General features: G+C 45.1%; 56 protein-coding genes and 2 pseudogenes (1 of these 58 running past the window's edge). 24 read left to right on the forward strand and 34 right to left on the reverse strand.

Features of this window, described 5'->3' with window-relative positions; genetic code table 11:
• Positions 1-161: 161 nt before the first annotated feature.
• The gene (locus R8N49_RS18110; RefSeq protein ID WP_005379096.1) at positions 162-710 is read left to right on the forward strand and encodes a gamma carbonic anhydrase family protein; all 549 of its coding nucleotides are present in this window, start codon (positions 162-164) and stop codon (positions 708-710) included.
• 7 nt (positions 711-717) lie between these two features.
• On the opposite strand, the gene R8N49_RS18115 is transcribed toward R8N49_RS18110, so the two are convergent.
• From R8N49_RS18115 to R8N49_RS18130, 4 genes are all read right to left on the reverse strand, one after another.
• Positions 718-981, reverse strand: a complete 264-nt coding sequence (locus tag R8N49_RS18115; RefSeq protein WP_005379090.1) for a DUF1488 domain-containing protein — start codon at positions 979-981, stop codon at positions 718-720.
• A gap of 3 nt (positions 982-984) precedes the next feature.
• Positions 985-1,818 carry a shikimate dehydrogenase gene (gene aroE / locus R8N49_RS18120; RefSeq protein WP_005379088.1) on the reverse strand — a complete coding sequence of 278 codons (834 nt, stop codon included), beginning with the start codon at positions 1,816-1,818 and terminating at the stop codon, positions 985-987.
• Positions 1,819-1,919: 101 nt separating this feature from the next.
• Positions 1,920-2,837 (reverse strand): oxygen-dependent coproporphyrinogen oxidase, encoded by a 918-nt coding sequence (gene hemF / locus R8N49_RS18125; RefSeq protein ID WP_005379086.1) that lies wholly within the window; start codon positions 2,835-2,837, stop codon positions 1,920-1,922.
• A 47-nt stretch (positions 2,838-2,884) separates the two neighbouring features.
• Positions 2,885-3,442 carry an L-threonylcarbamoyladenylate synthase gene (locus R8N49_RS18130; RefSeq protein ID WP_186584566.1) on the reverse strand — a complete coding sequence of 186 codons (558 nt, stop codon included), beginning with the start codon at positions 3,440-3,442 and terminating at the stop codon, positions 2,885-2,887.
• Between the two features lie 199 nt (positions 3,443-3,641).
• Here R8N49_RS18130 and purE point away from each other — a divergent pair, with 199 nt between their 5' ends.
• Positions 3,642-4,127 carry a 5-(carboxyamino)imidazole ribonucleotide mutase gene (gene purE, locus R8N49_RS18135; protein WP_005379082.1) on the forward strand — a complete coding sequence of 162 codons (486 nt, stop codon included), beginning with the start codon at positions 3,642-3,644 and terminating at the stop codon, positions 4,125-4,127.
• A 4-nt stretch (positions 4,128-4,131) separates the two neighbouring features.
• Positions 4,132-5,265: a 5-(carboxyamino)imidazole ribonucleotide synthase gene (locus R8N49_RS18140; RefSeq protein ID WP_186584568.1), complete on the forward strand. Its 1,134-nt coding sequence runs from the start codon at positions 4,132-4,134 to the stop codon at positions 5,263-5,265.
• Positions 5,266-5,331: 66 nt separating this feature from the next.
• Here R8N49_RS18140 and R8N49_RS18145 read toward each other — a convergent pair whose 3' ends face one another.
• From R8N49_RS18145 to R8N49_RS18160, 4 genes are all read right to left on the reverse strand, one after another.
• On the reverse strand, positions 5,332-5,901 hold the full coding sequence (locus R8N49_RS18145) for a type I DNA topoisomerase (RefSeq protein ID WP_017821580.1): 570 nt from the start codon (positions 5,899-5,901) through the stop codon (positions 5,332-5,334).
• A 76-nt stretch (positions 5,902-5,977) separates the two neighbouring features.
• A complete protein-coding gene (locus R8N49_RS18150; RefSeq protein ID WP_005379074.1) occupies positions 5,978-6,457 on the reverse strand; it encodes a DUF494 family protein in 480 nt (159 codons plus the stop codon).
• A 2-nt stretch (positions 6,458-6,459) separates the two neighbouring features.
• Positions 6,460-7,569, reverse strand: coding sequence for a DNA-processing protein DprA (dprA, locus tag R8N49_RS18155; protein WP_186584570.1), 1,110 nt, complete (start codon positions 7,567-7,569; stop codon positions 6,460-6,462).
• Positions 7,553-8,647 carry a LysM peptidoglycan-binding domain-containing protein gene (locus tag R8N49_RS18160; RefSeq protein ID WP_186584572.1) on the reverse strand — a complete coding sequence of 365 codons (1,095 nt, stop codon included), beginning with the start codon at positions 8,645-8,647 and terminating at the stop codon, positions 7,553-7,555. The genes dprA and R8N49_RS18160 overlap by 17 nt, the downstream gene beginning before the upstream one ends.
• Before the next feature lie 138 nt (positions 8,648-8,785).
• On the opposite strand from R8N49_RS18160, the gene def reads away from it, so the two are divergent.
• The 6 genes from def to R8N49_RS18190 all read left to right on the forward strand — a co-directional run bounded on the left by def (position 8,786) and on the right by R8N49_RS18190 (position 15,155).
• Positions 8,786-9,304: a peptide deformylase gene (gene def, locus R8N49_RS18165; RefSeq protein ID WP_005379068.1), complete on the forward strand. Its 519-nt coding sequence runs from the start codon at positions 8,786-8,788 to the stop codon at positions 9,302-9,304.
• A 33-nt stretch (positions 9,305-9,337) separates the two neighbouring features.
• Entirely contained in the window at positions 9,338-10,285 is a 948-nt protein-coding gene (gene fmt, locus R8N49_RS18170; protein ID WP_005461453.1) for a methionyl-tRNA formyltransferase, read from the forward strand.
• Positions 10,286-10,365: 80 nt separating this feature from the next.
• Positions 10,366-11,649 carry a 16S rRNA (cytosine(967)-C(5))-methyltransferase RsmB gene (gene rsmB, locus R8N49_RS18175; protein WP_086047108.1) on the forward strand — a complete coding sequence of 428 codons (1,284 nt, stop codon included), beginning with the start codon at positions 10,366-10,368 and terminating at the stop codon, positions 11,647-11,649.
• Positions 11,650-11,712: 63 nt separating this feature from the next.
• The gene (trkA, locus tag R8N49_RS18180; protein WP_005379062.1) at positions 11,713-13,089 is read left to right on the forward strand and encodes a Trk system potassium transporter TrkA; all 1,377 of its coding nucleotides are present in this window, start codon (positions 11,713-11,715) and stop codon (positions 13,087-13,089) included.
• A 9-nt stretch (positions 13,090-13,098) separates the two neighbouring features.
• A complete protein-coding gene (locus R8N49_RS18185) occupies positions 13,099-14,544 on the forward strand; it encodes a TrkH family potassium uptake protein (RefSeq protein WP_005386656.1) in 1,446 nt (481 codons plus the stop codon).
• Between the two features lie 26 nt (positions 14,545-14,570).
• Positions 14,571-15,155, forward strand: a complete 585-nt coding sequence (locus tag R8N49_RS18190; protein WP_017821574.1) for a DUF3157 family protein — start codon at positions 14,571-14,573, stop codon at positions 15,153-15,155.
• Positions 15,156-15,188: 33 nt separating this feature from the next.
• On the opposite strand, the gene trhA is transcribed toward R8N49_RS18190, so the two are convergent.
• Both trhA and R8N49_RS18200 read right to left on the reverse strand, forming a co-directional pair.
• Entirely contained in the window at positions 15,189-15,842 is a 654-nt protein-coding gene (trhA, locus tag R8N49_RS18195; protein WP_005379047.1) for a PAQR family membrane homeostasis protein TrhA, read from the reverse strand.
• Positions 15,843-15,912: 70 nt separating this feature from the next.
• A complete protein-coding gene (locus R8N49_RS18200; protein ID WP_005379045.1) occupies positions 15,913-16,719 on the reverse strand; it encodes a sporulation protein in 807 nt (268 codons plus the stop codon).
• 296 nt (positions 16,720-17,015) lie between these two features.
• Here R8N49_RS18200 and R8N49_RS18205 point away from each other — a divergent pair, with 296 nt between their 5' ends.
• From R8N49_RS18205 to R8N49_RS18225, 5 genes are all read left to right on the forward strand, one after another.
• Positions 17,016-17,183 (forward strand): hypothetical protein, encoded by a 168-nt coding sequence (locus R8N49_RS18205; protein WP_005379043.1) that lies wholly within the window; start codon positions 17,016-17,018, stop codon positions 17,181-17,183.
• Positions 17,184-17,349: 166 nt separating this feature from the next.
• A complete protein-coding gene (locus R8N49_RS18210; RefSeq protein ID WP_005379040.1) occupies positions 17,350-17,616 on the forward strand; it encodes a YihD family protein in 267 nt (88 codons plus the stop codon).
• A gap of 308 nt (positions 17,617-17,924) precedes the next feature.
• Positions 17,925-19,346, forward strand: a complete 1,422-nt coding sequence (ccoG, locus tag R8N49_RS18215; protein WP_033906581.1) for a cytochrome c oxidase accessory protein CcoG — start codon at positions 17,925-17,927, stop codon at positions 19,344-19,346.
• A 53-nt stretch (positions 19,347-19,399) separates the two neighbouring features.
• Complete coding sequence (locus tag R8N49_RS18220; protein WP_186585056.1) at positions 19,400-20,386, forward strand: serine/threonine protein kinase; 987 nt, start codon at positions 19,400-19,402, stop codon at positions 20,384-20,386.
• A 34-nt stretch (positions 20,387-20,420) separates the two neighbouring features.
• The gene (locus R8N49_RS18225; protein WP_005379036.1) at positions 20,421-21,023 is read left to right on the forward strand and encodes a thiol:disulfide interchange protein DsbA/DsbL; all 603 of its coding nucleotides are present in this window, start codon (positions 20,421-20,423) and stop codon (positions 21,021-21,023) included.
• Positions 21,024-21,069: 46 nt separating this feature from the next.
• Here the strand turns inward: R8N49_RS18225 and R8N49_RS18230 are convergent, their stop codons facing one another.
• The gene (locus tag R8N49_RS18230) at positions 21,070-21,948 is read right to left on the reverse strand and encodes an acyltransferase (RefSeq protein ID WP_064376860.1); all 879 of its coding nucleotides are present in this window, start codon (positions 21,946-21,948) and stop codon (positions 21,070-21,072) included.
• Positions 21,949-22,097: 149 nt separating this feature from the next.
• On the opposite strand from R8N49_RS18230, the gene R8N49_RS18235 reads away from it, so the two are divergent.
• Entirely contained in the window at positions 22,098-23,054 is a 957-nt protein-coding gene (locus tag R8N49_RS18235; RefSeq protein ID WP_005379034.1) for a DUF2860 domain-containing protein, read from the forward strand.
• Between the two features lie 55 nt (positions 23,055-23,109).
• Here the strand turns inward: R8N49_RS18235 and R8N49_RS18240 are convergent.
• Positions 23,110-24,444, reverse strand: a pseudogene (locus tag R8N49_RS18240) (YifB family Mg chelatase-like AAA ATPase); the annotation flags it as partial.
• A gap of 59 nt (positions 24,445-24,503) precedes the next feature.
• On the opposite strand from R8N49_RS18240, the gene R8N49_RS18245 reads away from it, so the two are divergent.
• On the forward strand, positions 24,504-26,192 hold the full coding sequence (locus R8N49_RS18245; RefSeq protein WP_318190037.1) for a recombinase family protein: 1,689 nt from the start codon (positions 24,504-24,506) through the stop codon (positions 26,190-26,192).
• Positions 26,193-26,215: 23 nt separating this feature from the next.
• Here R8N49_RS18245 and mobV read toward each other — a convergent pair whose 3' ends face one another.
• Positions 26,216-27,103, reverse strand: a complete 888-nt coding sequence (gene mobV, locus R8N49_RS18250) for a MobV family relaxase (protein WP_318190038.1) — start codon at positions 27,101-27,103, stop codon at positions 26,216-26,218.
• A gap of 504 nt (positions 27,104-27,607) precedes the next feature.
• Here mobV and R8N49_RS18255 point away from each other — a divergent pair.
• Positions 27,608-28,282: a hypothetical protein gene (locus R8N49_RS18255; RefSeq protein WP_318190039.1), complete on the forward strand. Its 675-nt coding sequence runs from the start codon at positions 27,608-27,610 to the stop codon at positions 28,280-28,282.
• Here R8N49_RS18255 and R8N49_RS18260 read toward each other — a convergent pair.
• Together R8N49_RS18260 and R8N49_RS18265 are read right to left on the reverse strand one after the other, a co-directional pair.
• A complete protein-coding gene (locus R8N49_RS18260) occupies positions 28,279-30,237 on the reverse strand; it encodes an acyltransferase family protein (protein WP_318190040.1) in 1,959 nt (652 codons plus the stop codon). The two genes, R8N49_RS18255 and R8N49_RS18260, sit on opposite strands and share 4 nt — an antisense overlap.
• Before the next feature lie 144 nt (positions 30,238-30,381).
• Positions 30,382-30,582: pseudogene (locus tag R8N49_RS18265) on the reverse strand (magnesium chelatase domain-containing protein); the annotation flags it as partial.
• Between the two features lie 464 nt (positions 30,583-31,046).
• Here R8N49_RS18265 and ilvG point away from each other — a divergent pair.
• From ilvG to ilvA, 5 genes are read left to right on the forward strand one after another with little or no spacing between them, the layout of a single operon-like run.
• Positions 31,047-32,693 carry an acetolactate synthase 2 catalytic subunit gene (gene ilvG, locus R8N49_RS18270; protein ID WP_005378960.1) on the forward strand — a complete coding sequence of 549 codons (1,647 nt, stop codon included), beginning with the start codon at positions 31,047-31,049 and terminating at the stop codon, positions 32,691-32,693.
• 11 nt (positions 32,694-32,704) lie between these two features.
• A complete protein-coding gene (gene ilvM / locus R8N49_RS18275) occupies positions 32,705-32,989 on the forward strand; it encodes an acetolactate synthase 2 small subunit (protein WP_005378958.1) in 285 nt (94 codons plus the stop codon).
• A gap of 12 nt (positions 32,990-33,001) precedes the next feature.
• On the forward strand, positions 33,002-33,940 hold the full coding sequence (gene ilvE, locus R8N49_RS18280) for a branched-chain-amino-acid transaminase (protein ID WP_025768922.1): 939 nt from the start codon (positions 33,002-33,004) through the stop codon (positions 33,938-33,940).
• Between the two features lie 13 nt (positions 33,941-33,953).
• On the forward strand, positions 33,954-35,795 hold the full coding sequence (gene ilvD, locus R8N49_RS18285; RefSeq protein WP_132937262.1) for a dihydroxy-acid dehydratase: 1,842 nt from the start codon (positions 33,954-33,956) through the stop codon (positions 35,793-35,795).
• 2 nt (positions 35,796-35,797) lie between these two features.
• Positions 35,798-37,345 carry a threonine ammonia-lyase, biosynthetic gene (gene ilvA / locus R8N49_RS18290; protein ID WP_017635600.1) on the forward strand — a complete coding sequence of 516 codons (1,548 nt, stop codon included), beginning with the start codon at positions 35,798-35,800 and terminating at the stop codon, positions 37,343-37,345.
• Positions 37,346-37,399: 54 nt separating this feature from the next.
• Here ilvA and punR read toward each other — a convergent pair whose 3' ends face one another.
• A complete protein-coding gene (punR, locus tag R8N49_RS18295) occupies positions 37,400-38,302 on the reverse strand; it encodes a DNA-binding transcriptional activator PunR (protein WP_005378948.1) in 903 nt (300 codons plus the stop codon).
• A gap of 152 nt (positions 38,303-38,454) precedes the next feature.
• Between punR and punC the strand changes: the two genes are divergently transcribed.
• Complete coding sequence (gene punC / locus R8N49_RS18300; RefSeq protein WP_054579443.1) at positions 38,455-39,660, forward strand: purine nucleoside transporter PunC; 1,206 nt, start codon at positions 38,455-38,457, stop codon at positions 39,658-39,660.
• A gap of 44 nt (positions 39,661-39,704) precedes the next feature.
• Here the strand turns inward: punC and R8N49_RS18305 are convergent, their stop codons facing one another.
• Positions 39,705-40,481 carry a transporter substrate-binding domain-containing protein gene (locus R8N49_RS18305; protein WP_005378944.1) on the reverse strand — a complete coding sequence of 259 codons (777 nt, stop codon included), beginning with the start codon at positions 40,479-40,481 and terminating at the stop codon, positions 39,705-39,707.
• A gap of 115 nt (positions 40,482-40,596) precedes the next feature.
• Between R8N49_RS18305 and R8N49_RS18310 the strand changes: the two genes are divergently transcribed.
• Complete coding sequence (locus R8N49_RS18310) at positions 40,597-41,337, forward strand: amino acid ABC transporter permease (protein WP_005383852.1); 741 nt, start codon at positions 40,597-40,599, stop codon at positions 41,335-41,337.
• 80 nt (positions 41,338-41,417) lie between these two features.
• Here R8N49_RS18310 and glmU read toward each other — a convergent pair whose 3' ends face one another.
• The 17 genes from glmU to yidC all read right to left on the reverse strand — a co-directional run.
• Entirely contained in the window at positions 41,418-42,779 is a 1,362-nt protein-coding gene (gene glmU, locus R8N49_RS18315; protein WP_132937263.1) for a bifunctional UDP-N-acetylglucosamine diphosphorylase/glucosamine-1-phosphate N-acetyltransferase GlmU, read from the reverse strand.
• 149 nt (positions 42,780-42,928) lie between these two features.
• Complete coding sequence (locus tag R8N49_RS18320) at positions 42,929-43,351, reverse strand: F0F1 ATP synthase subunit epsilon (protein ID WP_005378937.1); 423 nt, start codon at positions 43,349-43,351, stop codon at positions 42,929-42,931.
• Between the two features lie 18 nt (positions 43,352-43,369).
• Positions 43,370-44,773, reverse strand: coding sequence for a F0F1 ATP synthase subunit beta (gene atpD / locus R8N49_RS18325; RefSeq protein ID WP_005383849.1), 1,404 nt, complete (start codon positions 44,771-44,773; stop codon positions 43,370-43,372).
• A gap of 35 nt (positions 44,774-44,808) precedes the next feature.
• The gene (gene atpG / locus R8N49_RS18330) at positions 44,809-45,675 is read right to left on the reverse strand and encodes a F0F1 ATP synthase subunit gamma (protein ID WP_005378932.1); all 867 of its coding nucleotides are present in this window, start codon (positions 45,673-45,675) and stop codon (positions 44,809-44,811) included.
• Between the two features lie 44 nt (positions 45,676-45,719).
• Positions 45,720-47,261 carry a F0F1 ATP synthase subunit alpha gene (atpA, locus tag R8N49_RS18335; RefSeq protein WP_005378931.1) on the reverse strand — a complete coding sequence of 514 codons (1,542 nt, stop codon included), beginning with the start codon at positions 47,259-47,261 and terminating at the stop codon, positions 45,720-45,722.
• A gap of 13 nt (positions 47,262-47,274) precedes the next feature.
• Positions 47,275-47,808, reverse strand: coding sequence for a F0F1 ATP synthase subunit delta (gene atpH, locus R8N49_RS18340; RefSeq protein ID WP_186584576.1), 534 nt, complete (start codon positions 47,806-47,808; stop codon positions 47,275-47,277).
• 14 nt (positions 47,809-47,822) lie between these two features.
• Positions 47,823-48,293, reverse strand: coding sequence for a F0F1 ATP synthase subunit B (atpF, locus tag R8N49_RS18345; protein WP_005378929.1), 471 nt, complete (start codon positions 48,291-48,293; stop codon positions 47,823-47,825).
• A 74-nt stretch (positions 48,294-48,367) separates the two neighbouring features.
• Entirely contained in the window at positions 48,368-48,622 is a 255-nt protein-coding gene (gene atpE, locus R8N49_RS18350) for a F0F1 ATP synthase subunit C (RefSeq protein ID WP_002540812.1), read from the reverse strand.
• Positions 48,623-48,679: 57 nt separating this feature from the next.
• On the reverse strand, positions 48,680-49,492 hold the full coding sequence (gene atpB, locus R8N49_RS18355) for a F0F1 ATP synthase subunit A (RefSeq protein ID WP_005378922.1): 813 nt from the start codon (positions 49,490-49,492) through the stop codon (positions 48,680-48,682).
• A gap of 8 nt (positions 49,493-49,500) precedes the next feature.
• Positions 49,501-49,890 carry a F0F1 ATP synthase subunit I gene (locus R8N49_RS18360; RefSeq protein WP_005378921.1) on the reverse strand — a complete coding sequence of 130 codons (390 nt, stop codon included), beginning with the start codon at positions 49,888-49,890 and terminating at the stop codon, positions 49,501-49,503.
• A gap of 189 nt (positions 49,891-50,079) precedes the next feature.
• A complete protein-coding gene (locus tag R8N49_RS18365) occupies positions 50,080-50,961 on the reverse strand; it encodes a ParB/RepB/Spo0J family partition protein (RefSeq protein ID WP_005383840.1) in 882 nt (293 codons plus the stop codon).
• Positions 50,962-50,985: 24 nt separating this feature from the next.
• Entirely contained in the window at positions 50,986-51,759 is a 774-nt protein-coding gene (locus R8N49_RS18370) for a ParA family protein (protein ID WP_005383838.1), read from the reverse strand.
• Between the two features lie 10 nt (positions 51,760-51,769).
• The gene (gene rsmG, locus R8N49_RS18375; RefSeq protein ID WP_005378902.1) at positions 51,770-52,405 is read right to left on the reverse strand and encodes a 16S rRNA (guanine(527)-N(7))-methyltransferase RsmG; all 636 of its coding nucleotides are present in this window, start codon (positions 52,403-52,405) and stop codon (positions 51,770-51,772) included.
• Positions 52,405-54,300 carry a tRNA uridine-5-carboxymethylaminomethyl(34) synthesis enzyme MnmG gene (mnmG, locus tag R8N49_RS18380; RefSeq protein ID WP_186584577.1) on the reverse strand — a complete coding sequence of 632 codons (1,896 nt, stop codon included), beginning with the start codon at positions 54,298-54,300 and terminating at the stop codon, positions 52,405-52,407. Before mnmG ends, rsmG begins: the two co-directional genes overlap by 1 nt.
• A gap of 477 nt (positions 54,301-54,777) precedes the next feature.
• Positions 54,778-55,212 carry an FMN-binding protein MioC gene (gene mioC, locus R8N49_RS18385; RefSeq protein WP_136976933.1) on the reverse strand — a complete coding sequence of 145 codons (435 nt, stop codon included), beginning with the start codon at positions 55,210-55,212 and terminating at the stop codon, positions 54,778-54,780.
• A gap of 100 nt (positions 55,213-55,312) precedes the next feature.
• A complete protein-coding gene (gene mnmE, locus R8N49_RS18390) occupies positions 55,313-56,674 on the reverse strand; it encodes a tRNA uridine-5-carboxymethylaminomethyl(34) synthesis GTPase MnmE (protein WP_005383836.1) in 1,362 nt (453 codons plus the stop codon).
• Positions 56,675-56,804: 130 nt separating this feature from the next.
• Positions 56,805-57,671, reverse strand: partial view of a membrane protein insertase YidC gene (yidC, locus tag R8N49_RS18395; protein ID WP_005383834.1) — the 3' portion only. Its footprint extends 756 nt past the window's final position; the window shows 867 of its 1,623 coding nt (coding positions 757-1,623); its start codon lies off the right edge, out of view; it ends in the stop codon at positions 56,805-56,807.

Consider the following 57,671-nt stretch of genomic DNA (forward strand, 5'->3'; position numbering starts at 1 on the left):
TCAGCGAGGTGGCATTATAGAGATTGCGATCACATTGGCAAGCCCTTTTTCTCGTTTTTTTTGATTTTTTTATCGTTTGGGTGTTTTTTATTCTAAAAGGCGAGTTTTCACTACTATTCTACCTCCATACACCCTGTAATCGCCCTGAATAAGGAAAAAAGATGAGCTCAATGAGAAGCTACAAAGGTATAAAGCCTGAACTTGGTGAGCGTGTTTACGTTGACCCAACCTCTGTTTTAGTCGGTGATATCCGAATTGGCGATGATTCTAGCATTTGGCCATTGGTAGCAGCGCGAGGCGATGTAAACCACATTCACATTGGTGATCGAACGAATATTCAAGATGGCAGTGTTTTGCATGTCACCCATAAGAACGCCGAAAACCCAAACGGCTACCCATTGATTATTGGTAATGACGTTACGATTGGCCACAAAGTGATGCTGCACGGTTGTGAGATCCACGATCGTGTTTTGGTTGGTATGGGAGCTATTGTTTTAGATGCTGTTGTAATTGAGTCAGAGGTGATGATCGGAGCAGGCAGTTTAGTGCCACCTGGGAAAGTATTAGAAAGTGGCTACTTATATGTTGGAAGCCCAGTAAAACAAGCTCGCCCTCTATCAGAAAAAGAACGAGCTTTCTTGCAAAAGTCTGCCAACAACTATGTGCAGAACAAAAACGACTACTTAAATGAAGTAAAAGACTTGAACTAAAGCCCTGTTAACCGATGATGATATGGCCTTCTTCGTTGAAGGCTTCATCTTCTATTAGCTCTTCAGCCATTTCTTCTAGGTCGAATCGGTAATCAGTAAACACTTTAATTGCCGCTTGCTCAGTTTCAATCAGTGAACCACTGAGCTTTTCTAACTTTTGTTTCGTCACAAAGCACTCTATTAGTGCGCCTGATTGTTGCGCCGAAAAGTTTACCGATTGTGATACTTCATCCCATGATTGAATATCTGGGAATAAGATGGATTGATTCATCGCTTATTGACCTTCAAGGTTCTTTCTTAGTTCTCTGAGAATTTGTTTGGCACCAGGACGTAAGCCACGCCAGAGCATAAAGCTTTCCGCAGCCTGCCCAACTAACATTCCAAGACCGTCATACGCATGAGCGGCACCATTCTCTTTTGCCCATAAGTTAAAGCTCGTCACCCCTTTGCCATAAATCATGTCATAGCTTGTACTGTTAGCGGCAAAGATGGAGGATGAAATAGTCGGCAGTTCACCACTAAGAGAAGCGGATGTGGAGTTAATGATGACATCATACTCTTCATCAATACTTGCTATCTCTTTGGCGAGGATAGGACCGTGAGAGACAAACAGCTCTGCAAGCTCCTGTGCTTTACTAAAGGTACGGTTGGTAATGGTTAAAGAGGTCGGCTTTTGATCAAGTAGTGGCTTAATAACACCACGAGCTGCACCACCAGCGCCAATAATTAGGATTCGCGCGCCTTCCAATACAACCTGATGCTGAAGCAGATCTTGCACTAAACCTGCACCATCAGTGTTGTCACCGATGATTTCACCATCGTCTAACTTCTTGAGGGTATTTACCGCGCCTGCTAACTGAGCCCGTTCTGTCAATCGACTAGCAAATTGATAAGCATCTTCTTTAAATGGCATAGTGATGTTGCACCCCTTGCCACCTTCAGCAAAAAACACCTTCGCCGCGTCAATAAAACCATCAACAGGTGCACTTTCTGCGGTGTACACCAAAGATTGATTAGTTTGACGAGCAAACAAGGTGTGAATGAATGGCGACTTACTGTGTCCGATAGGATTACCAAACACGGCATAGCGATCGATTTGCTGGGTCATTTCCTTACCTTTGCTCCTTACTTAGATATAGAGAAAACAGGGCCACCTGATTACAGATGACCCTATCACTATCTATCTATATAGAAAAGGAGATTCCGTGCTTACCACTCTCGGGGCGTTAGGTATCGCTCGTAAAGTTCAGCTTCTGGCGATCCCGCTTCTGGCTCGTAGCAGTACTCCCAGCGAGCGAGCGGCGGCATTGACATCAGAATCGACTCAGTACGCCCACCACTTTGTAAACCAAATAAGGTGCCACGGTCATACACTAAGTTGAACTCTACGTAACGGCCGCGACGATATAGTTGGAATTCACGCTCACGCTCACCATACTTGAACTCTTTACGACGAGAAACGATCGGCAAGTAAGCCTGGCAATAGCCTTCACCGACTGCTTTGATGTAAGCAAAACACTTATCAAATTCCCACTGGTTTAGATCATCAAAGAACAAACCGCCAACACCGCGAGTTTCATTACGATGTGGTAGGAAGAAGTATTTGTCACACCATGCTTTATGCTCTTGGTAAACATCGTCACCAAATGGCGCACAAAGCAGTTTTGCAGTATCGTGCCATGATTGGCAATCTTCTTCAAATGGATAGAACGGCGTTAGGTCAAAACCACCACCAAACCACCAAATTGGGTCTTCGCCATCTTTTTCTGCAATAAAGAAGCGAACATTGGCGTGTGAAGTCGGTACATAAGGGTTTTTAGGGTGAATAACCAAAGAAACACCCATCGCTTCAAAACGACGACCCGCTAGCTCTGGACGATGCGCTGTCGCAGATGCTGGCATTTCTTTCCCTTCCACATGCGAGAAGTTCACGCCTCCCTGCTCGAAAACAAGGCCATCACGCATAACACGTGAGCGCCCACCGCCACCAAGACGTTCGCCCGGTTCACGATGCCATGCATCCTCGACAAAGACGGCCTTTCCATCTTCTTGTTCTAACTGCTGACAAATGGAGTCCTGAAGTGACATCAAGAACTGCTTTACGGCGTGCTTATCGATCGCTGACATACGTTATTACCTATTACGTGAAACCTAATGATGGCTGGTTAGCAGGGTTAACCCTGTCTTAATATTTGTGAAGTTTTGGCGTCACGAATCTCGCTGGGTTTATCACGACCGCTGGTCTCGCCACGAAGAATGGCGACCAGCTTATCACCCAACTGCTCTTCGACTTCTTCCGTGGTCATACACGGTGGTAAGCCGGAAAGATTCGCGCTGGTAGAGGTTAACGGCTTTCCGAATGCATTACATATTTTTTGCACCAAAGGATGATCAGTCACACGAACCGCAATTGAATCAAACTGCCCTGAAACCCAGTTGGATACTTTATCGCTCGCTGGCATGATCCAAGTGTATGGGCCTGGCCAAGTGGCATGAACAGTCTGTAATTGTTCTTCAGTCAACTGAGATTCATCAATATAAGGCAAGAGCTGATCATAACTTGCCGCGATGAGAATCAGCCCTTTTTCTACCGGACGCTGCTTGAGCTCTAATAGCTTTTGAATTGCTTCTGGGTTATCTGGATCACATCCGACACCAAAAACCCCTTCTGTTGGATAGGCAATCACTTCGCCTTGCTTGAGTGCGTTGAGCACTTGTTCAAAGTTATCCACCGATTACTTCCTATTTGTTTGACTGTGTTGTTTTCACTAAGTGTACAAATATTCATTCTCAGACACTAAAGCAATTTTTTTATAAAATGTATCAATAGCGCCAACAACAAGAAGCAAACGTTTGCTTGAGATAAAAATCCCCGTATAATGCGCACAAATTTATAGCTCACCTAATTTTTGCAGCTTAAAGGAGTTTGAGATGAAAGTCGGTATCATCATGGGTTCTAAATCCGATTGGCCAACCATGAAACTAGCAGCGGACATGCTAGATCAATTTGGCGTGCCTTACGAAACAAAAGTCGTGTCAGCACACCGAACTCCTCAATTACTGGCTGACTACGCTAGTGGCGCAAAAGAACGCGGCATCAAAGTTATCATCGCAGGCGCAGGTGGTGCAGCCCACCTACCAGGTATGGCGGCGGCGTTTACTAGTTTGCCAGTGCTTGGGGTTCCCGTTCAGTCTCGTGCACTGAAAGGTATGGATTCACTGCTTTCTATTGTACAGATGCCAAAGGGAATTGCGGTTGGTACATTGGCGATTGGCGAAGCGGGCGCAGCAAACGCCGGTATCCTAGCTGCGCAAATCCTAGGCACTCATGATGAAAACATCATGGCGAAGGTAGAAGCATTCCGTAATGAGCAAACGGAAACAGTTCTCGCAAATCCAAACCCTGCAGAGGATTAATCAGATGCATGTACTGGTTCTTGGTGCGGGTCAGTTGGCTCGTATGATGTCTCTGGCTGGTGCGCCACTGAATATTCAAATTTCAGCTTACGATGTCAGCAGCGGTGATGTCGTTCACCCTTTAACTCAACAGGTACTTGGCCATGGCTTGGAAAATGCGATTACGCAAGTTGATGTGATTACTGCCGAGTTCGAGCATATTCCACATGACGTGCTCAAGGTTTGCGAAGCGAGCGGCAAGTTCCTACCAAGTACGCAAGCCATCAAAGCAGGTGGTGATCGCCGTATTGAAAAAGCACTGCTTGATGATGCCGGCGTGCGCAACGCGAAATACTACGTCATTGAAACTCGTGAAGACTTTGACCGCGCAATTGAACACGTTGGTATGCCAATGGTTCTGAAAAGTGCATTAGGTGGTTACGATGGTAAAGGCCAATGGCGCTTAAAAGAAGCTTCTCAAGTCGACGACATTTGGACTGAGATGTCGGAGTGCATCGCGGCAACACCAACTCAAGCGATTGTTGCTGAAGAGTTTGTTCCTTTTAACCGCGAAGTATCACTGGTTGGTGCTCGAAGCAAAGATGGCAGTGTGGAAGTGTATCCTCTGGCAGAGAACGTCCACACCAACGGTGTATTGAGTCTTTCTACTGCGATTGATGCGCCAGGGTTACAGGAACAAGCAAAGCAAATGTTCACGGCAGTCGCAGATAGCCTAGATTACGTTGGCGTATTAGCGCTTGAGTTCTTTGATGTCGATGGGGCACTTTTAGTGAATGAGATTGCTCCACGCGTGCACAACTCTGGTCACTGGACACAGCAAGGTGCAGAAACGTGTCAGTTTGAAAACCATCTGCGCGCAGTGTGCGGCTTACCATTAGGCAGTACGAAATTGGTTCGTGAAACCTCAATGATTAATATTCTTGGTGAAGACACACTACCAGAAGCATTGTTATTAATGGATGGTTGCCACATTCATTGGTATGGCAAAGAGAAACGTGCAGGTCGCAAGATGGGACACATCAACGTGTGTGGCGACTACCCAGGAGAATTGCACCGTAGGTTGTGCGCTCTGGCAGACATCTTAGACCCAATAGCTTTCCCAGCCGTGCAAGCGTTCGCTAAACAGCCTCAACACTAACGTTTGGCAGCAAAAAAATAAAAAAAGGGTCGCACGATGCGACCCTTTTTAATTCCTTTGATGTATTTACCCTTGTTGGGTGTGCTGGCACTTACGGTTGGCACATTGCAATTTCACACCACTGGCGAGTTTCTTCTCCACCAACAAAGTAAAACCACATTCTTCGCATCGCCCCTTGACCGGAGCAAGGTTCACAGCAAATTTGCATTTAGGGTAGTTGTCACACGCGTAGAATGTTTTGCCAAATCGGGTTTTACGCTCAACCAAATGTCCTTTGCCACATTCAGGGCAAGCGTGTTGCTCTTGTGACTGCGCCTCTGGCTCTGGTTGATTAATCGACTCAATATGATGACAAGCCGGGTAATGGCTACAACCAACGAACATACCGTAGCGCCCTTGGCGGAGAACCAACTCATTGCCACACTCAGGACAAGGCACACCCAACTCTTTCACGATGTGACCATCATTGCTGTGTAGCGGTTTAATGTAATCACAGCTTGGGTAATGGTTACAGCCGAGAAATGGGCCATGTTTTCCGTGCTTGAGAGTCAGCTCACCACCACATTTTGGACACGGCTCGTGTTCCAAAGCGTGTTCATGGGCAGAGAAAAGGGTGTTGTCGATTTTACTACTCATACTTACCGTTTCGTGAAAAACACACAAAAAGACAAGCTCGCGTTTATTCTAGTTAAACTCGAACTTGCCCAGATGGTTAGTGAAGAATCCCTTGTTCCTTGGTGTACAACAGCTCTTCCATTAGCGTGTAAGCGTTTTCGTTGCCAGGCACATTAAACAGCACCATCAGAATGATCCATTTGAGATCTTCAAGCTCAAACTCACTCGTTTCTAATCCCATCACTCGGTCAATCACCATTTCGCGAGTTTCTGTGGTTAACACATTGATTTGCTCGAGAAACAATAGAAAACCTCGGCATTCCAAATCTAAACGCTGCATCTCTTTCGCTGTGTAGATACGAGTTGATGACGAAGCCATGCAAGTCGAGATTGCAGAAGAGGTGTCACTTTGCTGCAATGCGGCAAGCTCTTCTAACCAGACAAGGGCTTTGTAGATATCTTTTTGTTGGAAGCCTGCACGAAGCAACTCTTCTTCCAACTCGTCTTGTTCGACCTGTAACTCTGCATCGCTATGGATGTAGGTTTCGAATAGATACATCAGTATATCCATCATCATAGCTAGCCCCTCCCCTTTCGAATATAGCCACCTGAAACCGCAACGACATGCCCAGAGAGTTCTAACTCTAAGAGCTGCATCATGACTTCTTGGACAGGTATATTGGTCCTGTTTGCAAGAATATCAACCGGTGTAGCTTCACTTCCTACGTTAGCTAACAGCTGAGGAAATGGCAATTCTTCTTCATCATTTAACGTAGAAAATAAATCGGTACTCTGATTAATAGACCAATCAAGCAAGGACTGTATTTCATCTAAGACATCTTTCGTCTTTTCTACGAGGCAAGCGCCATGACGTATCAACTGGTTTCCACCGCAGGCATTGGGGGCATTGATTGACGCTGGCAGCGCAAATACTTCTCGACCTTGCTCAAGCGCGTAACGAGCTGTAATTAACGAGCCGCTCTTTTTCGCCGCCTCGACGACCAGTACACCAAGCGATAATCCACTAATAATACGATTACGACGCGGGAAGTTTTCTGGGCGCGGCTTGGCATTAGGCCGAGACTCAGACACCAAAGCCCCATGTTCAATAGCACGTTGCGCTAAACCACGATGACGTGCCGGATAAATATTTTCTAAGCCAGATCCTAGCACCGCAATCGTCTTACCACCCGCTTGCAACGCACCATCATGCGCATGACCATCAATGCCTAAAGCGAGACCACTGGTGACAATAAAATCGTGCTGAACAAACTCTGCAGCAAACTGACGTGCATGCTGTAATCCATCAATACTCGCATTTCGACTTCCAACCATCGCGATTTGTGGCTGAGAAAGACAAGTAGGGTTTCCTTGAACAAAAAGTAGAGGTGGCGGTGCAACGATTTGTTTGAGCTGAGGTGGATAACACGGGTCAGTCAGTGTCAGGATATGATGATTTGTAGAAGCCTCAAGCCAGCTTAAACAAGCATCGACTTCTTTATCTGTTGAAGCCCAAGCTTGAATTTGCTTAGTTGTTAACCCAAGTTGTTGTAGCTGTTCAGGAGAGAAGTTTACGATGTTACGTGGCGTGTCTCTTGCCAGTAGCTTATTCATTTTGACGCCGCCAATGCCTGGCAAACAACTCAGTTTTAACCAGGCAGCGAGATCATCGTTATTTCGTCGATTCATCGATGGTTAATTCGTCCGCCAACGGTGACACCACCGAAATATCTTGGTTAATGGGTTTCGTACTGTTAGTGATCAGTGCCAAGCTAAAGTACTCATAAGGACGAATGACCAGCAACTCACCAACTTTGCTTTGAGGCAAAGTAATTTTCTTATCAAGCACGCCAAACTCTTTCTTGAACTCATCGCCGTCTTTGTAAACTGGGTGCGCGTCTTCTTTTAAATCAAACACACTGCCTTGCTTGAGATTGTCTGACGTGCCTTTATCAATCACCACGACTTGGTTAGTTGAACTAAAGCGAATACCTTCGATATTACCTAGCAACTTTGCAGAACTGCCTTGTGGCGACGGCAGCGGATAGAACGTAGTCGTGAAGTCAGTATTCTCAACCGATTGATTTGGCAACGCGATATCGTTACGTAGGATTTCTTGCATTTGCGATGTAAGCTTCAAACCTGAGTAATCAGTCGAAGCTTCAACGAGCTCGCCTTTGGCAATCAAACGCAGCGCGGTAATCTCTTCGGACACATCGTCACGCGAAAAGGTAGCTACTGGTCGGTAAATAGCCCAACCTGTCGCGGTCTGATTGCCATTGATATACAGCACATCTTCTGCAGTCAGATACTTACTGCCCTTGCTGCTACCCATCACTTTTGCTGCTCTGTTCAACGAATCTTTATCTAGCAACCGATCCGATTTAAGGTAAGGCATCACCAAACCTTCCGCGACCGTTGGTACGGCTTTCTTTTCTGTGATGCGAGCTTTCGGGCTCAGCTTCTTAACCGGTTTTAGGCTCAACACGGGCTGACCGTTAATCCACACCAAAGACAGCTTGTCTCCGGGATAAATTAAATGAGGGTTATCGATTTCCGGGTTTACTTGCCATAAACGAGGCCACAACCACGGGCTATCCAAGTACATGGCCGAAATATCCCATAGCGTATCGCCCTTCACAACTACATATGTATGTGGCGCATCATCTTTAACAGTCAGTGGGTTCGCATCCACATTTGCTACAGCGTTGAAAGAGAAAAGTAACGGCAACGTAACACTGGCAACGTTGCGGAAAATTCGATTCATGACCCTCGTCCTTGGTCTATTAAGCAGGAACCAGAATGGAAATTGGTGCAAGGATGCTGTCATTTAGGCTATAAAATGTCTAGAATTGAGCCAACAAGGTTTGTGCTGTTTCGGCACAGTTCAATATTTCGAGTGAATATGTCTGTATTACAAGTATTAACATTCCCGGATGATCGCCTGCGCACAGTCGCAAAGCCTGTTGAAGCGGTGACACCTGAGATTCAAAAAATCGTCGATGACATGATTGAAACCATGTACGACGAAGAAGGTATTGGCCTTGCTGCAACGCAGGTTGATATCCACAAACGTATCGTAGTGATTGATATTTCAGAAACTCGCGATGAGCCGATGGTGCTAATCAACCCTGAGATTCTGGAAAAGCGTGGCGAAGATGGCATCGAAGAAGGCTGTCTGTCGGTACCAGGTGCGCGCGCACTTGTGCCTCGCGCTGCAGAAGTTACCGTTAAAGCACTGGATCGTGATGGCAAAGAGTTCACCTTTGAAGCCGACGACCTGCTAGCGATTTGTGTTCAACACGAGCTTGATCACCTACAAGGTAAGCTATTCGTGGATTACCTATCACCACTGAAACGCAAACGCATTCAGGACAAGCTAGCGAAAATCAAACGCTTTAACGAGAAGCAGCAAAACGCTTAATCTCGAACCATACCAATTAGAAGGAAGTCTACCTTGAGTCAGTCTTTACGAATTGTCTTTGCAGGTACTCCGGATTTCGCCGCCCGTCACTTGGCGGCGTTGTTGTCTTCGGAGCATGAAGTCATCGCGGTTTACACAAACCCAGATCGTCCAGCGGGTCGTGGCAAAAAATTGGCTGCGCCACCGGTAAAACAACTGGCGCTAGAACACAATATCCCGGTTTACCAACCTGAAAGCTTTAAGTCCGACGAAGCGAAACAAGAACTTGCCGATCTGAACGCCGACCTCATGGTTGTCGTGGCGTACGGTATGCTGCTGCCACAAGCGGTTCTTGATACCCCTAAACTTGGTTGTATCAACGTACATGGTTCTATCCTACCTCGTTGGCGTGGTGCGGCTCCAATCCAACGCTCTATTTGGGCGGGCGATGCAGAAACTGGCGTGACCATCATGCAGATGGACATCGGTCTCGACACTGGTGATATGCTGAAGATTGCAACTCTGCCAATCGAAGCGACAGATACCAGCGCTTCAATGTATGAAAAATTGGCTGAGCTTGGTCCAGAAGCTCTGATTGACTGCCTAGCAGACATTGCTGCGGGTAAAGCAGTGCCAGTGAAGCAAGACGATGAGCTAGCGAACTATGCGAAAAAACTCAGCAAAGAAGAAGCACGCATCAACTGGAACGACGATGCGGCGCACATTGAGCGCTGCGTTCGTGCATTTAACCCATGGCCAATGAGCCACTTTGAGGCGGCAGAAAACAGCATCAAAGTATGGCAAAGCCGTGTGGCAGAGCAAACCAGTGACAAGCCAGCCGGCACCATCGTACAAGCAGATAAAACCGGTATTTATGTTGCGACAGGCAACGGCGTACTGGTGCTAGAGCAACTGCAAGTTCCTGGCAAAAAAGCCATGTCAGTTCAGGATATTCTGAATTCGCGTGCGGCTTGGTTTGAAGTTGGCACTCTGCTGGTTTAAGCCATACTAGGGGTTATCATCCCCAATAATACGAACTTTTAGAGGGCAGAGATGCCCTCCTTTACTTTAAGGTACTCATCATGAATGTTCGCGCTGCGGCTGCTAACGTCCTGTATCTTGTCGTCGACAAGGGCCACTCACTTTCAAGCGCTCTTCCAGCGGCTCAACAAACGGTACGACCTCGTGACCATGCTCTGCTACAAGAGATCTGTTACGGTGCGCTACGTTACCTACCTCGCCTAGAAATGATCGCAAACCAATTGATGGATAAGCCGCTAAAAGGCAAACAACGTGTATTCCATCACCTAATTCTGGTTGGTATTTACCAACTGAGCTTCATGCGTATTCCTGCGCACGCAGCAGTCGGTGAAACGGTTGAAGGCACTAAAGAGCTGAAAGGTCCTCGTCTGCGTGGTTTGATTAACGCGGTATTGCGTAACTACCAGCGCAACCAAGAAGAACTCGACCAAATGGCCGTCAGCAACAACGCTGGCAAGTACGGTCACCCAAGCTGGTTACTAAAACTGCTGCAAGAGGCCTACCCAAAGCAATGGGAAAGTATTGTTGAAGCGAACAACCAAAAAGCACCAATGTGGCTGCGTGTGAACCATCAACACCACACTCGTGATGAATACCTTGCGCTGCTCAAAAATGAAAACATTGATAGCACGCCACACACAGAAGCAATGGACGCCATAAAATTGGCCGCACCATGTGACGTGATGAAGCTACCTGGTTTTGATAAAGGTTGGGTTTCGGTACAAGATGCGGCGGCGCAGCTTTCGATCAACTACCTAAAACCACAAGACGGCGAACGGATTTTAGATTGCTGTGCTGCGCCAGGTGGCAAGACTGCGCACATTCTAGAGCGCACGTCGGGCAGTGAAGTGGTCGCGATTGACTGCGACGACACACGCTTGAAACGTGTGCATGAAAACCTGAAGCGTCTCAACCTTCAGGCAAAAGTGGTTTGCGGTGATGCGCGTAATCCACAAGAATGGTGGCAAGGCGAGCAATTTGATCGCATTTTGCTGGATGCCCCATGTTCTGCGACTGGCGTGATTCGTCGTCACCCAGACATCAAATGGCTACGTCGTGCAGACGACATCGCCGCATTAGCAGAGCTGCAAAGTGAAATTTTTGATGCCATGTGGACGCAACTGAAGCCCGGCGGCACCATGGTTTACGCGACTTGTTCAATCACACCGCAAGAAAACGTGGAGCAAGTAAAAGCGTTTTTAGCACGTACCGCGGATGCGCAACTGCTGGATTCTGATCCCGACCAGCCTGGTCGTCAAATTCTACCAGGCGAAGAAGATATGGATGGTTTCTACTACGCAGTGCTAACTAAGACACACGCGTAACAGCATGCTAAATAGGGCGATTGAAGTGATTTCAATCGCCTTTTTCAGATACGAGAAAAGAGTATGAAGATCATTATTCTTGGTGCAGGTCAGGTTGGCGGCACACTGGCAGAAAACCTAGTGGGTGAAAACAACGACATCACCATCGTCGACAATAATGCCGACCGACTGCGTGAATTGCAGGACAAATACGACCTACGTGTGGTCAATGGCCATGCGAGCCATCCAGACGTGCTACACGAAGCTGGCGCGCAAGACGCCGATATGCTCGTCGCAGTAACCAACACTGATGAAACCAACATGGCCGCCTGTCAGGTCGCGTTCACTCTATTCAATACCCCAAACCGCGTTGCGCGTATTCGCTCTCCAGAATACTTGGCAGAAAAAGAAGCCCTGTTTAAATCTGGCGCTATTCCTGTTGATCACCTTATCGCACCAGAAGAACTCGTTACGAGCTACATCGAACGTCTGATCCAATACCCAGGTGCGCTGCAAGTGGTGAGCTTTGCTGAACAGAAAGTCAGCCTAGTGGCGGTGAAAGCCTACTATGGTGGCCCGTTGGTGGGTAATGCGCTATCTGCTTTGCGTGAGCACATGCCGCACATTGATACCCGTGTGGCAGCTATTTTCCGCCAGGGTCGCCCGATTCGCCCACAAGGCACCACGATTATTGAAGCCGACGATGAAGTGTTCTTCGTTGCAGCAAGTAATCATATTCGCTCAGTGATGAGTGAGCTTCAGCGCCTAGAAAAACCGTACCGCCGCATCATGATTGTTGGCGGGGGTAACATCGGCGCAAGCTTGGCAAAACGCCTAGAGCAAACTTACAGCGTGAAGCTGATTGAGCGTAACTACCAGCGTGCAGAAAAGCTCTCTGAGCAACTAGAAAACACCATCGTGTTCTGCGGTGATGCGGCAGACCAAGAGCTTCTCTCGGAAGAGAACATCGACCAAGTCGACGTCTTCATCGCGCTGACCAACGAAGATGAAACCAACATCATGTCTGCAATGTTGGCAAAACGCATGGGCGCTAAAAAAGTGATGGTGCTGATCCAACGTGGCGCTTATGTAGACCTGGTACAAGGCGGCGTAATTGATGTAGCAATCTCACCTCAGCAAGCCACTATTTCAGCCTTGCTAACGCACGTTCGTCGCGCTGATATCGTAAACGTATCCTCACTTCGCCGCGGCGCTGCGGAAGCGATTGAAGCCGTCGCTCACGGTGATGAAAGTACATCTAAAGTGGTTGGACGTGCGATTGGAGATATAAAGCTTCCACCTGGGACCACCATTGGTGCTATCGTTCGTGGCGAAGAAGTTCTTATTGCCCACGACCGTACGGTCATCGAGCAGGATGATCATGTGGTGATGTTCCTGGTCAACAAAAAATACGTATCAGACGTCGAAGCGCTATTCCAACCGAGTCCATTTTTCCTCTAGGATTTTCCTATGGTCAACTTACGTCCCGTACTGTTTGTTATCGGGCTGGTTTTATCCAAACTGGCCCTGTTTATGTACGTGCCGACTTTGGTCGCTTTCTTTACCGGTACGGGGGGATTCCTCGATTTCGCCCAAGCCGTTGTGATCACGCACCTTGCCGCCTTCATCTGCCTAACGATAGGTCGAACCGCCAAGTTCAAACTCAGCGTACGCGATATGTTCCTCATCACCAGTTTGGTTTGGACCATCGCGAGTGCGTTTGCCGCCTTGCCATTTGTGTTTATCAACCACATCAGCTTCACCGACGCCTACTTCGAAACGATGTCGGGTATCACCACGACGGGCTCAACGGTGCTCAGTGGCCTAGACAACATGGCGCCGAGCATCTTGCTATGGCGCTCTATTTTACAGTGGCTTGGTGGCATTGGTTTTATCGTGATGGCGGTAGCAGTGTTACCTATGCTGAATGTCGGTGGTATGAAGCTATTCCAAACCGAATCATCAGATTGGTCGGATAAAAGTAGTCCAAGAGCGAAAACGGTCGCCAAAAACATCGTAGCGGTTTATTTGATGCTAACGGGCTTATGTATTTTGGGCTACTTGGTCACCGGCATGAACCTGTTCGAAGCAATCAACCATGCCTTTACTACGCTATCGACAGGTGGATACTCTACATCTGATGGGTCAATGAACCACTTCTCTAATGGCGCACATTGGGTGGCCACTACCTTTATGTTCTTAGGTGGTTTGCCATTTTTGCTCTTTATCGCCGCGTTACGTAAACGCCGTATTGATGTGTTGGTTAACGACGCTCAAGTTAGAGGATTTGCGTACCTGTTCGTATTCTCAAGCTTAGTGATTTCAGCTTGGTTAGTGATTCGAGATGGGTACACCATTTTGGATGCCCTGCGAGTGTCGATGTTTAATATTGTCTCTGTCGTCACCACAACTGGCTTTGGCTTAGAAGACTTCACCGCATGGGGCGCATTACCCACAACTCTTTTCGCATTCTTAATGATGGCGGGAGCATGCTCAGGATCAACGTCTGGCGGGATCAAAATCTTCCGCTTCCAAATTGCGATGACGCTGCTAAACAAACAAATGATGAAGTTGATTCACCCTTCAGGGGTGTTTGTACAGCGTTATAACCAGCGACCGGTGAATGATGATATTGTTCGCTCAGTGGTGGCATTTGGCTTGATGTTTTTTATCACCATTATCTTTATCGCGGGTTGTTTAAGTGCTCTTGGCCTCGACCCTGTGACCAGTATTTCTGGCTCAATCACCGCCGTTGCCAATGTTGGCCCTGGTATGGGTAGTGTGATTGGCCCGACAGGCAACTTCGCGCCTCTGCCCGATACTGCCAAATGGCTCTTAAGCTTTGGGATGTTAATGGGCCGCTTGGAAATTCTGACTATTCTTGTACTGTTCTTTCCTGCGTTTTGGCGCCGCTAAGCAGACTCTAATTAAAAGGTATAACAATGAAAACATGGATTACTCTGGCGACCCTACTTGCCGCCTCATCCACATACGCCGCCGAGGTCATCACTTTAGCCGATGGTCGAGAAGTGAAGTTGAACGATGACTTTACCTGGGAATACGTCATGAAAAAAACGGCGCAGCAAGCGACGGAGACACAAACAACAGCAAGCGTAGTTGAAACAATCGCAGCTCCTGCGATTGCGACAATCCCAGTGATAACGAAAACCGTTGGCACGACCGTGGTGGTAAACGCCAAAAAGCCAACCATGCAGCTATCAGATTCAGGTGTGGATGTATTGATTGGTTCAGCAAGCTATCAAAGCGGTGAGCTTGTTTTACCTACATCAATCACTAACCAAAGCTCTCAATCTGTCATTCAAGTGGAAGTTGAGGTGCAAGTGTTTGATATGTCTGGTCAGCAACTGGCAAAAGAAAACGTGACTGTTTGGCAATCCATCAAGCGCATGGCGGATACCTACCTGCGACCTCAGCAAGCGGAGCAAGGTAAGAGCATAAAACTGGCTGTACCGCAATCACAGCAATACCAGTTTTCTGCCAAAGTGCTAGAGGTAAAAACTCGCTAATACGTGTTTAATATTCTTTGTTGAGCCTATCGGCTAGATAGGCTCAACAAAGTAATAAATAGCAAAGAAATGGCACACGCAGCCAGCCAAAACAAAGCCGTGCCAAATCGCATGGTTAAAGGGAATGCGCTTCGCAACGTAGAAAATCACGCCCAGTGAATACACAATTCCACCAGCGGCAAGCAGTGTAAGTCCGCCGACATCCAAGTTGATCGCCAACTGATAAATCACAATCAACGATAACCATCCCATCACCAAATACGTCATCAAAGAAAGCTTTTTAAATCGATAGACGAACGCAACTTTCATGATGATGCCGATCAACGCAATGCTCCAAATAACGATCATCAACCCAAATGCTAGAGGTGTTCTTAAGCTGACTAACAAGAAAGGGGTATAGCTGCCTGCTATCAAAAGATAAATAGCACAGTGGTCGAAGGTTTTTAGCCAACGTTTCGCTTTGGGATGAGGGATCGCATGATAGAGCGTCGAGGCCAAAAATAGCACGATAATACTCGCACCATAAATCGCCATACTGGTAAGCGTTAAAGTGTCAGCTTGATGGTCTATGGCTTTAACTAACAGCAGTATCAAGCCAACAATACCAAAAATCATCCCTATACCGTGGGTGATGGTATTGGCCAGTTCTTCACGTTGACTGTATTGAGGTTTCTGCAGCTCGGACATCAATGCGCCTATACTAGAGTTTGAAATTTGCTCTAGTATGGCACATTAGGCTTACACGTGTAAGCTTAAATTAAGACTCATGAACGGCAGTAGTTTGATCGAGATAATTGAGTACCAGTTCGCCAACTTGATCTGGCTTAGTCGTGGCAGGGATGGTCAGCTCTCGCTTGAGTTTGCCACTACCCAGTAAGCTCGCGAGCATGCCACCTTGCCCCTTGCGTGTGCGGTCAACTTCAAACCACAACTTGAGCTCTTGCTCACTGCGGTGGGCAACAAATTCTAATTCGCGCCACACGCCGTGGTAAGGTCCGTCGGTTGGCACCAGTTCAAACTCTTGCACAAATGGTAGATCGAATCCTTTCACTTCCTCGCATTCCACCTGGCGAATTCGTAAACCTTGCGCTTCAAATGCAGATAGTACCGCATCCATCAGTGGATCAGGTCGGACGGTGAGGATGTCTTTATCAGTCGGATCCAAAGCAGCAGCAACGTCTAAGCCAGTTTCTAACCATACTTTGGCATCACCAATGGTGACAGGCGTGTTCCAAGGCACATCGAGCTTAACATCGAAGGTACGCTCTTCGCCGGAATGGATGGTAAATGCGTAAGGGAGACTCCACTTAGCAAGCACATGAGTTTGAGGTACTCGGCGCATGCTGTGTCCTTCTCGCGCACCACGGTCATCAGGGGCTTCTGCGATGTAGCGGCAACAGAGTTTTAAATCAATGTTGTCGATCGCTTGTTCAGTCGCACCACCATATACATGGATCGACACATCCACACTTTGACCTGGGTATAGCACGTCTTGGTTTAAGATTGAGTCGACCTTCGCGCTCCCAATCCCAAAACTGGCAAGTGTCTTCTTCAAAAATGACATAGGCACCTCCTTCATCGAGATCTCATACTACTACTGCTGATCGTGGGAGCAAACAAAAATTGCCTCGAACATCGCGACAAAATGACAAAATCTAAACAATTCAATTGCTCAACTATCGACCAATTATTACAAGGATGCTAATCTTACACTTGATATGCATGCATATCGGTATTCCTGACTCATTAACTGGATTGGCGAGAGCCAGAAGAGTGATTCTTCAATCTTGTTGGAGCCTAGCTCATAATGATTCAGGCCATTACATCGGCAATGGATATGCCTGACAGTTAGGTAAATTAATGCGCCCAACAACAGTCAGGTTCGCACACACTAATACTAGTGCAATGCGCCGCCGCAGTGGCTTTACTACTGCACCAAAGGCAAAGCAAGTTGCGCCAGCAATGACATTGGTTGAGAAGACAGCAATGATGTCGAGTGTTCCGGCCAAAGTTATCAAAGCAGCTTAATCAAAAGCGCGGCGCCAGCTGCGCTTTTTTCTTTGCACGCGACTCATAAAGCTTCAAAGACTTAGAACAAACTACAGTGAAAGAGATCGTTTTTCCTATTTGGTCTTAGCAAAGCAATTTGGTACCTTTACTGCTAATTACACCTATAAATTCTGTGGAGAAAGAAATGAAGTGTCATCGCATTGAAGAGCTGCTTGAGCTACTAGAGCCTGAATGGCATAAAGATCAAGAGCTGAACCTCTTGCAGTTCATCGTTAAGCTGGCAAAAGAAGCAGGCTATAAAGGAAAGCTAGAAGATCTGACCGACGATGTACTGATCTACCACCTTAAAATGCGTAATAGCAGCAAAGATGAAATGATCCCTGGACTCAAAAAAGACCAAGAGGACGATTTTAAAACGGCGATCCTACGCGCTCGTGGCATCATCAAATAACTAGCTCAACAGCCAGTATTCTTTAAGCGACTCTCTCTGTGAGTCGCTTTTTTATAACCAAAGTTTTTAGTCCCACAATTGGTTATAACTGTTCAGCCAATTATCAGGTTAACTGTACTGATTTTTGTTGTTAAACATTGACTGCGTTAAAGAAACGGAATTGTTATTGATTGTATAATCGCCGTTCATCAGTATTTACTAAAATAATTATGTTCGGTCATCTTTATGACGGAACGAGCAGCAATGTCATCGAGCGACATCAATAGAAATGACGCCGTACATTATAAAAGCCTAAGAAGGATGAGTGCATGAGTCAGGACAAGATCGATATCAAAGATGTGACTCCTAAAACCTATAATCCCAAAACCCATAAAGGAAACGGGGATCGGTTCAACCCAAGTAATCGCATCTATGTACGCGAAAGCAAAGGGACTTACCAGAAACTGCGTCGTTACGGTGGTTGGTTCTTACTGCTTCTCTTCGCTTTGATACCGTGGATTCCTTACGGTGAACGTCAAGCGATCTTGCTTGATATTGGCAACCAGCAGTTCAACTTTTTCGGTACCACCCTGTACCCACAAGATCTTACCCTACTCGCCTTGCTGTTTGTGATCGCGGCGTTTGGGTTGTTCTTTATTACCACCTTCTTGGGTCGGGTTTGGTGTGGCTATCTCTGCCCACAAACCGTCTGGACCTTCATGTATATCTGGTTTGAAGAGAAGCTGGAAGGTAGTGCCAATAAACGCCGCAAACAAGACTCCAATAAGCTGACGGCGAATTTAGCGATGCGTAAAACCGTCAAACATATAGCTTGGTTTGCCATTGCACTCGCCACTGGTTTTACTTTTGTTGGCTACTTCGTGCCAATGAAGCAATTGGTTATCGACTTTTTCACCTTTAACGCCAACTTCTGGCCCGTCTTTTGGGTAATGTTCTTTGCCATTTGTACTTATGGTAATGCTGGTTGGATGCGTTCCATCATGTGTATTCACATGTGTCCTTACGCGCGCTTCCAGTCTGCCATGTTTGATAAAGACACCTTCATCGTTGGCTACGATGCAAAACGTGGGGAAAAACGTGGCCCACGTCCGCGTAAAGCCGATCCAAAGCAGCTTGGTTTGGGTGATTGTATTGATTGTGATTTGTGTGTGCAGGTGTGCCCAACAGGTATCGATATTCGTGACGGCTTGCAGTATGAATGTATCAACTGTGGCGCCTGTATTGATGCGTGTGACAACACCATGGATCGCATGGGCTACGAGAAAGGCCTAATTAGTTACACCACCGAACATCGCTTATCGGGTAAGAGTACCAAAGTCATGCGTCCGAAGCTGCTAGGCTATGGTGCCGTACTACTCGTCATGGTCGGTCTTTTCTTTGCCCAAATTGCAGCGGTAGACCCAGCCGGCATGAGTGTTATTCGCGACCGTAACCAACTGTTCCGCGTTAATAGCTCGGGAGAAGTAGAAAACACCTACACCCTCAAAGTGATCAACAAAACTCAGCAAGTGCAAGAGTACTCGTTGGATGTTGAAGGGCTATCCGATGTAAGCTGGTATGGTAAGCAGACAATTCAGGTCCAGCCAGGTGAGGTATTAAACCTGCCAATGAGTCTTGGTGCCGATCCTGACAAGCTAAACTCTGCGATTACGACAATTCAGTTTATACTCACCGATAAGAGCAACGAATTCACCATTGAAGTAGAAAGCCGTTTTATTAAAAAACTATAGTGCTACTTCAGTGACTAACGGAAAAAGGCTCAGTAATGAGCCTTTTTGTTTATATGTCCCAAAGTATGTTTAACTTTGACGCCCTTACCCCAGACTTTATGTGGTACGCGTTAGAAAGCATCGGCGTTCGCGCAGAATCAGGCTTTCTTCCCCTCAATAGCTACGAAAACCGTGTTTATCAATTTACTGACGAAGAGCGTCGTCGTTATGTCGTCAAGTTTTACCGTCCTGAACGTTGGAGCAATGAACAGATCCAAGAGGAGCACGACTTTACTTTAGAGCTGATTAGCAATGAGATCCCCGTCGCACCACCTGTGCGCATCAACGGTGAAACCCTGCATCACTATCAAGGCTATGCTTTTGCGCTGTTTGATAGCGTGGGTGGTCGCCAATACGAGGTTGACAATTTAGATCAGCTCGAAGGTGTAGGGCGTTTCCTTGGCCGAATCCATAAAGTCGGCAGCCGCCAAGCCTTCCAACATCGTCCTACGATCGGCTTACAAGAATACCTGTATCAACCAAGAGAGATTCTGCAAAACGCCAATATGATTCCAATGCACTTGGAGAACAGCTTCTTCAATGACTTGGATATGCTGATCAAATCAATTGAAAGCCACTGGCACGAAGGCTTCAATATGATTCGTTTGCATGGTGATTGCCACCCAGGCAATATTTTGTGGCGAGATGGCCCTATGTTTGTTGATTTGGATGACGCTCGTAACGGCCCTGCAGTACAAGACTTATGGATGCTATTGAACGGTGAACGCCAAGACAAACTGATGCAGTTGGATATTGTTTTAGAGGCTTACCAAGAGTTTTGCGACTTTAATCCTGCAGAATTGAAACTAATCGAGCCACTTCGCGGTCTACGAATGGTGCACTATATGGCATGGCTAGCAAAACGTTGGCATGACCCTGCATTTCCTCTCGCTTTTCCATGGTTTAATGAGCCAAAATACTGGGAAGGTCAGGTCCTTGCATTTAAAGAGCAGATCGCCGCTTTAGAAGAAGCACCGCTGTCTTTAATGCCTCAATGGTAAGTCAGGCCAAAAATTCAAAAATGGAGATATTTCGATGAAAAAACTGTTCGCACTGTTTTCTATGCTGATGTTAAGCCTGTCGGCACATGCAGCGCAATTCAAAGAAGGTGAACATTACAAAGTATTGGATCTTGAGGCATCAAAAAAACCTCTTGTGACGGAGTTTTTCTCTTTCTACTGCCCGCACTGTAATAGCTTTGAACCGGTTATCCAGCAACTGAAAAAGCAGTTGCCAGAAGGTACTAAGCTATTAAAAAACCACGTTTCTTTCATGGGTGGCAACATGGGCCCATCAATGAGCAAAGCCTACGCAACGATGGTTGCATTAAAAGTGGAAGACAAAATGGTGCCAGTGATGTTTAACCGCATCCACAATCTAAAGAAGGCGCCACGTAATGATGAAGAACTTCGTCAAATCTTCCTTGATGAAGGTGTAGACGCGAAAAAATTCGATTCTGCATTCAAAGGCTTCGCGGTTGATTCAATGGTTCGCCGTATGGACAAGCAATTTGAAAACAGCGGTCTAACCGGCGTTCCTGCGGTTATCGTTAACAACAAATACCTAGTTCAAGCACAAAGCATCAAAACGATGGATGAGTACTTCTCTCTGGTGAACTACTTGCTGACACTAAAATAAGCACATCGATATCAATCAAAAGGGGAACACGTCGCTCCCCTTTTGTTTATTTGTAAATCTCTTGTAGCAACCGATCTTTTTCTTGCCACACATCCCCCAACCATTGCTGAAATTGTCGCTTATAGGGCTTATCGTTGAAGTAATCACCAAGCACTCTTTCATCAACGGGTAACACATTTACACGCACAACCACCTTGCTCATGCGGCCCATCAATAAATCCTTGAACGGTTTATGCGTATTTTCTGGGTACGCCAACGTAACGTCGATAATGCTCTCGAACTGCTCCCCCATCGCCGCTAACGTGTACGCAATCCCGCCCGACTTTGGTTGCAGCAAATATTGATAGTTTGCTTTACTCTTACGCTGCTTTTCTTCGGTAAATCGGGTTCCTTCGACATAGTTAACCACTGTGGTTGGAGTGTGTTTGAATTTAGCGCACGAGCGACGTGTCGTTTCTAAATCTTGACCTCGCTTATGAGGGTTGCGGATCAGATACTCTCGCGAATAGCGACGCATAAATGGCATATCGAGCGCCCAACACGCCATCCCGATGAAAGGCACATACAGCAGTTGTTGCTTGAGGAAAAACTTCGGCATGGGAATACGGTCTTTAAACACGCAGCAAAGCACAACAATATCTGTCCAACTGAGATGGTTACTGATCAGCAGATACCACCCGTCTTTTTTAAGCGCTTCACCGCCCTGAACATCCCACTCAACACGGTTAGATACCGCCAGAATGCACGCATTAACGGTAGCCCATAACCACATCACCTTATTGGCACAAGCGGTCGCTAGTGCTTTTAGCTTTACGCCAGGAAGCAATATTTTAAATACAGCGATAACACAAATTGCGAGTGAACAAACCGCAGAATTGAGAATCACAAAAGAAGCGTTAAAAAAAAATAACAAATATGCCAACATGATAGTCAAACAACAGTGATAATGTGTGAAAAATAAAACAGCGTGTAATTATACTGCGCCTTTGCCACATTGGAACATGCGTGGGAATGGTCAGATTTGTTACCGCAACCAATATGTGCACCACTCATTCGACAACAAGGAGATAACGAATGAAACCAAGGCTACTTCTCTTGCCTTTGGCCTTTGTCGTCAGTTCTGCTCAGGCTCAACTCGCTGAAACCGCAGGTTTTGGCGGTGAAATTTCGCTGAATGCCGGATTCATATCATCAGAATCCAATTTCAATACAGAAAATAGTAACACCATCGATTCTCTCGATAAGCGTGCCGATAGTGACAGTTCCGTTATCGCTGCACCGCTAGGGAGTGTGACATACACCTTTGGTAGCCGACTCAACCACCAAGTTTACGCCGGTACCACACGCTCAGATGTCGCGGTAGGTACACTCGCTTTTCAGTTGGGCTATCAACACGAGCTACAATCTGGCACCGTGCTCGATGTTTCCTATCTGCCGACGGTACTCAAAGGCGAAACTTGGCGCAACCCTTATCAAGTAGGAACCGCACGTAAAGAGACGGATGTTGACGGCAATGCGTATCGCTTTCAGATCAAAGGGTTGATTGATAAGAACTTCAACCTTGATCTTGCTTATGCTGATAAAGACATCGAGCAGGAGGAAGTGACAGACCGCTCACTTGCTCGCGATGCTAACCTTTACTATGTCAAAGGCGACTATCGCATTCCACTCAACCAAACATCTATGTTGCAACCCGCTTTCACCTACATCAATCAAGATGCCGACGGTAAGGCGGAGTCATTTGATTCGTACGGATTTGACATTAGCTGGTTTAAATTTATCAACCGTCATCGATTGGCCCTCACCGCGGGTTATGCATGGAAAGACTATCAAGCAGCTAGCCAAACTTTTGCTAAAACACGAAATGACGACACCATCAGCCTATTTGCGGCCTACGAATATCAAAACGTATTTGACTGGCAAGACTGGTCGTTCATTTCTTTAGCCGGCTATAGCCAAACTGACTCGAATATCACGTTTTATGAGGAGAAAGAGTACCTATTGTCGCTTGGTCTCAACTACACCTTCTAACGTCCTTCATCGCAACAAGGTGCTTACAACACTTGTTGCGATGACACTTTGCTGTCTATACCGCTTGCGCCGTAAGCTGTTTCAGCAAACGGTCCATCGCTCGATACCCAAGCGCCTCGGCCAAGTGCGTTCGTTCAATTTGCTCCGCCCCATCCAGATCGGCGATTGTTCGCGCCACTTTGATAATACGATGATATGCACGAATCGAGAGCCCTAAACGATGCAAAGCGGTTTCAAGAAACTCAGCATCACTCTTATGCAAGGGACAAAACGCCTCAATTTCTCGACTACCTAGCAGTGCATTGACCTTACCACTGCGGTTTAGCATATTGTTACGCGCATGGCTCACACGCGCTTTTACGATAGCAGTCGGCTCACCGCGATCACCACCTTCTGCTAATGTCCCTTTGGGCAAAGCTGGGATTTCTAAAGACATATCAAAGCGATCTAACAGTGGTCCAGATAATCGACCAAGGTAGCGCAAAATAGCTTGTGGATTGGTGCGCGCTTGATTGCCTTCGTAATATCCTGTCGGGCTTGGGTTCAAGGCTCCGACTAATTGGAAACGAGCCGGAAAGCGTGTTTTACCTTGCGCTCGAGAGATAATGATCTCTCCAGATTCGAGCGGTTCGCGTAACGAGTCCAGAACTTTACGATCAAATTCGGGCATTTCATCGAGAAACAATAACCCGTTGTGGGCTAAAGAGATCTCCCCTGGTCTGGGTACCGAACCACCGCCGACTAATGCCGCCATTGAACTTGAATGATGCGGAGAACGAAACGGACGCGACTTCCAGTTATGCTCATTAATTTCACTCTGAGTCAACGATGCCACCGAAGCGGTTTCCATTGCTTCTTCGTCACTCATTTCCGGTAATAAGTCACACAAACGCGAAGCCAACATCGTTTTTCCAGTACCTGGCGGGCCAAGGAAAAGTAAGTTGTGGTTTCCAGCGGCAGCAATCTCCAGTGCTCGCTTACCTTGTTGTTGGCCAATAATATCTTGTAAGTCTCGACCATGTTTTTCGATCGTTTTTCGCTTAGGCGTTTGAAAAAGATTCAGTCGATGTTGACCACAAAGCTCGGCACATACTTCCAGTAATGATTGGGCCGATTTATGTTGTTCCTTCCCCACCAGCGCCGCCTGATCGCCATTCACATGTGGGACGACCAAATGGCGTTGAATCTTACTAGCTTCCAGCGCAGCAGGCAGCACACCTTTTACAGGTCTCAGACCACCAGATAGTGCTAACTCACCAACAAATTCGTAGTTTTTGAGCTTATCTGTCGCGATTTGCTCCGAAGCGGCCAAAATTCCCAATGCAATAGGAAGATCAAAACGTCCTCCCTCCTTGGGTAGATCTGCCGGAGCCAAGTTCACGGTAATTTTATGTATGATTAACAGGAAAAATGTTATGTTTAGGTTTGCATAGTTTAAGGAGATTTAGAATGGATAAAATCATTTACCCATATGTTAGATTTAGTAGTGAGCAACAATCTGGTGGTAGTTCTTACAAACGGCAAATGGATGACATATTAAAATATGCAAAAGAGAACGGCTATACAGTCAATAACACCCTTGAATTAAAGGATTTAGGGGTATCAGCATACACTGCAAAGCATATAGAAAAAGGTTCATTAGGGGACTTTTTAGACGCTTTAGATGCGGGAGTCATAGAAGCCGATGGATCTGCTTACCTATGTATTGAACAAATAGACCGCCTTTCACGGCAGAGCATTGATGAAGCTTACCAAGTGTTTAGAAAAATCCTTAAGGCTAATGTGAATGTTATTACTTTAATGGATAAAAAGACTTATACAAAAGACAGTCTTAATGACTTAATGACAATTATGTATTCGTCAATGTTAATGGCACAAGCTAACGAAGAAAGTGCTAAAAAGTCAGAACGTATCTTGAAAAGTTTTGATAAGAAGATTGATCAATTAAACAATGACGAACCTATACAATATGTGGGTATTTTTCCTGGTTGGATAGATAATATAGGAACAAAACAAAAAAGAGATTTTGTCGTTAATGATAAAGCCAAAATTGTTCAAAATGTCTTTGAAATGTATATTGAAGGAACTTCAATGGGTGACATTGCGAGAATATTCAATGAAAATAATATTGAACAAGTCGCAAAGAGGCGACATAAGAACTTTACCAATTCTTGGAGCTCTGCAAAAATTAATCACCTCCTCAAAAATCGATGTGTCCTCGGAGATCTTTACATTAAAAAGACAGGTGAAACATATAAAAACTACTATCCACAAATTATTTCAATTGACGATTGGGATGTTGTTCAGTCAATGACCGCAACAAAAAAAACCACTAAAACTTCTGGTAGAAAGTCAATAAATATATTTACTGGTAAAATATTCTGTTCTGGTTGTGGGCAAAAATACTATTTCGAAACTGATGATAAAATCACGAAAAAAGGGCGAACCCTATACTATATGTTAAAATGCCAAGGGCGGCGTGTTTTAGGTTGTAAAAGCAAGTCTATAAAGTATGATGATTTTCTTTCTTCCACTCCAAATATGTTTGGAATGATAACTAAAACAAAGAAAGATAATAGTGAAGAAATAAAAAAAATAAAACAAAAAATCAGTGAGATATCTTCTGAAACAAAGGAAGTTGAGAAAAATATCAACACTTTAGAGAGTATGAATGAAAATGGTAGTTTAGATTATGAAACATACCTAAAAGAGAGTTCAAAGCAACGTAAAAAAATCAGAGTGAACGATACAAGGATAGCAGACTTCAAAGCTAATATAGCAAGACTTTCAAGTGATAATAAATTAGCTTATTTTGACAAAACAGATCCTGTATCAATAATAAAAGGTAAAAGATTTGTTAACGAGAACTTTGCAGGTTTTGTTATTTCAAGTGATTCAAAAGCCTGTACTGCTTTATATTTAAATGGAAAAGTTATTCATTTTGTTCTTAAAAATAGCAAGATTGAAAAGCAAGAAAACGTAAAGCCTGTCGATGGGTTTGGGGAGTTCTTTGAGCTAAAACAAGAAATACTTGATGCCTATGGAAGTGGTAAAATGGACGGAAGATTTATAGAAATATTAAGAGCTACTAATTTTTGGGGTGTTGATACCCCAGAAAAAGATTATTCATTAGAATAATCTAAAAGAAATAGATTAAGGATCTACCTCTTTAATCTATTTCTTTTTTTATCTTTATTATTTTTGATCTCATCAGGAAAATTATTTGGATTTAATTCTGGAAAAAGGTGTTGGTATTCATACTCCTGTTCAGGTTCTTTTTCTGGCTTAATTGGATTAGAAAGTTCCTTAACCTTATCTTTTAACTGTTCAATAAATTGTTTCAACTTAGATATTTCATTGTTTTGTGACTTTATTGATTTTTCTAATTTTTTCAATTTATTACCCATGAAAAATATTTTATCTTCTTTCTCTTCGAGTTCATTTTCTAATTTAAAAACATTATCTTTTAGCTCTTTGTTGTTTTCTATTTCTTTATTAATCATAGAATAATAATCTTTTAATTTTGTATGCTCCGCCTTAGAGCCTTGATTATATTTTAGTTTTGGTTCAATTATTTTCATTTGGTTTAAGTAAGACTTTTGATAATCAGGTAGCGTGCTTTTATTAAAAAGTTCACGGGCGGATAGTCTACCATCAGCAGTCATTGGAACAATATGAGCGTGTATGTGTGGCGTTTTTTCGTCAAGGTGCAATACAGCAGATACAAGATTATCACCAAACTCGCTTATTAGCCATTTACGGGCATTTATTGCAAAGTCTTTTGTATTGATATTACTTTGAAAAAAGTCAGGCGAGAGGCTTAATACAGCCTCAATGCAAAGCACTGCATTTTTTCTTGGGGTTATATTATTTTGCTTAAACCTACTCTTTACGTCTTTTACAACATTACCAGAACCAAGCAATTTTTTATTACTTATTTTGGGATCTGCATTAGATGTTTCCAAGTATCTATATACGTGAGCATTTGATAAGTTCAAATTATTATAATCTTTTATTTTTTCAAATCTCAATACTGTTTTTAATTCCATTTAAAATCTCCATATTATTTTCAGAATAAACAATCTTTGATTGTTTCTCCCCGTAGGGCGAACACAAACGAAGTTTGTATAGTGAGTATACAAACGTGTTTGTTCGTATATACATTAAATATATGAGCATATATTATAATATTGTCAAACATTGGAACTTTTACAATCACAATTAGATAGATATCCGCAACCGTTCCAACATCATTCCATAACTGTTCCAATCACATCACACAATAGTTCCAAGTTCATTCCGCAGCCGTTCCAAAATAAAAAGCCACACATTGAATTATTACTTTAAATATCAGATTATTTTGTCATTGATAAAACACCCTAATATATCTTTAAGTATTTTATTTATTATTTTTTTAAAATACTAAAAGCCAATTGCGCTATGCGCCTTTCTGAGAATCCGCACGTAGTGCGAATAAATAATTTTAATTACCTATTTACATTTAATAAATATATGATAATTGTATTACACAACCGTTCCAAAAAGAGGATTTTATGACTAAATATAATGAACTACCACAATTGCCAAAAATTGAAAAAAATAAGTTAATAATTTTACTAAATCAAAATGCAGTTAGAGATACTAACTTCATAAGGTCATTTGAAAAACCAAGAGATTTTTATCTATTTTCTATATTGCTTCATAACGAAATAATTAGAACAAAAGAAAATGGAACAATTGAAATAAGCATAAAGGAATTACAAGAAACATATAAGATTTTTAGAGGGGAATCAAAGTATGACCTAATAGATTTCTTAAACCAAATTAATAATGAAATATTTTCATATTTTGTTTTAGATAAAGAAAATGAGATCTTAGATTACAATATCAAACCTGATTATTTTGATACTAATAGCAATACATTCTTTGTTAATGCCTGTTTATTGAAAGGACTAAAAATTAACTCTCAAAAAATCGCACTGTATTTAATGAGTATGGGGCCACACGCTAAGTATCTTCATCTTTCGCATATTTCAAAATTATTAGATATTGAGGGTAAGAGTCAGAAGTTAAAACAAAAATCAGCTAACACAGCCATAGAAACACTATCAAAGCATAATTTCATTAAAGATAATAATTATGATCGAAGTAAAAAAACATTCTATTTTAAAATGGAAGATCTTAAACTAAAAGAGTTAATTCAAGATCTTCCAAATGGGTTTGATTAATTCATATCCGACCAAATATAATCAAAGAAACTTGATATATTTGAGGCTCCTAATACATTAAGGTGATTATCATCTACATACATAGGCATTCCATATTCTGATATAGGACTTAACATCCCACGTTTATTGATAAAAGCATTTGTGGTATCAATTATCTCAACATCACAATTATTTTTAACTAACTTTAAAACGCTTTCGATATAATCATTTCTGTCGTTATAATCTTTTACACTCATTTCTATGTTAATTTCTCTATTCACTATTTTTTGTTTTATTATTTCATTCGGGATAGAAAAACCAAACTCAGGGACAGGCTTTATAATATAAACAGGATTCTTAATTGACAGTTTACACATGCTATTAACAAAGTTATTTTTAAAATCAAGTTTATAATCATCATCAAATATATCTTTTTCAAAGTACATATATGGCTTATTGATCTCTCCTTTTTCATTAAACCCAAATGGATAGAGATTTAATCTTGCAGCGATTATTATTGGCGTTTTATTATATTTATCATTAATTAAATTATATATGGTCCTGTTATAATCTTTACAATAATCACGAGTTTTATCTCTATGCTTCATTCCTAATACAGGCAAACAACCAGGAGCACCAGCATTAACCATTTTTGCATTTGGATTAAATCTAATCAAAGACTCATTAATACCTGTTGATATTGCACCTGCGTGACTATCTCCCAAAACGATTACATCATAATGACCATTTTCTAATCTATGACAATTAGGTTTATCAAAACTTCTTAAATCACACCCACTTTTTAATTCTTTTTCAAACTCATCTAAAAGCCCTACTTGAGTATCAGAGTAATCAAGAATAGAAATTATATCTTGAGTATATTTATACTTCACACCATCAGTAAAAAACGTATAAGACCCTAAAAAAGCCACAAAAACACAAAGGTAAACTGGCTTAAACTTCAAGTAGCTAAACACTCCATTAAAATCATTCCTAAAATTAATACTCTCTACATATCTATTACTAATAAAGCCAAGGATTATTGATAGGATAAGACCAAAGTATATAAATTGTTCAGGTAAAGAAAAATAATATATAGCAACAACAAGAGGCCAATGCCAAAGATAAATCGAATAAGACCACTTACCTAATGATTGAAATATAATATTACCTGTTACAATACTATCATTCCTTTGAGCTTGGATTAGCAAAAACGCACCAAAAACAGGAATTAAAGCCAAATACCCAGGCCATAAGTTTTCTTTTGAAATGAAAATATAAGATAGGATTATTAGTGCTAACCCAACCCATTCAAAGACTTTCTTTCTATTCTCTGCGAGTTTTAACGGGTAAAGGTATGCAACACCACCAATCATCATTTCCCACGCTCTGGTAGGTAATAGATAGTAAGCGGGATTGGGCCATTTATAAGTAGCTACAACACAGAAGATAAAGCCCAACACCGTTCCAACTAAAACAGTCGCTTTCATAGCCTTTAACGACATAAACTTTCTCATAGCAACAAGGACTAATGGATAGATTATGTAGAACTGCCATTCAGCAGATAAAGACCAAGTATGTAAAAGCCATTTTTCGTGTGAAGCGGCATCAAAGTAGCCAGACTCCCTCCAATATATGATATTGGATAAAAAGCCCATACTACTACCTACGTGCTTTCCTAATGCTCTGTAATCTAACGGAGTAAGATAGAACCAACCGAACACCAACAAGACCAGACAAAGAACTGCTAATGCAGGTATGATCCTGTTAGCTCTGGCAACATAAAACTTCAAAATAGAAAAGTTTTCTTGCTCGATCCCTCTAAATATTATCCCTGTCATTAAGAAACCAGAAATAACAAAAAACACGTCTACCCCTGCAAAACCGCCGGGCATCCAACTCGCATTGAAATGAAATAGCACAACGGCTATTACTGCTATGGCTCTTAAACCATTTATATCTTTTCTGAACTGCACAAGCCTAAACCAACTGATTAATTAAAATATTTGGCCGTATTTTATACTAATACTAAGGCAAGGCAAGGCAAGGCAAGGCAAGGCAATTGATTAAAACTCAATACATTATAAAAGCTCAATTCTATTCCTGTTAATCTTGCGTAGCACTGTGATCCGCTTAGCAGGAAATTGAAAGTTAGAATTAATGATCGCACTGCGTACGCGATCTTTGGACTCTTTTACCGTTGTCTCTGGCAAGCCTACTAAGGTAAACCCTGGCATGCCGTTGCTGATATGAACTTCTACACTAACCGATGGCGCTTGCACCCCGACGCTTGCTCGACTATGAATGATTGCCAGCCCCATACGTTCCTCAATTTTTTGAACACTCTGTAAACAAATGTTTTATCTAGTTGGTTATGTTATATACCGCGTCCCAATTGAGAGTTAATGTGAAAAAAGAATGACTTTTTGCTTGTCATGCAGCGGAATTGTGTGATACCACTAATGACGCAAACAATTTCGTAGAACATTACACAACATTTTTTAACGAAAAAAGAACGACAGACAGATGAACCTTTTCGCTCATATCAACGCACTGCTAGCCCTGATTATCGTGGTCATTATTGGCACCGCGCGGGGTATTGTGGGCGAAAGGTAACCACAAATTACAAAAAACCCCCGCACTGAAAAGTCCGGGGGTTTTTTTACAACTACAAGTTGTCATCTGTCTAACCCTCGGACAGTTTAACGGGAAGAATGGGAGTGCACATGAAGTGCAATAAATATGGCAATCGCTACGAGCCACAACGTAGCAAAGGAGGTTTACGATGACTGGTGCACAACTTGTCGTAGCCGCTTTAAGACAGCAAGGCATCGAAACCGTTTTTGGCTACCCCGGCGGGGCCATCATGCCAATCTATGATGCTTTGTATGACGGTGGGGTGGAACACATCCTATGCCGTCACGAGCAAGGGGCCGCTATGGCAGCTATCGGGATGGCTCGTTCCACTCAAGACGTTGCTGTGTGCATGGCAACTTCTGGCCCAGGAGCCACTAACCTTGTTACCGGCCTTGCCGACGCTTTCCTTGACTCCGTACCTCTAGTTGCCATCACAGGCCAGGTTGCTAGCTCTCATATCGGTACCGATGCATTCCAAGAAATGGATGTGATCGGAATGTCCCTAGCCTGTACTAAGCACAGCTATCTCGTGACCGAAATTGAAGATCTAGCTCCGACACTTGCCGAAGCCTTTGAGGTCGCAAAAACCGGTCGTCCGGGTCCTGTCATTGTCGATATCGCCAAAGACGTTCAACTCGCTCAAGCACCTACAGACCTTCTTCCTCCATACATAGCACCAGCAATCGAAGATGTCAGCGCTGAAGATATCAAACGTGCGCAAGATGTGCTGGCAGCATCTACTCGCCCAGTGTTGTATGTTGGTGGTGGCGTGCAACTTGCGAAAGCAACCGATGCAGTACGCGAATTTCTTCGCTTAAACCCAATGCCTGCAGTTAGCACATTAAAAGGCCTCGGTACCATTGAACGCCATGATCCCCACTATCTTGGTATGTTGGGTATGCATGGCACCAAAGCCGCCAACCTAGTGGTTCAAGAAGCCGATCTATTGATCGTGGTTGGCGCGCGTTTTGATGACCGTGTGACGGGTAAGCTCGATACGTTTGCACCAAATGCGAAAGTGATTCACATCGACATTGATGCTGCGGAGATTCATAAACTGCGCCACGCCAACGCACCATTACGTGGCGACATCAACACCATTCTTCCTCAGCTAGAGCTGACTCAAGATATCTCACCGTGGGTTCATCACAGTGAAAGTCTGCGCAGCGGCTTTAAGTGGCGTTACGACCACCCAGGCGAGTTAATCTACGCACCGCTATTGCTTAAACAACTGTCTGACATGATGCCAGATAGCTCAATTGTCTCGACCGACGTCGGTCAGCATCAGATGTGGGCAGCGCAACATATCCAGCCACGCGAACCACAAAATTTTATCACTTCTGCAGGCCTTGGCACCATGGGCTTTGGCTTGCCAGCAGCGATGGGCGCTGCAGTCGCACGTCCTGATGATCAGTCTATCCTTATTACAGGTGACGGTTCATTTATGATGAACGTTCAGGAATTGGGCACGCTGAAGCGTCGGCAGATTCCAGTGAAGATTGTCCTTCTTAATAACCAACGTCTTGGCATGGTTCGCCAATGGCAGTCATTGTTCTTTGACGGTCGCCACAGTGAAACCATTCTTGATGACAACCCAGATTTCGTGATGTTAGCAAAAGCATTCGATATCCCGGGCAAAACCATCACCAAGAAAGAAGAAGTCGAACCTGCTCTCAAAGAGATGCTAGCGAGTGAAACTTCTTACATGCTTCACGTTTTGATTGATGAAGAAGAAAACGTGTGGCCATTGGTGCCACCTGGCGCATCAAACAGTGATATGTTGGAAAATACATAGGAGACAATCGCATGGACAGATATTTACTCGACATCAAAGCCGATGACAAACCGGTACTGTTGGAGCGCGTTCTACGTGTGATTCGTCACCGAGGTTTCGTGATCAAACAAGTCGCTGCTACGCAAAACCACGAAAGCAAAGTAGCCAGCGTCGAGATCATCGTCGACAGCGATCGACCAATCTCGTTTTTGATCAATCAAATAGAGAAGTTGTGGGACGTTCGTAAGGTTGAGGTGCTAAAAATCCGCAACGATGAACTGCCAAATCACAACTTACAACAACACGTAAGTGCATAAGGAAGGCAACAAATGGCAACGAAAACTGCAGATTTCATTTGGTTTAATGGTGAGATGGTTCCATGGGCAGAGGCGAACGTTCACGTTCTGACTCACGCAATGCACTATGGTACATCCGTGTTTGAAGGCGTGCGCTGTTACAACACACCAAAAGGCCCAATTGTCTTCCGTCACCGTGAGCATGCACAACGTCTAAAAGATTCTGCCAAGATTTACCGCTTTCCGATCCCTTTCTCTGTAGAAGAAATCATGGAAGCGACCCGCGAAACACTGCGCCAAAACAAACTCGACAGCGCTTACATTCGTCCATTGGGTTTTGTCGGGAATGTTGGCTTAGGCGTATGTCCACCAGTTGGCACTGAGATGGATCTAATCATTGCAGCATTTCCTTGGGGCTCTTACTTAGGCGAAGAAGCGCTAGAAAAAGGTGTCGATGCGATGATTTCAAGCTGGAATCGCGCTGCGCCAAACACCATCCCAACTGCGGCTAAAGCAGGCGGTAACTACCTATCTTCACTACTGGTTGGTGGTGAAGCGCGTCGTCACGGTTACGACGAAGGTATTGCGCTAAGCGTAGATGGTTACCTATCGGAAGGGGCTGGTGAAAACATCTTCGTTATCAAAGATGGCGTAATCACTACACCACCAGCAACTAGCGCGATTCTACCGGGCATCACTCGTGACTCGATCATGACAATTGCACGCGATAAAGGCTACAAAGTACGTGAGGCGAACATTGCTCGTGAAGCCCTTTACCTTGCCGATGAAGTCTTCATGACAGGTACTGCGGCTGAGATTGTACCAGTGGCAACCATCGACAAAATTGAAGTAGGTACAGGTAAACGCGGCCCAATCACTAAAGAACTACAAGCAGCCTACTTTGGCCTATTTGACGGCACCACGGAAGATAAGTGGGGCTGGTTAGACTATGTGTACCCAGAACAGAAGTAAGAAGGATTAGGAAATGCCAAAATATAGATCAGCTACCACCACACATGGTCGTAACATGGCGGGTGCACGAGCACTGTGGCGTGCAACGGGTGTGAAAGAAGAAGACTTCGGTAAACCAATCATCGCCGTTGTAAACTCGTTTACTCAATTTGTTCCGGGTCACGTACACCTGAAAGACATGGGCCAGCTTGTAGCGCGTGAAATCGAAAAAGCCGGCGGCATCGCAAAAGAATTCAACACCATCGCGGTTGATGATGGTATCGCAATGGGTCACGGCGGCATGCTGTACTCACTGCCTTCACGCGAACTGATCGCAGACTCTGTGGAGTACATGGTCAACGCGCACTGTGCCGATGCCATGGTATGTATCTCTAACTGTGACAAAATCACTCCGGGAATGTTGATGGCATCTATGCGTCTCAACATCCCGGTTATCTTTGTTTCTGGTGGTCCAATGGAAGCGGGTAAAACCAAGCTTTCTGATCAGATCATCAAACTAGACCTTGTAGATGCGATGATCCAAGGCGCGGATCCAAAAGTGTCTGATGAGCAAAGCGAGCAGATCGAACGCAGCGCATGTCCAACGTGTGGATCGTGTTCAGGCATGTTCACTGCAAACTCAATGAACTGTCTAACGGAAGCACTAGGTCTTTCTCAACCAGGTAACGGTTCTATGCTGGCAACGCACGCTGACCGTGAACAACTGTTCCTTAATGCAGGTCGTCGTATCGTTGAACTGACTCGTCGTTACTACGAGCAAGATGACGAATCAGCACTGCCACGCAACATCGCTACGTTTGATGCGTTCGAAAATGCGATGGCACTGGATATTGCAATGGGTGGCTCAACCAACACCATTTTGCACCTGTTGGCTGCAGCGCAAGAAGGTGAAGTGGATTTCGATATGGAAGATATCGATCGCCTATCACGCCAAGTACCACACCTATGTAAAGTGGCACCATCTACCCAGAAATATCACATGGAAGACGTACACCGCGCTGGTGGCGTCATGGCAATTCTTGGTGAGTTAGATCGTGCAGGTCTTCTACACAATGATGCGCGCACCGTGCTTGGCCTTTCGATGAAAGAGCAGCTGGCGAAATACGACATCATCCAAACTGAAGACGAAGAAGTACTTAAGTTCTACCGCGCAGGTCCTGCGGGAATTCGTACTACTCAAGCGTTCTCACAAGATTGCCGCTGGGATCGCCTTGATGACGACCGTGCGGAAGGCTGTATTCGTACTATCGATCATGCCTTTAGCCAAGAAGGTGGCCTAGCCGTTCTATCAGGCAACATCGCATTAGATGGTTGTATCGTTAAGACTGCTGGTGTGGATGAGAGCATTCATAAATTCACTGGCCCAGCCGTAGTTTTCGAAAGCCAAGAAGACGCCGTAGAAGGCATCTTAGGCGGCAAAGTAAAAGCTGGCGACGTGGTTGTTATCCGTTACGAAGGCCCTAAAGGTGGTCCGGGCATGCAAGAAATGCTTTACCCAACCACTTATCTAAAATCGATGGGCCTTGGCAAAGAGTGTGCACTTCTGACTGACGGCCGTTTCTCTGGCGGCACATCAGGTCTTTCTATCGGCCACGCCTCTCCTGAAGCAGCAAACGGCGGTGCAATTGGCCTGGTAAAAGAAGGCGATATAATCGCAATTGATATTCCAAACCGTTCAATTTCACTCCAAGTGTCTGAACAAGAACTTGCTGAGCGCCGTGCAAAACAAGACGAACTAGGCTGGAAACCAGTTGACCGCCAACGTGAAGTTTCATTTGCACTCAAAGCGTACGCGAGTATGGCAACCAGTGCTGACAAGGGTGCAGTACGAGACAAGTCGAAGCTAGAGGGCTAGCAATGATGGAAGCTCAACCCGAAAAACAAGTGAACCAAACTGGCGCAGATTATCTGCGCCAAATCCTTCGCGCACCTGTTTATGAAGTAGCAACAGTGACGCCACTGCAAGAAATGCCTCGTTTATCTGCACGTATCGGGAATAACGTGCAGATCAAGCGTGAAGATCGCCAACCCGTACACTCGTTCAAATTGCGCGGTGCATACAACATGGTGGCGAGTTTATCTGAAGCACAAAAAGCCGCTGGTGTCATTGCAGCATCGGCAGGTAACCACGCTCAAGGCATGGCGCTCTCTGGTACTAAGCTAGGCATCAAAACCACCATCGTGATGCCTAAAACCACACCAGACATCAAAGTCGATGCGGTACGTGGCTTCGGTGGCAATGTAGTGCTGCACGGCAGCAACTTTGATGAGGCAAAAGCGGAAGCGGAACGCCTTTCTGATCTGCATGGGTACACATTTGTCCCTCCTTTCGATCACCCACTGGTGATTGCAGGTCAAGGCACCATCGGCATGGAAATGCTGCAGCAAAATGGTCACCTTGATTACATTTTCGTCCCTGTCGGTGGTGGCGGTTTGGCTGCGGGTGTTGCGGTACTTGTGAAGCAGCTCATGCCAGAAATCAAAGTGATTGCAGTTGAGCCAGAAGATTCGTCATGCCTCAAAGCTGCTTTGGATGCTGGTGAGCCAGTAGTACTAGACCAAGTCAGCATGTTTGCCGATGGCGTCGCTGTAAAACGCATTGGCGAAGAGACTTTCCGTCTATGCCAAAAGTACATTGATGGCCATATTGCCGTCTCTAGCGATGAAATCTGCGCAGCAGTAAAAGACATCTTTGAAGACACCCGTGCGATTGCAGAGCCTTCTGGCGCGCTTGCTCTGGCGGGTTTGAAGAAGTTTGCTGAGCAAAACAAACTGCAAGGTAAGAATTTAGGTACTGTGCTGTCTGGTGCCAACACTAACTTCCATGGCTTACGTTATGTTTCTGAGCGTTGCGAGCTTGGTGAGAAACGTGAAGGTTTGCTTGCCGTCACCATTCCTGAGCGTCAAGGTGCCTTCTTTGAGTTCTGTAACCTCATTGGCGGCCGCGCCGTAACGGAGTTTAACTACCGCTACAACGATGACGCATTGGCAAATATCTTTGTCGGTGTGCGTTTGCAAGGCGGTCAGGAAGAGCTAGAACATATCATTCACGACTTACGTGATGGTGGCTACCCAGTGGTTGATTTGTCTGATGATGAAATGGCGAAGCTGCACGTGCGCTACATGATTGGTGGTAAGCCGTCTAAGCCGCTTAAAGAGCGCCTCTACAGCTTTGAATTCCCAGAATATCCGGGAGCGCTACTCAAGTTCTTAAGCACACTCGGTACTCATTGGAATATCAGCTTGTTCAACTACCGTAACCACGGCGCTGACTACGGACGTGTTTTATGTGGTTTCGAGTTAGATGAAAGCGATTTAGCTCAGTTTTCTGCACATTTACGTGAACTTGGCTATCAATGCAAAGACGAGACAGACAACCCATCGTATAAGTTTTTCTTGTCATAAAACGCCACATTTTAAACATATCAATGAAAACACCTCGCTAATGCGAGGTGTTTTTTATGACTGTAACCAATCTTTATGTAGCTGATTAGGCGACCCAAGATAGTCCACCATCCACTGGATCAATTTATGATTATCATCTTTGCGCCATACTAAGCAGCAGTGACTGAGCGGTTTATCATCCGGCATGACCTTCTCCACCAGCACACCATCATTGATTAAGGGTGTTGCAATATGACGTGGCATGTAACCCACGCCCACCCCATTTTTTAAACATTCAATCGCACTATACCAATTGGGCAATAATAATCGGCGCTGTTGCGGATAATGGCCAGTATGGCGTTTTGGCAGCACGTTCGAAGTATCATCAAGACAGATCGCCGGAAATTGACTCACAAACGCTTCAGTAAGCACTTGTTGTCGAACGCAAGGATGAGCGGGTGACATTACAAATGCCCAATCTAATACGCCCATATCTTTGACTTCAAAATCTCCCCCAACGGGAACCGCAGATGTCGCGCCAACGACAATGTCGGCTCGACCTTGTGCTATGGCTTCCCAAGAACCATTGAAGACCTCCATATTGATCTGCAATTCAGCAAATTCAAACTCGCGATAGAAATCTTCCACCAAAGGTTTGAGTTTTTCTAACTTCACCACGTTATCTAAGGTCAGCTTTAACGTGCTTTTCCATCCTTGAGCCGCTCGCCGCGTTTGTGCTTTCACCTCTTCCATTTGACGCAGCAAAGAGCGCGCCTCGGCCATAAAAAGTTCACCCGCTGGAGTTAGCTCGACTTTCCTTGGTAAACGTCGAAACAGCACCACATCTAAATCTTGCTCGACCTGCCTTACTCCATAGCTGATGGCTGAGGGGACTTTATGCAATACCTCAGCCGCAGCGGTGAAACTGCCTAAACGGGCAACCGTATCCAGCATTTCCAAAGACGCTTTAGAGAACATGATTTAACCTTTCAAAAAATTTGATTGATAACCAACAATTTTAGCGTTTTATTTTCTCAAAATCGAAAAATAGAATAATAAGGTAAATAAATCAGGGTTGGCGCCAACTGATGTTGATTAAAAAATGATTAAATAATTTGACTGGTTGAATCATGAAAATCTCAAAACTACAGCTCATTTATCTGGCAGCATTATCGATGCTTGGCTTCGTTGCTACCGATATGTATCTGCCAGCATTCAAAGCGATGGAAATCGACTTTGCAACAGGCCCTGAGCAAATTGCGCTCTCTTTAACGGTATTCCTCGTTGGTATGGCGATTGGCCAGCTAATGTGGGGATTGGCATCCGATAAATTTGGCCATCGTAATACACTCGCAGCCGGGTTGGTGCTATTTACTATCGCGTCATTCGGTTTGGCTTTCTGTGATCAAGTATGGCAACTACTCACACTGCGCTTTATCCAAGCTATCGGTGTGTGTGCACCAGCCGTGATCTGGCAGGCTATGGTCATTAAACGCTACTCAAGCAGTAGCCAACAAATTTTTGCGACAATCATGCCACTCGTCGCGCTATCACCAGCACTAGCACCTCAATTAGGGGTAGTGTTGGCAGATAACTTCGGCTGGCACAGTATCTTTATTACGCTAACACTGGTTGGTGTCTTTTTGGTCTTTGCGACCATGGCACAAAAAGACGAGAAAGCAGAAATCAAACAAACCAGTATGTCTGCCGACATCAAAGCGCTGCTGAGTTCTAAAAAATACCTTGGCAACGTGTTTATGTTTGCGACGGCTTCAGCTGCATTCTTTGCTTACCTAACTGGGATGCCAGAAATCATGGCGCAACTGGGCTACGAAGCAAAAGATATTGGTTTGAGCTTTATCCCACAAACCATCGCGTTTATGGCTGGTGGCTACTTAGGTAAAGTAGGCGTTCGAAAATTTGGTGATGAAAAGGTTCTGCGCCAACTGATTGGCCTATTTAGTGTCGCGGCATTAATGATTTTCATTGCTTCACAGTGGGATCTGTCATCGATTTGGCCTATTCTTGCGCCATTCTGTTTGATTGCCGTTGCTAACGGCGCGCTGTACCCAATCGTGGTAAACCGTGCATTGGCCAGCGCACAACAGAGCCCTGCAACAGCAGCAGGTCTGCAAAACAGCCTGCAAATCTGTGTAAGTAGCTTCTCAAGTGCATTGGTAGCCGCAATGGCAAGCCAAGCTCAGATGGTTACTGGCATCGCAATCATCATCTGTATGGGTGGGCTGTGGATGGGATACATTCTGTCGAATCGCGAATTATCCAAGCACTTTACGACTCCTGACAACGCCCGAGTCGTGAGTGAAGACGAACTTTAATCGTTCAGATAATAAAAAGAGCCGCGCAATGCGGCTCTTTCTGTTTATAAGCTTTTCAACCCCCACTTCTTGGCAGTCTGCTTAAAAAAGCCTTGAGTCTTTTTCAACTCTACCCAGTGATTGATGTAATTAATCCATACTTGATCGTCTTGCGGCAACAACATAGCAATTGGGGTTGGTTTACGCGGTGCGGTCACTGGCACTATCGCCAACTGTTTAAACTTGTCCACTAACGTCGCTGCTTCCACATTGGACGTCACCGATACATCGGCCCTGCGAGCTAGTAGTTCTTGGAAGTCGCGCGCTGGCGCTTCAATAACAATATGTTGAGCAGACGGGAAGAATTCTTTCACCATTTTTTCTTGTACCGTACCTAACGTCGCCGCGACTTTTACTTCTGGTTTATTAAAATCCGCCCAATCAGAGAATTTGGCGAGATCTTTCTTTTGCACCACAGGTACAAAGGCAAGGTAGAAATACGGCTGGCTGTATCCAGCTACTTTCGCGCGCGACATGTTCAGAGATGCGCTGCCAGTAATATCGTATTTGTTGGCGGTAATGCCATTAACTAGCGTCTTCCAATCCGTGGGCACATACTCCACTTTTACACCAAGATCTTTAGCAAGCTCTGTTGTTACATCAATATCGAAGCCACGATAACTGTTTGTCGCAGGGTCTTTCATCGTCATCGGATTCCAATCTCCCGTCGTTCCAACTCGGAGTACGCCATTGTCTAAAATGGATTGAAGACGGCTTTCAGCGTGAGCGACTTGAGTCGCAGCAAGCAAACACATTCCTAGCACTAGTAAAATCTTTCTCATTTTTATTCCCTTAAAAATAATGACCTTATACGGTTTAATAATTAACCTTTATTAGAGCTCTACTGATAACATAGCAGCAACAAAGGAAGTTTTTTAGTTAATTCAGGGAGTAAATGTGACGTTTCGAACTCTATGGCTGTTTTCACTGCTATTACTCACTGGTTGTTCAGATTATCAATGGGGCTGGTATGTACTTGACCCTTCGACGGATCAAGGGCTCACCAATCTAAAGTTTTTAATCGCTGGGTTTAACGACACCATTCAGGTATCACTCCTCAGTATGTTATTTGCGATGAGCTTGGGTCTGATCGTTGCGTTACCCGCTCTGTCGGACTCAGCCTCTCTGAAGTGGATAAACCGTATTTATGTCGAGGTGATCCGTTCAGTGCCAGTTTTAGTCTTACTACTTTGGGTGTATTACGGCATGCCTACACTATTGGATGTCTCACTCAATCACTTTTGGGCGGGTGTTATTGCACTGACTATCGCTGAGAGTGCGTTTATGGCGGAAGTGTTTCGCGGTGGGATACAAGCTATCAGCCGTGGCCAACATGAAGCGGCTGAATCTTTGGGCTTAAGCTATTGGCAAAAGATGCGCTTGGTAATTCTTCCCCAAGCATTTCGACAAATCCTCCCTCCACTGGGCAATCAATTTGTCTACATTCTCAAGATGAGTTCTTTAGTCAGCGTGATTGGTTTAAGCGATCTCACTCGCCGTGCTAATGAGCTGGTGGTGAATGAGTACTTACCCTTAGAGATTTATACCTTCCTCGTTTTGGAGTACTTGTTGCTCATCCTATTTGTATCTCAAGCCGTTCGTTGGCTCGAAAAACGTATTGCCATTCCTAGCTACTAGCGATGAAGCCTTAGCTAGAAACAACAAAGCCGCTCTTGTTGAGCGGCTTTGACAATATAGCGACAGAGTGCAGGTAATGCTTATTTCTGTTTTACGGGACGCTGCCAGCCAGTAATTTTGCGCTCTTTGACGCGAGTAATTACTAACTCACCTTCTTCAACATCTTTTGTTAGTGTCGTGCCTGCACCGATGGTTGCGCCATCAGCGATAGTGACAGGCGCCACCAGCTGGCTATCAGAACCAACAAATACATCATTACCGATGATGGTTTTAAACTTGTTCGCACCATCGTAGTTACAAGTGATAGTACCTGCGCCGATGTTAGTACGTTGACCGATCTCTGCATCACCTAAGTAAGTTAGGTGGTTCGCTTTTGAACCTTCTCCGATGCGCGCATTTTTCACTTCAACGAAGTTACCCACATGGGAATCGTTACGCATTTCAGCACCAGGACGAAGGCGAGTAAATGGACCAACCGTACATTCTTCACCAACCGTTGCACCTTCAATCACACTGTAAGGGCGAACGATGGTGTTGTCGTCGATTTCACAATCTTTCAGTACACAACCCGCACCGATAACCACGTTATCACCCAGTGAAACTTTACCTTCGACGATAACATTCACGTCGATTTCACAGTCCATACCGCACTGTAACTCTCCACGCAAATCAAAGCGTGCTGGATCGCGTAGCATGACACCTTGCTCTAGCAGCTTCTGAGCTTGCATTGACTGGAAAGCACGCTCTAGACGAGCAAGCTGTGCGCGGTCATTGACCCCTTCCACCTCAATGGCATTGACTGGGTGTACTGCCTCAACGGCACGACCTTCATCGTGTGCAGCTGCAATAACGTCAGTTAGGTAGTATTCGCCTTGTGCGTTGTTGTTGTTTAAGCCAGACAACCAACGCTTAAGATCCCCACCAGTCGCAACCATCACGCCAGTGTTGATCTCTTTAATTTGTTTTTGTTCTTCTGTTGCATCTTTTTGCTCAACGATCGCCACAACAGGACCATTCTTACGGATAATACGACCGTAGCCTGTCGGGTTATCTAGAATCACTGTTAGTAGTGCAATACCGCCTGTTGGCTGTGCATCTAATAGGTTTTCAATCGTTTCAGCTGAAATCAGTGGAACATCACCGTAAAGCACCAGTACTTTTTCATCGTCTTCAAACTTCGGAGACGCTTGATCAACCGCATGACCTGTCCCTAACTGCTCCGCTTGAAGCACCCAATTTACAGGCTCTTCTGCAAGAGTGGTTTGCATTTGATCACCACCGTGACCATATACTAAGTGGATGTTTTGTGCGCCAAGACCTGTACATGTATCGATAACATGTTTTGCCATTGGCTTGCCTGCCAAAGTGTGTAGCACTTTAGGCATGTTCGAATGCATACGGGTACCTTTACCCGCTGCAAGGATCACAGCACTGAATTTCATTAATAACCTATTGACGTTCTATTTTAATTGGGCGTTATTTTAAACACCTTGGAAGGATTAGTTAATGGTGGGATGTAAATTTCCAACTAAAATTAATCAAAAAGGCGACCAATTGGCCGCCTTTTTTCATGCAACGTTGCTAATTGAGCTTAGCGACGCTTTTTTGTCAGCTCGATAACTCGTAGCTGAGCAATGGCTTTAGCCAGTTCACTGGCCGCTTGTGCGAAGTCCATGTCACCATGCTGATTCTGGATTTGCTCCTCAGCGCGGCGTTTGGCTTCTTCTGCCTTCGCTGCGTCTAGCTCTTCACCACGGATAGCTGTATCAGCTAGTACAGTCGCTGTACCAGGCTGAATCTCTACCATACCACCAGAAACATAAATAATTTCTTCGTGGCCGTGCTGTTTCACAATACGCACCATACCAGGCTTGATAGCGGTCAGCAGCGGTGTGTGACCATGGAAAATACCAAGTTCACCTTCGCTACCGGTCACCTGAAACGTTTCAACACGACCAGAGAAGATTTTCTTCTCAGCGCTTACTACGTCTAGGTGAAAGGTTATTGCTGCCATATCGCCTCCTAGTTAGCCTTATAGCTTCTTCGCATTCTCAATAGCATCGTCGATGCTACCGCAGTACATAAATGCCTGCTCAGGAATGTCGTCGTATTCACCAGCTAGTAGACCTTTAAAGCCACGTAGAGTCTCTTTTAGAGGTACGTAAATACCAGGGTCACCTGTAAATACTTCTGCTACGTGGTAAGGCTGAGTTAGGAAACGCTCAATCTTACGTGCACGAGATACAACTTGCTTATCTTCTTCAGATAGCTCGTCCATACCTAGGATAGCAATGATATCTTTCAGCTCTTTGTAGCGCTGAAGAGTCTGCTGAACACCACGAGCAACTTCGTAGTGATCTTGACCAACGACTAGTGGATCAAGCATACGAGATGTTGAATCTAGCGGGTCGATCGCAGGGTATAGACCCATTGCAGCGATGTTACGGTTAAGTACAACCGTTGCATCCAAGTGCGCGAACGTTGTTGCTGGAGACGGGTCAGTCAAGTCATCCGCAGGTACGTATACCGCCTGTACAGACGTGATAGAACCTGATTTCGTTGACGTGATACGCTCCTGAAGTACACCCATCTCTTCTGCAAGAGTTGGCTGGTAACCTACCGCAGAAGGCATACGACCTAGTAGTGCTGATACCTCTGTACCTGCAAGTGTGTAACGGTAGATGTTATCAATGAACAGTAGTACGTCACGACCTTCGTCACGGAAACGCTCTGCCATTGTTAGACCAGTCAGTGCAACACGTAGACGGTTACCTGGTGGCTCGTTCATCTGACCGTAAACCATCGCTACTTTTGATTCTTCAGGCTTCTCAACGTTTACAACGCCCGCTTCCTGCATCTCGTAGTAGAAATCGTTACCTTCACGAGTACGCTCACCAACACCAGCAAATACTGATAGACCTGAGTGCTGTAGTGCGATGTTGTTGATAAGTTCCATCATGTTAACGGTCTTACCTACACCTGCACCACCGAATAGACCGATTTTACCACCCTTAGCGAATGGACAAATTAGGTCGATTACTTTAACGCCCGTTTCTAGAAGTGCAATTTCGTTTGATTGCTCTTCGTAGCTTGGTGCACTACGGTGGATAGAGTAAACCTCTTCCGCACCCACTTCACCACGCTCGTCAATCGCGTCACCTAGGACGTTCATGATACGACCTAGAGTTTTAGTACCTACTGGTACTGAAATTGGAGCGCCAGTGTTAACCACTTCAACTCCACGACGTAAACCATCAGAGCTACCCATTACGATACAACGAACTACGCCACCGCCTAGCTGTTGTTGAACTTCAAGAACTAGACGCTCTTTTGAGTCCGTTACGTTTAGAGCGTCATATACACTAGGTACATTGCTCTGTGGGAACTCTACGTCGACTACCGCACCGATGATCTGTACGATCTTACCTGTAGCCATCGTTAATCCTCTAAACTATTTCGTTTTACCTAAGCTTAAACCGCAGCTGCACCACCAACGATTTCTGATAGTTCTTGTGTAATCGCAGCCTGACGGGCTTTGTTGTACACAAGTTCCAAATCGTCAATCAAACTGGTTGCGTTATCCGTTGCAGCCTTCATCGCAATCATTCGAGCCGCTTGCTCACAAGCAAGGTTCTCAACCACACCTTGGTATACCTGAGACTCTACGTAACGCACTAATAGCGTATCCAGTAGAGGTTTTGGTTCAGGCTCATAGATGTAGTCCCATGAATGCTCACGCTGCATCTCTTCGCTGTCCGATTTAGGCAAAGGTAGCAATTGATCGATCGTTGGTTGCTGAACCATAGTATTAACAAACTTGTTGAATACTACATATAGACGGTCCAGTTCACCTTCATCGTATTTCTTCAGCATTACGCCAACAGAGCCGATTAGGTCTTGTAGGCTTGGATTATCTCCAAGACCAGAAACCTGTGCCGCAACTTTTGCGCCACCATGTTTAAAGAAAGCTGTTGCTTTTGAGCCAACAACGGCTAGCTCAATCTCAGCACCTTTCTCTCTCCATGCTTGCATGTCTGTAACGGCTTTTTTGAACACGTTAATGTTCAAACCACCACACAGACCACGGTCTGTCGAAACGATGATGTAACCAACACGTTTAGCTTCACGCTCTTCTAGGTACGGATGACGGTACTCTAGGTTTGCGTTAGCCACATGACCGATCACTTTACGCATTGTTTCAGCGTATGGACGAGAAGCTTCCATTGCATCTTGAGAACGACGCATTTTTGAAGCTGCTACCATTTCCATCGCTTTCGTAATTTTCTGAGTGCTTTTAACACTACCGATTTTATTACGTATCTCTTTTGCGCCGGCCATCGTTACTCTCCGTTAGTTGGTGGCAGAAACTGCCACCGACCTAATTACCAAGTTTGGGTTGCTTTGAAGTCGTCAGTCAGTTTCTTCAACTGAGCTTCGATTTCATCGTTGTAAGCGCCAGACTTGTCGATCTCAGCTGCTAGTTCAGCGTATTGACCGCGAGCGTACGATAGTAGAGCCGCCTCGAAATCTAGAACTTTGTTAAGTTCTACATCATCAAGGTAACCGCGCTCTGCCGCGAAGATAGTTAGAGCTTGGTCAAATACAGACATTGGAGCGTACTGCTTCTGCTTCATTAGTTCTGTAACTTTTTGACCATGGTCTAGCTGTTTCTTCGTTGCGTCATCAAGGTCAGAAGAGAACTGAGCAAATGCCGCTAGTTCACGGTATGCAGCTAGTGCTGTACGGATACCACCTGATAGTTTCTTGATGATTTTCGTCTGAGCTGAACCACCTACACGAGATACTGAGATACCAGGGTCAACAGCAGGACGAACACCAGCGTTGAATAGCTCAGTTTGTAGGAAGATCTGACCATCGGTAATCGAGATTACGTTAGTCGGTACGAATGCTGAAACGTCACCTGCTTGAGTTTCGATGATAGGAAGAGCAGTCAAAGAACCAGTCTTACCTTTCACTTCACCGTTAGTGAAACGCTCTACGTACTCTTCGTTTACACGAGCTGCACGCTCTAGTAGACGCGAGTGTAAGTAGAATACGTCACCTGGGAATGCCTCACGGCCTGGTGGACGTTTAAGTAGTAGAGAGATCTGACGGTAAGCTACCGCTTGCTTAGATAGATCATCGTAAACAATCAGTGCGTCTTCACCGCGATCGCGGAAGTATTCACCCATCGCACAACCTGCGTAAGGCGCTAGGTATTGAAGCGCTGCAGATTCAGAAGCTGATGCAACTACAACGATAGTGTTTTGTAGTGCGCCGTGCTCTTCTAGTTTGCGAACAACGTTAGCGATAGTCGATGCTTTCTGACCGATTGCTACGTAGATAGAGAAAATACCAGAGTCTTTCTGGTTGATGATCGCGTCGATCGCCAGTGCTGTTTTACCAATCTGACGGTCACCGATGATAAGCTCACGCTGACCGCGACCGATTGGGATCATTGAGTCAACTGACTTATAACCAGTTTGCACAGGTTGGTCTACCGATTTACGGTCGATTACACCTGGTGCGATCACTTCTACAGGCGAAGTCATTTTCGCTTCGATTGGACCTTTACCATCGATAGGCTCACCCAGCGTATTTACTACGCGGCCTAGTAGTTCTGGACCAACTGGCACTTCAAGAATGCGGCCAGTACCTGTAACTTTCATGCCTTCCTTAAGGTCAGCATATGGGCCCATTACAACCGCACCAACCGAGTCACGCTCAAGGTTAAGTGCCAGTGCATAACGGCCACCCGGTAATTCAATCATTTCACCTTGCATCACGTCCGCTAGGCCGTGGATGCGGATGATACCATCGCTTACCGATACGATAGTACCCTCGTTGCGAGCTTCACTAACAACTTCGAAAGATTCGATACGTTGTTTGATCAGATCGCTAATTTCCGTGGAATTAAGTTGCATGCTCCAATCCCCATTAAGACTGCAATGCATCGCTCAGGCGGTTCAAACGACCACGCGCTGAGTCATCGATGACTAGGTCTCCGGCTCGAATAATAACCCCACCAAGTAGGGTCTCATCTACACTGCAATTCAGCTTCACTTTGCGTTCAAGACGCTTTTCAAGTTTGCTGCCAATGTTTGCAAGTTGTTCATCAGAAAGCTCTGTTGCTGAAATTACTTCAACATCAATTTCTTTCTCATGTTCTTTTTTCAGAGTAAAAAACTCCGTGCAAACATCAGGAAGGGCCGCTAAACGACCATTCTCAGCCATTACCTTCAAAAGGTTTTGACCGTGCGCATCAACTTGTTCGCCGCAAACTGCAACAAAAATTTCTGCCATTTTTTCAGCAGAAACCGAACCCGTTAGTAGTTCGTTCATTTGTTCGTTTTTGGCCACTTCAGCAGCAAAAGATAACATTTGGCCCCATTGGTCCAACTGGTCTTTCTCTAAAGCAAAGTCGAAGGCTGCTTTAGCATAGGGGCGTGCGATAGTAGTCAAATCAGACATATGCGCCCCCAGACTTAAAGTTTTGCAGTAATGTTGTCGAGAATATCTTTTTGCGCATCTTTATCGATAGAACGCTCAAGGATTTTCTCAGCACCAGCTACAGCCAGAGTAGCAACTTGTTTGCGCAGCTCATCGCGTGCACGATTGCGTTCAGCTTCAAGTTCTGCTTCTGCTTGCGCTAGGATTTTCTGGCGTTCTGCCTGAGCTTCCTCGCGAGCTTCATCAAGAATTTGAGACTTACGCTTGTTCGCTTGTTCGATGATCTCAGTTGCTGTGCGCTTCGCTTCTTTCAATTGATCAGAAGCGTTGGCTTGTGCTAGATCCAAGTCTTTCGCAGCACGTTCTGCTGCTTGAAGACCATCAGCAATTTTCTTCTGACGCTCTTCGATCGCTTGCATCAATGGTGGCCATACATACTTCATGCAGAACCACACAAATAGTGCGAACGAGATTGCTTGACCTAGCAGAGTTGCGTTTATGTTCACAACAGCTACCCCTCTATTTGGACTTAGTGTTAATCAGTGACAAGCGATAATCGCCCGTCCCGAGTTAAAGGTGATTAACCTAGTTGACCAACGAATGGGTTTGCGAAAGTGAATAGTAGCGCGATTACGATACCGATCATTGGAACCGCATCAAGTAGACCCGCGATGATGAACATCTTAACTTGTAGCATAGGAGCCATTTCTGGTTGACGTGCAGCACCTTCTAGGAATTTACCACCTAGCAGTGCGAAACCAATCGCTGTACCAAGAGAAGCAAGACCGACGATAATACCTACGGCGATTGCAGAAAAGCTCAGTAAAGTTTCCATTACTATCTCCAATTTATAGTTGTTGGCTTAGTGCCCAAATAAAAAGCTTTAAAAAAATTAATGATCAGGATCTTCGTGTGCCATTGACAGGTAAACAATTGTCAACATCATGAATACGAAGGCTTGAATCGTAATAACCAAGATATGGAAGATTGCCCACGGTAGTGAACCCATCCATTGTAAGTACCATGGTAGCATTGCCGCACAAAGAATGAATACAACCTCACCCGCGAACATGTTACCGAATAGACGCATACCAAGTGATAGAGGTTTCGCTAATAGCGATACCACTTCAATTAGTAGGTTAAACGGAATCATCAGTGGGTGATTGAATGGATGTAGTGCAAGTTCTTTTGCGAATCCACCTAGACCTTTTACTTTGATGCTGTAGTAAATCATCAATGCAAAAACGCCTAGAGCCATAGCCATGGTGATATTCACATCAGCAGACGGTACAACCTTAAGGTAAGGAATACCTAGCCAATGCTCTGCTGGGTATGGTAAGAAGTCGATAGGAACTAAGTCCATCACGTTCATCAAAAATACCCAACAAAAGATAGTCAGTGCTAAAGGCGCGATCAGTGGGTTGCGTCCATGGAACGTGTCTTTGACGTTATCGGCGACAAATTCAACGATCATTTCTACAGCACACTGAAGCTTACCCGGTACACCCGCTGTTGTTCTCTTTGCTACTTTGTAAAAAATTCCGAGGAAAATTAAACCAGTAAACCAAGAAAAAAACAGGCTATCGATATGTACGTTCCAGAAACTTGTCTCCGACCCTACTAAACCCAACTTGTATAGCGATAGGTTAGAAAGGTGGTGGGCAATGTAACCGGACGATGTTAGCGCTTCACCTGGCGCAGCCATAACTCATCCTATTTTTTGTTGTTAATGAATAGCACTGGTGCACAGATATTAATACCTAGTACCAGCAAATAGGTTAGTTTGAGGGGAACAAGTTCCACCTGCATATACATGTAGGCAACATAGAACAGTGCAACCGTGATGAGAATTTTCAGTACTTCACCCGTATAGAAGGAAGCAGCGATGCGCTTGGCAGCGCGAGCTCCACTAAACATGAAAGCACACAGCGCGAATACTGCATTGGCAACAACAAAAATGCCTCCGCCAATCAGCGCTGAAAATCCCCAGTCAGGATTTATGGCTACCGCCATTCCTGCTGCCACAAAAATAACCGCGCCAGACTGGATCATTAACAATTGCCTTGCGAGCTCTCGTCCTGGTCTAGCTAACGCAGCTACCATGTATTCGTACCTCTAGTAATATCCACTTCGCACTTAACTCTCTGTGCTGGGAAATTGGCGAAAATTATACGTTCAGTTCAACGTAAAGCAATTCGATTGCATCAAAAACTTACAGTTTTGTTTACAAAACGACAACTTTCGCACAAAATTCGATTAATTAGATTAATTGACCTAAATCAATTATCTCATCTAGGCCTCAAGCTTGGCAATTAGTTGGTCCAATTTGTGAGGCTCATCAAGACTTATCGTCAATTTCGCTTTTCCGTTTGCAGAACGGGTAAGAGAAACTTTTGCATCAAGCAGCTGACTCAATTTATGCGACATTTGCTCGGCTTCGGTATCCTCTTGTTGCCCTTTTTGCTCATTTTGTGGGGCTAAGCACTTTTTTACTAACTGTTCGGTTTGGCGAACAGTCATTTGCTTCTTAGCCACTTGTTGAGCTACTTCGACTTGCTGTTCGCCTTCTAACGCTAACAGAGCTCGAGCATGCCCCATTTCCAATTTTTTATCTGCAACCAGACCTTTTACATCAACTTCCAACTGATTCAGACGTAATAGGTTACTCACCGTCGTTCTTGATTTACCAATCACATCGGCCACTTGCTGATGTGTCAGCGTGAATTCATCTTGTAGACGCTCAAGCGCTTGGGCTTCCTCAATCACATTCAAGTCTTCACGTTGAATGTTTTCAATCAACGCCATGGCGATGGCGGCACGATCTTCAACTTTTTTCACCAAACACGGCACGCGCTTTAAACCCGCCTGCCTTGCAGCACGCCAGCGGCGCTCACCTGCGATGATCTCAAACTGACCATTTTCGACCTGGCGAACCACGATTGGTTGAATAATGCCTTGTGATTGAATCGAAGCCGCTAGTTCTTCTAGCGCTTCAGGCGCCATATCTTTACGCGGTTGGTATACGCCCGGCTGCAATTGACCAATCGCTAAATCGGTTAACTCACCGTCTGCCGATAATTCTTGGCTATGCGATGCAATATGCTGTTTTTCACGAGCAAACGAACTGGTCGACAATAACGCATCCAGTCCTTTTCCGAGACCACGCTTAGACATGGGATTGAATTCCTTAGGTTAGAGTTAAACTGGGATTTCTTCGCGGCGGAGCATTTCGCCCGCTAGAGCAAGATACGCTTTGGCACCTGCGGAGTACTTATCGTAGTACATTGCAGGCTTACCGTGACTTGGCGCTTCAGCCAAACGAACATTACGTGGAATGACAGTACGGTAAACTTTATTCCCAAAGTGTTTTTTAAGTTGATCGGATACTTCATTCGATAAGCGGTTGCGTGGGTCGTACATGGTACGCAATAAACCTTCGATTTTTAGGTTTTCATTCACAACAGCCGCTAACTTGCTGATTGTATCCATAAGAGCAGTTAAACCTTCTAACGCAAAGTATTCACATTGCATCGGCACCAGCACAGAGTCAGCTGCCGCCATCGCATTGATTGTAAGAAGGTTTAGAGAGGGAGGACAATCAATAAAGATGAAATCATAGTTATCGCGAACTGACGACAATGCATTTTTTAGACGCACTTCACGAGCGAAAACTTCCATCAATTTGATTTCTGCCGCGGTCACGTCTCCGTTCGCCGCGATCAAATCATACTTCCCTGTTGTTTGGGTACAAACGACTTGATCGAACGGTGTATCTTCAACCAAAAGATCGTATGCGGTGGCGTCGACCATATACTTATCCACGCCACTGGCCATCGTAGCATTGCCTTGCGGGTCGAGATCGATCACCAAAACCTTGCGCTTTGTTGCCGCCATCGAAGCCGCTAAGTTAATGCACGTTGTTGTTTTGCCGACCCCACCTTTCTGGTTGGCGATTGCTACAATTTTACCCACGATTACCTCGCTAATTTTCCTTGCGCGATAAGATTACTAGATGACGATCACCTTCCAACTCAGGAACAGCCAAAGATATGATCTCTGTCACACTGCACCATTCAGGAAGCTGATCCATTTCATCTTTAGGGTGCTGTCCTTTCAGCGCTAGAAACACCCCGTGCTCTTGTTTCGGCAAATGGTGGCACCATTCCACCATGTCTGTCATTGAAGCAAAAGCTCGACTCAAAACGCCATCAAATTTTTCTTCAGGCTGGAATTCTTCGACGCGACTTTGAATTGGTGTCACGTTTTTCAGCCCTAATGTGTGCACAACTTGCTTGATAAAACGGATGCGTTTGCCAAGACTGTCGAGCAAAAAGAAGGTTTTCTCAGGGTTCATGATTGCCAAAGGGATGCCCGGTAACCCCGGACCAGTACCAACATCAATGAAGCGCTCACCGGGCAGGTGTGCGCTTACAACGATACTATCAAGAATATGTTTCACTAACATATCAAGCGGATCACGTACCGATGTTAAATTGTACGCTTTGTTCCATTTGTCGAGCAGTTCGACATAACCAACTAACTGCTCTCGTTGCTGTTCTGACACTTCCAAATCGGTTTTCGCGATCAGTGAATCCAGCTTTGTTCGCAATGCGCTCATTATTCTTCCTCACCTTTCTTCAGCAAACCATGCTTTTTCAAGTGAACAAGTAGAATAGAAATTGCAGCAGGCGTAATACCAGAAATGCGTGATGCAATACCGATGCTCTCTGGTTTGGCCTCGCTCAGTTTAGCAACGACTTCGTTTGATAAACCTTTTACATCGCGGTAATCCAAATCAGCAGGTAACTTGGTATTTTCGTGACGCAGTGATTTTTCGATCTCTTCCTGCTGACGCTTGATGTAACCATCGTATTTCACTTGAATTTCAACTTGCTCAGCCGCTTGCTGATCTTCAAGAGCAGGAGCAAACGCTTCAAGTTGCGTCAGTTGTGAATAAGTGATCTCTGGACGACGCAGAAGATCCTCACCACTCGCTTCACGGGCCATTGGGGTTTTCAGCAGCTTGTTCAACTCATCAACACCCTCTGACTTCGGATTCATCCACGTTGCTTTCAAACGCTGACGCTCCGTTTCCATATTGTTGATTTTCTCGTTAAAGCGAGCCCAACGAACATCATCAATCAAGCCTAGCTCGCGCGCTTTTTCCGTTAAACGCAAATCGGCATTATCTTCACGAAGTAGCAGGCGATATTCCGCACGAGAAGTGAACATGCGGTACGGCTCTTTGGTACCCATGGTCGATAAGTCATCAATCAACACGCCCATGTAAGCTTGGTCACGACGTGGGCTCCAGCCTTCTTTGTCTTGGCTAAACAAGCTTGCGTTTAGGCCCGCCATCAAGCCTTGCGCTGCGGCTTCTTCGTAGCCAGTCGTACCATTAATCTGGCCAGCAAAGAACAAACCACGGATGAACTTCGTCTCGTACGTTTGCTTCAAATCACGTGGATCGAAGAAATCATATTCAATCGCATAACCTGGGCGAACGATGTGTGCATTTTCAAACCCTTTCATTGAGCGCACGATTTGTACTTGCACATCAAATGGCAAGCTGGTCGAGATACCATTAGGGTATAACTCGTGCGTGGTTAGGCCTTCTGGCTCAATGAAGATTTGGTGGCTGTTTTTGTCAGCGAAACGCATCACTTTGTCTTCAATAGACGGACAGTAACGAGGACCAATACCTTCAATCACACCAGCGTACATTGGACTGCGATCCAAGTTACTACGGATCACATCGTGAGTTTGTTCATTGGTGTGGGTGATGAAACATGGAATCTGACGCGGATGCTGTTCACGTTTGCCCATGAACGAGAATACAGGCGTTGGGTTATCACCATGCTGAGCTTCTAGCACTGAAAAATCAACAGTACGAGCATCAATGCGCGGTGGAGTACCTGTTTTTAAACGATCCACACGGAACGGCAGTTCACGCAGTCGATCCGCTAATGCGATCGATGGTGGATCCCCGGCACGACCACCAGACGAGCTTTCCATACCTATGTGGATCTTACCACCAAGGAAGGTACCCACGGTTAGCACAACGGCTTTCGCATGGAAGCGAAGTCCCATTTGAGTTACCACACCAACTGCGCGATCTTGTTCAACAATCAGATCATCAACTGACTGCTGGAACAACGTTAAGTTAGGCGCATTTTCTAATGCATTACGAACGTACGCTTTGTACAGAGCGCGATCGGCTTGAGCTCGAGTTGCTCGTACTGCAGGACCTTTGGAGGCATTTAGTGTACGAAACTGAATACCTGCATGGTCGATGGCTTCAGCCATCAAACCGCCCATAGCATCTACTTCTTTTACTAAGTGACCTTTACCAATACCACCGATCGCCGGATTACAAGACATCTGGCCTAATGTATCGATGTTATGGGTAAGGAGAAGCGTTTTTTGTCCTGTGCGTGCAGATGCGAGCGCGGCTTCCGTTCCTGCGTGTCCGCCACCGACAACAATGACGTCAAAGTTTTCGTGATAAAGCATGAACTGACCTCAGGTATTCAAAGGGATTTAATGGACAGATAAAGGAGCCGTATTTTACCTGCTTTATGCCAGAGAGAAAAACGTTTTCTCGTTTTATCCGTTTTAAGCTTCAAGATAAATATATATAAGATCTATATATATGATCTCTTATTAGATCTACTATTAGGATCGACCGTTTCTGTGGATAACCTAAAAATGATCAACAAGATCATGGATCTTCTTTGGATCATATCTTGTGATCATGATTGGATCAGAACGAGGATTACCTGGGATCAAAAGTGGTGGTTATACACAGGGGGTAAAATTGATCAAAGTTGTTATTGGGATAACTAAAGGAAAATCACTGGATCTTATTGTAGTTATCCACAGTCTGTTTGGTTAGTTTTTGAGCGGTTAAACAAAATAATTTGGTGGGAGTTATTCACATGGGAGAAAACAGAGCCGAATTTCGACTCTGTTGAAGGGAAAGTCGTGAGTTTAAAAACGTTCGATATTCTCTTTTAACCACATCTCTGCGGCGTCTTCTGGCACATCATGGCTCAGTACATCGATTTTAAAGCAATCTGCGAGAGGGGTTGCACCAATATCCTCTAATAAATCATAAGCGTGTTGACCAGCGGCACAGAACGTATCGTAGCTAGAGTCACCAATCGCAATCACCGCAAATTTTACATCAGTCATTTTTGGCGGTGTATTTTGTAATGCTGCGATAAAAGGTTGGATATTATCAGGATACTCACCAGCTCCATGTGTAGAGGTGATCACCAACCACGTACCTTGATTTTCGATATCACTGAGGGAAGGCTGGTTGTGGATCGTTGTTTCAAATCCATTCTCGTTGAATAGATCACTCAGGTGATCCCCTACGTATTCTGCGCCACCTAACGTGCTGCCTGTAATAATGTGGATCATACTTCTTCCTTATTGAATGCGACGGCTAAAGCTCATGGATGGCTTGCCGTACAAAAAGAAACGCGGTGTGAGTTAAGCTCAGCACCGCGCGTTCGATTATTTACTTCCCGATACAGAATGAAGAGAAGATTCGTCCCAGTAAGTCGTCAGAACTGAACTCACCGGTAATCTCATTGAGATGTTGTTGGGTGATGCGTAGCTCTTCAGCCAATATTTCACCTGCCATATAGCCTTCAAGCTGCTCCTGGCCTATTTGAAGGTGCTGTGCGGCACGTTCTAATGCATCGAGATGACGACGACGAGCCATAAACCCACCTTCACTGTTGCCAGAGAAGCCCATACACTCCTTGAGATGATCGCGCAGAGCTTCAACCCCTGCACCAGTCTTCGCTGACAAACGGATAAGAGTAGGGTTATTGACGTGGCAGATCCCCATATCTTCACCCGTTTGATCCGCTTTATTACGGATCACCGTTATGCCAATGTTGTCTGGTAGGCGATCCACAAAATCTGGCCAGATATCTTTCGGATCGGTGGCATCGGTTGTCGTGCCATCCACCATGAACAACACGCGGTCTGCTTGGGCTATTTCATCCCACGCGCGTTCGATACCGATTTTCTCTACTTCATCGGAAGCATCACGCAAACCTGCTGTATCAATGATGTGTAGTGGCATGCCATCAATATGGATATGCTCACGCAGTACATCACGCGTGGTTCCTGCGATGTCGGTTACGATTGCAGATTCTTTACCCGATAGCGCGTTCAGTAGGCTTGATTTGCCCGCATTTGGACGACCCGCAATCACGACTTTCATCCCTTCACGCATAATAGCGCCTTGGTTAGCTTCTTTGCGCACCGCATCTAGGTTGTCGATGATGGCTTGTAGGTCACCAGCCACTTTACCGTCGGCCAAAAAGTCGATCTCTTCTTCAGGGAAGTCGATGGCTGCTTCAACATAGATACGCAAATGAATCAGCGACTCAACTAAGGTATTAATGCGGCCTGAAAATGCGCCCTGTAAGGATTGCAGTGCCGATTTTGCTGCTTCTTCAGAACTGGCATCAATGAGGTCTGCGATCGCCTCGGCTTGAGCGAGGTCGAGTTTATCGTTCAGAAATGCGCGTTCAGAGAACTCACCAGGGCGAGCAGCTCGAATACCATCTATACCTAGAATGCGTTTTATCAGCATATCCATCACGACAGGGCCGCCATGGCCTTGCAGCTCAAGTACGTCTTCACCTGTAAATGAGTGTGGGTTAGGGAAGTACAGTGCGATGCCCTGATCAAGCACAGTGCCATCTTCTGACTTAAACGGCAGGTACTCTGCGTAGCGGGGCTTTAGTGTTTTGCCAGTGACTTCTAACGCCACTTGGTTGGCTTTAGGGCCAGAAACACGAATAATACCGACACCGCCACGACCAGGCGCGGTCGCTTGAGCGACAATCGTATCTGTAGTCATAATTTTGCCTTTTGAGCTGGGCTATAGGGAAGATACCTAGGGAGCCATTACAATTAATTAGCTGAATTGTAATCAGCCAAAAACAAAAAGGCGACCTTTTGGCCGCCTTTCTCAATCATTTCCTAAAAGGTTACTTGCTGTGTAAGCCTTTTTTCTCTAATCCTTTGTAGATCAGAGTTTGCTGGATAAGCGTTACGATGTTCGACACCAACCAGTACAGAACGAGACCTGATGGGAAGAACAAGAAGAAGAAGGTAAACATAACCGGCATAAAGGTCATGATCTTCTGCTGCATTGGATCCGTTACCGTTGTCGGGCTCATCTTCTGGATTAGGAACATTGACGCACCCATCAGTAGAGGCAGGATGTAGTAAGGGTCCTGCGCTGAAAGGTCATGAATCCAACCGAAGAATGGAGAGTGACGTAGCTCAACCGATTCCATTAGTGCCCAGTAAAGCGCGATGAAGATAGGCATCTGTAGGATAAGAGGTAAACAACCACCTAGTGGGTTCACTTTCTCTTTCTTGTACAGTTCCATCATTTCTTGGCTCATGCGCTGACGGTCATCACCGATGCGCTCACGCATAGCTTGCAGCTTAGGCTGAAGCATACGCATTTTCGCCATAGACGTGTATTGCGCTTTTGTTAGTGGGTACATTGCACCACGAACGATGAAGGTCAGACAGATGATTGCCACACCCCAGTTGCCAACAAAGCTCTGGATGAATGAAAGCAACATATGAAGAGGCTTCGCAATGAACCATAACCAGCCGTAGTCCACTACTAGGTCTAGGTTAGGTGCCACTTCTGCCATTTCATCTTGCAGTTTTGGACCAACCCAAAGTGTTGCTTCAAACTTAGCCTGATCGCCTGTTGCGATAGTTTTGTTCGGCATACGAACGCCGATGTCGCCTAGGTTGCCAATTACACGAGTGTATAGGTTAGTACCTGGTTCGTTACGTGGGATCCAAGCTGCGGCAAAGTAGTGCTGAATCAT

Source organism: Vibrio sp. 1978 (assembly GCF_033344345.1).

What these genes read in the sequence shown, in the direction of transcription:
- R8N49_RS18110 (WP_005379096.1), top strand. Translation starts at nt 162, where the DNA reads ATGAGCTCAATGAGAAGCTACAAAGGTATAAAGCCTGAACTTGGTGAG.
- R8N49_RS18115 (WP_005379090.1), bottom strand. Translation starts at nt 981, where the DNA reads ATGAATCAATCCATCTTATTCCCAGATATTCAATCATGGGATGAAGTA.
- aroE (WP_005379088.1), bottom strand. Translation starts at nt 1,818, where the DNA reads ATGACCCAGCAAATCGATCGCTATGCCGTGTTTGGTAATCCTATCGGA.
- hemF (WP_005379086.1), bottom strand. Translation starts at nt 2,837, where the DNA reads ATGTCAGCGATCGATAAGCACGCCGTAAAGCAGTTCTTGATGTCACTT.
- purE (WP_005379082.1), top strand. Translation starts at nt 3,642, where the DNA reads ATGAAAGTCGGTATCATCATGGGTTCTAAATCCGATTGGCCAACCATG.
- R8N49_RS18140 (WP_186584568.1), top strand. Translation starts at nt 4,132, where the DNA reads ATGCATGTACTGGTTCTTGGTGCGGGTCAGTTGGCTCGTATGATGTCT.
- R8N49_RS18145 (WP_017821580.1), bottom strand. Translation starts at nt 5,901, where the DNA reads ATGAGTAGTAAAATCGACAACACCCTTTTCTCTGCCCATGAACACGCT.
- R8N49_RS18150 (WP_005379074.1), bottom strand. Translation starts at nt 6,457, where the DNA reads ATGATGATGGATATACTGATGTATCTATTCGAAACCTACATCCATAGC.
- dprA (WP_186584570.1), bottom strand. Translation starts at nt 7,569, where the DNA reads ATGAATCGACGAAATAACGATGATCTCGCTGCCTGGTTAAAACTGAGT.
- R8N49_RS18160 (WP_186584572.1), bottom strand. Translation starts at nt 8,647, where the DNA reads ATGAATCGAATTTTCCGCAACGTTGCCAGTGTTACGTTGCCGTTACTT.
- def (WP_005379068.1), top strand. Translation starts at nt 8,786, where the DNA reads ATGTCTGTATTACAAGTATTAACATTCCCGGATGATCGCCTGCGCACA.
- rsmB (WP_086047108.1), top strand. Translation starts at nt 10,366, where the DNA reads ATGAATGTTCGCGCTGCGGCTGCTAACGTCCTGTATCTTGTCGTCGAC.
- trkA (WP_005379062.1), top strand. Translation starts at nt 11,713, where the DNA reads ATGAAGATCATTATTCTTGGTGCAGGTCAGGTTGGCGGCACACTGGCA.
- R8N49_RS18185 (WP_005386656.1), top strand. Translation starts at nt 13,099, where the DNA reads ATGGTCAACTTACGTCCCGTACTGTTTGTTATCGGGCTGGTTTTATCC.
- R8N49_RS18190 (WP_017821574.1), top strand. Translation starts at nt 14,571, where the DNA reads ATGAAAACATGGATTACTCTGGCGACCCTACTTGCCGCCTCATCCACA.
- trhA (WP_005379047.1), bottom strand. Translation starts at nt 15,842, where the DNA reads ATGTCCGAGCTGCAGAAACCTCAATACAGTCAACGTGAAGAACTGGCC.
- R8N49_RS18200 (WP_005379045.1), bottom strand. Translation starts at nt 16,719, where the DNA reads ATGTCATTTTTGAAGAAGACACTTGCCAGTTTTGGGATTGGGAGCGCG.
- R8N49_RS18205 (WP_005379043.1), top strand. Translation starts at nt 17,016, where the DNA reads ATGCGCCCAACAACAGTCAGGTTCGCACACACTAATACTAGTGCAATG.
- R8N49_RS18210 (WP_005379040.1), top strand. Translation starts at nt 17,350, where the DNA reads ATGAAGTGTCATCGCATTGAAGAGCTGCTTGAGCTACTAGAGCCTGAA.
- ccoG (WP_033906581.1), top strand. Translation starts at nt 17,925, where the DNA reads ATGAGTCAGGACAAGATCGATATCAAAGATGTGACTCCTAAAACCTAT.
- R8N49_RS18220 (WP_186585056.1), top strand. Translation starts at nt 19,400, where the DNA reads ATGTCCCAAAGTATGTTTAACTTTGACGCCCTTACCCCAGACTTTATG.
- R8N49_RS18225 (WP_005379036.1), top strand. Translation starts at nt 20,421, where the DNA reads ATGAAAAAACTGTTCGCACTGTTTTCTATGCTGATGTTAAGCCTGTCG.
- R8N49_RS18230 (WP_064376860.1), bottom strand. Translation starts at nt 21,948, where the DNA reads ATGTTGGCATATTTGTTATTTTTTTTTAACGCTTCTTTTGTGATTCTC.
- R8N49_RS18235 (WP_005379034.1), top strand. Translation starts at nt 22,098, where the DNA reads ATGAAACCAAGGCTACTTCTCTTGCCTTTGGCCTTTGTCGTCAGTTCT.
- R8N49_RS18245 (WP_318190037.1), top strand. Translation starts at nt 24,504, where the DNA reads ATGGATAAAATCATTTACCCATATGTTAGATTTAGTAGTGAGCAACAA.
- mobV (WP_318190038.1), bottom strand. Translation starts at nt 27,103, where the DNA reads ATGGAATTAAAAACAGTATTGAGATTTGAAAAAATAAAAGATTATAAT.
- R8N49_RS18255 (WP_318190039.1), top strand. Translation starts at nt 27,608, where the DNA reads ATGACTAAATATAATGAACTACCACAATTGCCAAAAATTGAAAAAAAT.
- ilvG (WP_005378960.1), top strand. Translation starts at nt 31,047, where the DNA reads ATGACTGGTGCACAACTTGTCGTAGCCGCTTTAAGACAGCAAGGCATC.
- ilvM (WP_005378958.1), top strand. Translation starts at nt 32,705, where the DNA reads ATGGACAGATATTTACTCGACATCAAAGCCGATGACAAACCGGTACTG.
- ilvE (WP_025768922.1), top strand. Translation starts at nt 33,002, where the DNA reads ATGGCAACGAAAACTGCAGATTTCATTTGGTTTAATGGTGAGATGGTT.
- ilvD (WP_132937262.1), top strand. Translation starts at nt 33,954, where the DNA reads ATGCCAAAATATAGATCAGCTACCACCACACATGGTCGTAACATGGCG.
- ilvA (WP_017635600.1), top strand. Translation starts at nt 35,798, where the DNA reads ATGATGGAAGCTCAACCCGAAAAACAAGTGAACCAAACTGGCGCAGAT.
- punR (WP_005378948.1), bottom strand. Translation starts at nt 38,302, where the DNA reads ATGTTCTCTAAAGCGTCTTTGGAAATGCTGGATACGGTTGCCCGTTTA.
- punC (WP_054579443.1), top strand. Translation starts at nt 38,455, where the DNA reads ATGAAAATCTCAAAACTACAGCTCATTTATCTGGCAGCATTATCGATG.
- R8N49_RS18305 (WP_005378944.1), bottom strand. Translation starts at nt 40,481, where the DNA reads ATGAGAAAGATTTTACTAGTGCTAGGAATGTGTTTGCTTGCTGCGACT.
- glmU (WP_132937263.1), bottom strand. Translation starts at nt 42,779, where the DNA reads ATGAAATTCAGTGCTGTGATCCTTGCAGCGGGTAAAGGTACCCGTATG.
- R8N49_RS18320 (WP_005378937.1), bottom strand. Translation starts at nt 43,351, where the DNA reads ATGGCAGCAATAACCTTTCACCTAGACGTAGTAAGCGCTGAGAAGAAA.
- atpD (WP_005383849.1), bottom strand. Translation starts at nt 44,773, where the DNA reads ATGGCTACAGGTAAGATCGTACAGATCATCGGTGCGGTAGTCGACGTA.
- atpG (WP_005378932.1), bottom strand. Translation starts at nt 45,675, where the DNA reads ATGGCCGGCGCAAAAGAGATACGTAATAAAATCGGTAGTGTTAAAAGC.
- atpA (WP_005378931.1), bottom strand. Translation starts at nt 47,261, where the DNA reads ATGCAACTTAATTCCACGGAAATTAGCGATCTGATCAAACAACGTATC.
- atpH (WP_186584576.1), bottom strand. Translation starts at nt 47,808, where the DNA reads ATGTCTGATTTGACTACTATCGCACGCCCCTATGCTAAAGCAGCCTTC.
- atpE (WP_002540812.1), bottom strand. Translation starts at nt 48,622, where the DNA reads ATGGAAACTTTACTGAGCTTTTCTGCAATCGCCGTAGGTATTATCGTC.
- atpB (WP_005378922.1), bottom strand. Translation starts at nt 49,492, where the DNA reads ATGGCTGCGCCAGGTGAAGCGCTAACATCGTCCGGTTACATTGCCCAC.
- R8N49_RS18360 (WP_005378921.1), bottom strand. Translation starts at nt 49,890, where the DNA reads ATGGTAGCTGCGTTAGCTAGACCAGGACGAGAGCTCGCAAGGCAATTG.
- R8N49_RS18365 (WP_005383840.1), bottom strand. Translation starts at nt 50,961, where the DNA reads ATGTCTAAGCGTGGTCTCGGAAAAGGACTGGATGCGTTATTGTCGACC.
- rsmG (WP_005378902.1), bottom strand. Translation starts at nt 52,405, where the DNA reads ATGAGCGCATTGCGAACAAAGCTGGATTCACTGATCGCGAAAACCGAT.
- mnmG (WP_186584577.1), bottom strand. Translation starts at nt 54,300, where the DNA reads ATGCTTTATCACGAAAACTTTGACGTCATTGTTGTCGGTGGCGGACAC.
- mioC (WP_136976933.1), bottom strand. Translation starts at nt 55,212, where the DNA reads ATGATCCACATTATTACAGGCAGCACGTTAGGTGGCGCAGAATACGTA.
- mnmE (WP_005383836.1), bottom strand. Translation starts at nt 56,674, where the DNA reads ATGACTACAGATACGATTGTCGCTCAAGCGACCGCGCCTGGTCGTGGC.